Below are 57,671 nucleotides of genomic sequence, written 5' to 3'. Positions count from 1 at the left end.
TAGATTTTGTGACTATTCTTCAAGAAGAACTTATTCGTGCAGGTGTACTTTCCAACGACTATGACTTTGAGACACACAAAGAACTGGTACCGATGCAACCTGGGGATGTACCTGTGACATATGCTGATACTACTCTTCTAGAATAATATTTTGGATTTAAACCGTCAACATCACTACGTGAGGAATTGAGAAAGTTTGCAGGGTGGTATGCTAAGTATTATGGCACATTTAAAGACCATCCATAAATAAATCGATTATATAAAAATAAAAAGATAAAACCATTATGAGCATTTTTGCAGGTAAAACCCTTATGATTACTGGTGGAACAGGTTCCTTCGGCAATGCAGTTTTGAATCGTTTCCTCCGTACTGACATCGGTGAAATCCGTATTTTTTCACGGGATGAAAAGAAACAGGATGATATGCGTCACGAATATCAGGTAAAGTATCCTGATGTGGCACATAAAATCAAGTTTTTTATTGGCGATGTACGTAATTTGCAGTCATGTAAGAACGCAATGCCTGGAGTTGACTATATCTTTCATGCTGCGGCTTTGAAACAGGTTCCAAGTTGTGAGTTCTTCCCTATGGAAGCGGTGAAAACCAATGTAATCGGTACTGATAACGTTTTGACAGCTGCTATCGAGGCTGGCGTCGGTGCTGTGATATGTCTATCTACGGATAAGGCTGCCTATCCTATCAATGCTATGGGTATCACGAAAGCTGTTGAGGAGAAGATTGCTGTAGCTAAGAGCCGCTACTCAGGTAAAACCAAGATTTGCTGTACGCGTTATGGCAATGTGATGTGTTCTCGTGGTTCTGTAATTCCTCTGTGGATAGAGCAAATTCGCAGTGGCAACCCTGTCACTTTGACTGAGCCTACGATGACGCGCTTTATCATGTCGCTGGAAGAAGCTGTAGACCTTGTACTTTTTGCTTTCGAGCATGGGCAGAACGGTGACATCCTCGTACAGAAAGCTCCGGCTTGCACCATCCAGACTCAGGCGGAGGCTGTTTGTGAATTATTTGGCGGCAAGAAGGAAGACATCAAGGTTATCGGTATTCGTCATGGTGAGAAGATGTATGAGACATTGCTTACTAATGAAGAATGTGCCAAGGCAGAAGATATGGGTAATTTCTATCGCGTTCCTGCAGATAATCGTGGATTGAACTATGACAAATTCTTCAAAGAAGGTGAAACGGAACGTAACACACTTACGGAGTTCAATTCTAATAATACTTATATATTGAATGTAGAAGAGACCAAGGCTAAAATAGCTGCTCTTGATTATATCAAGAAGGAACTGAGTGGTGAGAGTAACTTTGTACAATAATAGCTATGAATATTTTAGTTACCGGTGCCAGAGGTTTTGTTGGTAGAAATCTTTGTGCCCAACTTAATAATATCAAAAACGGAAAGGCTCGTTGTTATGGTGATCTGAAGATTGATGAAGTCTTTGAGTACGATCTCGATTCCACTTCCGAACAATTAGATGTCTGGTGTCAGAAAGCCGGCTTTGTGTTCAACCTTGCCGGAGTGAACCGTCCCAAAGACAATGAGGAGTTCATGAAAGGCAATTTCGGTTTTGCAAGCACATTGCTTGAAACACTGAAGAAACATCATAATACTTGTCCTGTCATGCTCTCTTCCAGTGCACAAGCTTCTCTGACAGGTCGTTTTGGCAACAGCGAATACGGTCGCAGCAAAAAGGCTGGTGAAGATTTATTTCTACAGTACGGTAAAGATACGGGAGCCAAAGTGCTGGTTTATCGTTTTCCGAACCTTTACGGCAAGTGGTGTCGTCCCAACTACAACAGTGCTGTCGCTACATTCTGCAACAACATCGCTAACGACCTTCCGATACAAGTCAATGACCCACGTGTAGAACTGGAGCTGCTTTACATTGACGATCTCGTGGACGAGATGATTCATGCCTTGAAAGGCGAGGAACATCGTTGCGAGTTTGAAGGTCTTGACGTACATCCATTGGTGGGTGGCAGATACTGTTATTGTCCGGTTACCCATAAGGTTACATTAGGTGAAATAGTTGATTTGCTGCATCAGTTTGCAGAAATGCCAGAGACGCTGATGATCCCTGAAATCCCGTCAGACTCGTTTGCCAAAAGATTGTATAGCACTTATCTGAGTTATTTGCCCAAAGAAAAAGCAATCTTTGATCTGAAGATGAATGTAGATCAGCGTGGCTCATTTACAGAACTTGTACATACTTTGAACTGTGGTCAGGTAAGTATAAATATCTCCAAACCGGGTATTACTAAGGGTGAACATTGGCACAATACCAAATGGGAACAGTTTATTGTTGTCAGCGGTCATGGGCTCATCCAACTCCGCAAGGAAGGTACAGACGAAGTGCTGAACTACGAGGTGAGTGGTGACAAAATACAATCCGTTATCATGCTTCCCGGATATACCCATAACATCATCAATCTCTCCGATACGGAAGATCTGGTAACGGTTATGTACTGCAATGAGATATTCAACCCGGATAAACCGGATACATACTTTGATAAAGTGAAAAAATGATCATGGAAAAACAACCCAAATTAGATTATTCAGATATAAAGTTCAAGAACGACGGCAAACTAAAATTGATCATTGTTGTTGGTACTCGTCCTGAGATTATCCGCTTAGCGGCAGTAATTAATAAATGCCGCCAGTATTTCGATGTTATTCTTGCCCATACAGGTCAGAACTATGACTATAACTTAAATGGAATCTTTTTCAAAGATTTGAAATTGGTAGAGCCTGAAGTATATATGGATGCTGTGGGCGATGATTTGGGAGCCACTTGTGGCAATATCATCAACTGTGCCTATAAACTTTTTGCGCAGACAAAGCCTGATGGCGTGCTTGTGCTAGGTGATACTAATTCGTGTCTCAGTGTTATAGGAGCTAAGCGTTTGCACATTCCTATCTTTCACATGGAAGCTGGAAACCGTTGCAAAGACGAGTGTCTTCCCGAAGAAACAAACCGCCGTATCGTTGATATAATTAGTGATGTAAATATGGCATACTCTGAACACGCTAGAAGATATTTGGCAGATTGTGGACTTCCAAAGGAACGCACTTACGTTACAGGTTCACCTATGGCAGAAGTTCTTCATAACAATTTCGCAGAAATCGAAGCAAGCGATATACATCAGCGTCTTGGCTTGGAGAAAGGCAAGTATATTCTTCTCTCCGCTCACCGTGAGGAAAACATTGATACAGAAAAAAATTTCATGTCACTTTTTTCCGCTATTAATAAGATGGCAGAGAAGTATGATATACCAATTCTCTATAGCTGCCATCCGCGTTCACGCAATAGACTTGCAGCAAGTGGTTTCAAGCTTGATTCACGGGTTATCCAGCATGAACCTCTTGGCTTCCATGATTACAATTGCCTTCAAATGAACGCTTTTGCCGTAGTTAGTGATTCTGGTACACTTCCTGAGGAGTCAAGTTTTTTTACCAGTGTAGGGCATCCATTCCCAGCAATTTGTATCCGTACCTCTACCGAGCGTCCGGAAGCAATTGATAAAGGCGATTTTATTATTGCAGGTATTGATGAGAAGAGTCTTTTGCAAGCAGTAGATACTGCTGTTGAACTGTGCAGAGATGATCAACATGGTATTCCTGTGCCTGATTATGTGGATGAAAATGTAAGCACCAAGGTCGTGAAGATTGTACAGAGTTATGTAGGTATTGTCAACAAGATGGTGTGGCGCAAATTCTAACTTGTGCTTTTACGGAACTTGAACATTATTTTTTTTATTAATACAATTTTGGAAGTAGGCTCATTGCAATAGAATTAACGGCAATTAATGTTCAAAACTACAATGCGCAATTGTAAAATAGATTACTTGACTGTATCAAAGCCTCCTAATATGAAAGATGAAAAAATAATATAAGACGTATGGGTGAATTAATAAATGATTACTCTTCTACCGACATATCAAAGTAAATATATGGATAAAAAACGACCACTAGTGACAATCATCACCAACACAAAGAATCGTGCAAGACTGATTTCAAGATGTATTGAGAGCATCCAAAATCAGACGTACCAGAACTATGAGCATATAGTTGCAGATGGTGGTACTGATAATACGAAGAAAATTGTAGAGTCCTACAATGATCCTCATATTATATACATTTCTATTCCTGAGGGTGGTCCTGTCGCTCAAACAAAAGAAGCTTTTAAATTATCAAAGGGTGAGTTTATTACGTTCCTTGATGATGATGATGAGTATACTCCTGAAAAATTGGAAAAGCAATTGGATTTGATTCAATCACTATCTGATGATTATGGTTTCATCTATGGCGCAATGACGTATTATGATAATAACACCAAGGAACAATTAAATATCCATGGAGCTGAAATTGAAGGAGGATCCGAAATACTTCCAATAGCCATATCGAAGCCTACAATTTGTGGAACTCCAACATTCATGTTCCGCCGTAAGGCATTCGAGTCTATCGGAGGTACTTGGATATCTGGTATTGGCAACGATATGTCTGATTGGGCACTCGGTTGTAGAGCACTTAAGCAAGGTTGGAAGGTTGCAGCATTAAAAGAATCATACTTGCGCATATATGTCAACCATCAGGCAACTCGCATGAGCGATGCAGACTTCTATAAGGACAATAGTCAAAGATATATAAAGTTCCATAATCACTTCCTTTCTGAATACGCTGACATTATTGCAAAGAATCCTAAGGTAGGTACGTTTCACTATGATAATTTGGTGCATTTTTATGTGGCAGCTGATAGAACTGGTGATGCTTTCAAAACATGGTACAAGCTTATAAAAACGAGACCTAACTTCCGCTCATTAGTTTCTTTCCCTTATTACTTTTTTAGGCAACTGATGAAAAAATGAACATAGCAGACATAAATAAAGATCTTCAGAATAAAGAAAAGGTTGCTATAATATGCGTGGGATATAACCGCATAAAGTCAATGAAGAGACTTCTCGGATCTCTTCTCAAGGCAGTATATCCATCAAAAGATATCCCTCTGGTCATAAGTGTTGATTGCAGTGGTGATACAGAATTGTATGAATATGTCAAAGAATTCGAGTGGCCTTTTGGGCGAAAATATGTAAACATACAAGAAAAGAGACTCGGCCTGAAAGATCATATATATCAGTGTGGAGAACTTACGAATCAATTCAAAGCCATAATTTTGCTCGAAGACGACCTGTTTGTGAGTCCATTCTTTTACTCATACGTCCTCAAAACCTTGGATAAGTATGGAAATGATAGTCGGATAGCTCAAATCTCGCTGTATAAAAATGAACGTAATGGATATGTAGGTTTACCTTTCGTAAATATACAGAACGGATCAGATGTCTTTTTAATGCAGGATGTTTCTACATGGGGCGAATGTTGGACAAAGTCTATGTGGAGTGAGTTCAAAAAATGGAGAGATACCCACTCAGAAGAAGATATACAAAAAGTAGATATGCCAAGTGAAATAAAGGGTTGGATTCGAGCTTGGTCAAAATACTATAATGCTTATGTTGTAGACTCAAATAAATTCGTTATCTATCCTAACATTCCTGTAACAACTAATTTTAGCGATGCAGGCGAACATGGCGGGGATAATAACAGTTTGGTACAAGTGAATTTATTACAACAAGACTACGACTATCGACTATATGATGTAGATAAACTTGCCAGGTATGATATCTATTTCAACAATGTTTGTCTCTATGAGAAATTAGGTATTCCAGAAAACGACCTTTGTCTTGATATCTATGGCTTTCATTCTAATGAAAAGGGTTGCAAATACATTCTTTCAACGAAGGTTCTACCTTATAAAATAGTAAAATCTTTTGCGCTCAACATGCGTCCGATAGAATTGAATGTAATGTATGATATCTCTGGAAACGGATTATACTTGTATGATACCACGGATTCTAACGGTACAACACAAGGTAGTTATCACAAGAATGTTGTCCCTTATTTCCTTGAAGGATTTAATGTAAGACTGCTATTAAAGTATGTGATATCACATTACAGAAATTCAATCAAACAAGTTCTAAAAAGATGAGTAGATTATTAGCACTTTATTACGAGTTCCGATATCGTCTTCGAAAATGGTATTGGAGTAGGAATGCGCATGACAGTAGAATCAATGGTGTAGTATTAATGTATCATCATATTTCGGATGTTAGGATGGACGAACTTGATACATGTCAGCATACGCTCGAGCAGTTCAAGAAGTCATTGGAATGTTATATTAATCAGAGTTATATTTTTGTGAATATTGATACAGCATTAAAAATGATCCGAGAGAAAAGCGAACAGAAATTTGCTGTTGTAACATTCGATGATGTGCCGCTTGATGCATATGAAAAGGCTGTACCAGTGCTTTTGTCTATGCAAATACCGTTCACATTCTTTATAACAACGGGATATATTGGAACTGAAGGTTTTATGACAGAAGCGCAACTTAAGAAACTAGATAATCAGGAACTATGTACAATAGGTGCGCACACCAAGTCACATCCTATGTTAAGAAAGGTGTCAAATAGCTTTGAAGAATTAAAAGAGAGCAAGGAAATTCTCGAACGATTATTAGGGCATCCTGTTGACTATCTAGCATACCCATTTGGACGTCAGAGCTCTATTTCCCATAAAGTTATGAAACAGGCAGAAAAAGCTGGATATAAGTGTGCATTCGGAACAATAGATGCTACAATCAACGACTTAAGTTCAAAGAGTTTGTATTATTTACCAAGAATTGTAAGAAAGTAACTTATGAGCAGATTGTTTGTTTGCGGAGATATTTGCAACTCAATGTCTGAAATGAAAAAGAGTTTTATTTCAGATGAGTTGGTAGAAGTTATTAAATCAGTAGATTATTCGGTGTGCAACTTAGAGGGCATCGAAGTAGACCATAATACAACTCACGTGGACTATCCACATCAGCAATTTGGTACAGTATCATACTTGAAATCTTGTGGTTTCAATATGTGCTTACTGGCAAACAATCATATTACCGATGGCGGTCCGGATAGGTTGAACTACACTATTGATGCAATCGATAACGTGAGATTGGATTATATAGGAGCGGGGTTCACGGAAGAGCAGGTCTATGCAGCCCGAATTAAGCAAATTGGCAACTATAAATTCGGAATTATTAATTTATGCGAGGCCCAAGAAGGTCAGTTTTCTAATAGTACCTGTAAATATGGTTATGCTTGGATTGGCCATTTTTCCATAGCAAAGACAATAAGTGAATTACGTACAAAAGTGGATTTCATATTGTGTTTTTGCCATTATGGTCTTGAACACTATGAGGTACCTCTTGATTGTGTGAGGCAGTACTATTACCAGCTTATTGATCAGGGAGTCGATTGCATAGTGGGAACACATCCTCATATTGCCCAAGGATACGAGTATTATAACGATAAACTGATAGTATATAGCTTAGGTAATTTCTTTTTTCCAAGAAAAACTGGAAGATATGATGATGAGAACCATTCCTATTCCGTGGTTTTGGAGTTTAAAAAAGGTAGAAAAGTGCAGGTTACACCAATCTTCCATAAACTCGAAGAAGGAGCGGTATGTACTGATAATAGCGGAAGGATTGATCTTAAAGCACTGAATTTATTACTTTCAAATAACTACAAGTATAATGAAGAAGAGACCATTCGTAAGGCCTTTGATGGTGTAGTTGGAAATTTATTTTATAACTCCATGTGTAGTATGTCTGACCAAAGACGTTCACCAAAAGAACGTTTGAAAGATATTTTTCGTTATACAATGTTTAGGTCGAAATATATAAATTCGACTGCAAAAATCCGAGCTTCAATTATATCAAGATTATTTGAAAACGAAATATACAGATATATAATAATTAAAATTCATAACGATTATGGAGAAGAATAAATCTTTTGGTAGAAGGATCCTTAACTTATTGCCATGGCAGGTGAGGTACTTTGTTGATTACTCTCGTAATAAACATGTGATACCCAATCTGTTTTCTCCAAGAAACTATTCAGAGTATATCTTTAGAGATAATATCCTTGGTTGTCATAAAAAGCATGCGTATCTTGCAGATAAGTATGAAGTGCGCAAGTATGTAGAAGAACGGGGGCTCGGTCATATTCTGACTAAACTGTATGGTGTTTGGGATAATGCGGACATAATAAATTTTGACGAACTGCCAGCGCAGTTCGCTATTAAGTGCAACCACAGTTGTGCAATGAATATTATTGTATTTGACAAATCCACGCTTGACGTTGAGGCAACTAAGAAGCTGCTAAACAAATGGCTTAAGACTAAGCACCCTATCGATTTCGAAGTGCACTATCAGTGCATCAAGCCACTCATTATCTGTGAAGAGCTGATTAAAGACAATGAGGACGGATCGTTTCCAATGGATTATAAAATCCATTGTGCAAATGGAAAACCTATATTCATTCAGTGTTGCTTTGCTAGAACAGAACAGAGCGTAGGAAAGCGTGTAATATATAGCCCTGAGTGGAAAAATCTTCATTATATCATCAATGATTACCACTATTCTGGTGATGAATGTGATAAACCAAAGCATTTGAAGGAAATGTTAGAATACGCCTCAATTTTATCTAAGGGATTGGATTATGCCCGTGTTGATTTCTATGATACTGACGAACGCCCCCTGTTTGGAGAAATTACGTTGACCCCTATGGGAGGATGGCTAACGTACTTTACTCCTGAAGCTATTGATGTTATGGGTCGTGAAATACGTGTCAATAAAAATAAGAAGTAATGCAAGAAAATACAAATAAGGCTATTTTTCTTAATTCAATAATTCTGTATGCTAAGCTAATAATAACAGCAATTGCAGGATTATTGACAACTCGCTTTGCCTTACAAGCACTTGGAGTTGATGATTTTGGTCTCTTCTCTGTAGTTGGAGGAGTTATATCTTTTATTGCTATTGTAAACACAATAATGATAAGCACCTCCAATCGCTTTATAGCGACAGCAATTGGAAAAGGGGATATGAAAATGATTAATAACACATTCAGTGTAAATGTTGTTATTCACGTGCTGATTGCTGTAATCACACTTGCAGTGGCATATCCATTGGGAGATTGGTATATATTAAATTTTATCAATTATGGCGGTGATATACAATCTGTTATGACAGTATTTCATATTACGATTATTGGATCTGTAATATCTTTCATTGGTGTACCTTTTAATGGTTTATTAATTGCAAAGGAGAGATTCTTGGTATTCTCAACTGCCGAGATAATAGCTAACATCACAAAAGTCATTGTAAGCTATTCATTAATTTATTTTTTTGCCAATAAACTTTCGGTTTATTCATTGACAATTTGCTTGACTACAGCATTTCCAACATTTGTATTCATTGTCTATTGCAGAAAGTTATTTCCTCAAATTGTGGCCTTTCACTTTGTTAAGGAGTGGGCTCCATATAGAGAGGTACTTGCATTCTCTGTATGGGTTGGTTATGGGGCGATTGCAACTGTAAGCAAAAACCAAGGTGCTGCATTGATTGTGAATCGTTTTTTTAATACGACCATGAATACTGCGTTAGGTCTAGCAAATTCAGTGAACTCTATCATCCTGACATTCGCAAACAGCATCAGTAAGTCAATCTCTCCGCAAATTGTTAAAAGTTATGCCGCTGGCGACAAAGAACGAAGTGAAACTTTGGTTGTGATGGCCTCGAAATATTCATTTCTTATACTACTGTTGGTAGCTTCACCTTTTTTGGTGGCTCCAGAATGGATATTTTCTTTATGGTTAGGGGTAGTTCCAGCCAATTTAATTATTTTTTCGACCTTAATAATTGTTGATGCTTTGATAGGAGTATTTAATGCTGGCATTCCTGATTTGATATTTGCGTCAGGCAAAATTAAGTGGTACCAGATAATTGTGAACACAATGTTCTTACTATCAGTAGTTGCTGCATATTTTGTATTACAAGCTGGTGCACCTGCATATTATCTACAGGTCACATATATAATATTTTCGCTCATAATACTCGTATTAAGACAAATCGCTCTAAATAGAATCGTGAAATTTAATAACTGGAATCTTATTCGAAAATCTTATATACCATGTATTTATGTAGTTATACTCTTTACTCTCGTTTTCACAATTAAGGGAATTGTAGTTCCATTTATGCTAATGATTATATCCATTGTCTACCTTTTGATTCTGTATTTTACTATCGCTCTCACTAAGGAGGAGAGACTATTTGTAATTAACCGAATAAAAGGACTAATTAAGAAATAAATATGAGAATGCCATTTAAATATAAGTTGCTGGTATTGCTCTTTTTCTCGACGCTTATTACTTCTTTGTGGTCTGATAACATATACCTGCTGTTTTTGTTCTCATTGGGCACATGGTGTATTCTCCCATTTAATAAATGGTGGGATGGCATTGGTGCTACTTTGATATTTTTCTCATTTGCTTATTGTGCTATGCAGTATATGCATGATCAAACTGGTAGCGGATTTATTTACCTATCTATGATAATAGCTCCAGTAGCTTATTATAGATTTGGAAGTTGGGCTATATGTTGGTTAGAGGATGATAAAAAGAAATTGCAGTTTCTATTCATTTCCATACTATTATATTTGATACCCGTTCTTCTTCTTACAATCCAAGATATTTTGATTGTAGGTTTCGTTAATGAAAGTCGCTATTTGTTGAGTGATATAGGTAAGGAGGAAAGTACTTTATCTGCGACAATATATGGATTAATGAGTTCTGCAGGAATCGCTTTTGTATCTATCATATTTGCAGAATCTTTGAAGTTGAAAGAGAAAGCAGTCTTCTTTTCTTTGGCAGCAATTGCTTTGGTTATTGTTGTCCATTTGATTAATAGAACTGGTATTGTGCTTTTGATTACGAGTATCATCTTGTCGTTTGGTTATTCAACAGGTATGCGGCTATCTAAGGTCGTTTCATCCTTATTACTATTATTGCTTGTTTTAGTAATTATTATTAAGAGCGGGCTTGTTAGTCAAGAAATTATTGATGCATATATAGAAAGAGAATCCGGTACTACGGATAATGCAGCTGAGTTGGGAGGCAGATCGGGTAAATGGCAAGCGGCTATTTCTGATTTAATGTCGAGTCCATTGGGTTGGAAGAGAGTGGGATATGTACACAATTTGTGGTTAGATTTGGCTGCTGTAGCAGGATGGATTGCCACCATTCCGTTTGTCGTTGCTACGATCAACGTTCTAAAAACCACTTTTAGAATGATTAAACGGAATGTAACTCCTTTTCGTTTGGTAGTTGTTACTATGGTTGTAGCAATGTTTCTAAATTGTATGGTAGAGCCTGTAATTGAAGCAAGTTTGTTGTTCTTTGTTCTGATGATGTTTGTTTGGGGGATGCTCAAAGCTGAATCGGAAGAAATGGTACTTAATCATTAATGATTGCATGAACATATTATATATAGGAAAATTCTTCCCACAGAATATGCTCAGAACTATCAACGAAGATAGCAAGGGACTGATGGGAATGTCGAATCATAATTTCGAGATGTCGTTACTGAATGGACTATGCCAGCAGGAGAATATTAACCTGAAGTGCATCACATGTCCTGGTGTATTCTCGTACCCTCAGTATAACAAGAAGATGTTTACAGAACCAGAGTCATATGCATACAAGAATACGTATGTAGAGTCTGTTGGTTTCTGCAATCTTGTGGGCGTGAAAGAGGGTTCTGCAAAGCGTGCAACAGCCAGTAATATACTGGAGGCGATTGAAGAGTTCGAGGGCGATACTATTCACATTATTATCAATACACCAGATATTCGTCTGTTGGATGCAATAAAGGCTGCAAAGCGAAAGACAGCGAAGAAGATAACCCAAACTGTAGTGATTCCTGATATTCCTTCTATTGTCTTTGGTATGGACAGGCAAAATCCAGTTAAGGCGTACTTGCTGGCAAAGAGAAACAAGAAGATTACAGCAGCAACCAACAATAGCGATGGTCTAGTATTACTTACCGAGGCTATGATGGACTTCTACCAAAAGGATTTGAAGCATATTGTAATGGAGGGTATCGTAGATGTTGGTACCATGGGCAAAAGCGATGTTGAGCCAACTATAGATAAAAAGGTTGTTCTATATACAGGTACTCTGCGTAAAATATTTGGAGTCATGAATCTTGTAGAAGCATTTAAAATGGTAAAAGATAGAGATGTTGAATTGTGGATCTGTGGTTCTGGAGATTCAAAAGAAGCAATAAATGAAGCTACAAGAATAGACTCTCGTATTAAATTTTTTGGACTGGTTGATAGTGAGACAGCTTTAGAAATGCAGCATAAAGCCACAATTCTTGTGAATCCACGAACAAGTGAAGGGGAATATACAAAGTACTCTTTCCCCTCAAAAACAATGGAATATTTGCTTGCGGGAAGAAGTGTCATTATTAATCATTTGTCAGGAATCCCTGAAGAGTATTATGATTATGTCTATACCCCAAAAGACGAAAGTGTGGAGGCCTTGGCAGAATGTATTTCAAGTGTAATTCATCTTGATATGAAGGAACGAGAAGAGCGAGCAAAAAAAGGACGGCAATTTATTATTGAAAAGAAAAATTCAAAAGTCCAAATGGAGCGTGTAATTAAAATGATAGAATCCTATGCTAACATCTAATAATATTGAATAAAAATTAACAAAAAACTTTTTTGTTAAAATTGTGTATGAAAATATCTGTTATTGTTCCTACCTATAAGCCACAGACATATTTATGGGAGTGTTTAGACTCTATATATAATCAGACATTTCTTAAGACTGATTATGAACTTGTACTTGTTTTGAATGGTTGTAATGAGCCATATAATACACAAATAAAGGAATGGTTATCGAAGCATGAGGATTTGCAAGTACAGTATTTCCAAATAGATGAAGGAGGTGTTTCTAATGCTCGTAACATAGCCCTTAACAATGCAAAGGGGAAATATGTCACTTTCATTGACGATGATGACCTAATTTCGTTTTCTTTTTTGGAAGAATTATATGATAAAGTCGCTCCTGATACTGTTTCATTATGTTATCCATACGCATTCAAAGACAAAGAATCTAATAGACAGTTGAAATATACGGTTACAGATGCATATAATTATGCTGTGGAAAATCGATGTTCAACTCTTTCATCCAAGGTCCGGAAATATTTTTCCGGACCTTGTATGAAACTCATTCCAATGAGTTTCATACAAGAAAGAAGATATGACAAACGATTTAAAATAGGCGAAGACAGTTTGTTTATGTTTTTGATTTCAGATAAAATTCACAAAGTTTCATTAACATCAAAGAACGCTGTGTATTATAGGCGATACAGAGAAGAAAGTGCTTCTTTTAAAAAGAGGTCGGCAAAAGAACAGATTACTAATAATATAAAACTTATATGGGAATACATAAAGATATATGTGCATGGTGGCTATAGCTCGTATATTTTTACTACTCGTATTGCTTCAAGGATAAGAGAGATAATGTTATATCCTATTACTAAGTTCAAAAGGAATAGCTAAAATTATAAATGAAAAATAGAACATTACTCACCACTGTCTTTTCCGCTTTCAACTATGGTTCCTGTCTTCAAGCCTTTGCGGGAAAACAAATCATACAAAAAGTAGGATATGAGTGTGATCTTGTTAAGTTGAAATCATTGGTGAAAGGTCGTGATGTACGGTTTCGAAAACTGATGACCATATTGTTTCGCTCGTTGTTTTTGAATAAGAATAATGCATTGAAGACATACGGGAAATCGTATGAAAAAACGTTGGTAGACGGAACAGAACGTAAGTTCTTCGCTTTTACAGATGAGTATCTGAAACCAGTGGAGGTGTCATGGAGAAGATTAAAAAGTCTAGCTAAAGAAGCTGTGGCTTGTTTCTCGGGTAGCGATCAGATATGGAATTCCTCTACGTTATATGTTGATCCCTTGTATTATTTGCGATTTGCGCCTAAACAGAAAAGGATTGCATTGTCACCAAGTTTTGGGCGCAACTTCATTGCAGATTATAACAAGAACAAAATGAAGAAATGGATAAATGATTATCCTTATTTGTCAGTCCGTGAAGACAGTGGTGTGAAGTTGATAAAGGAACTTACAGGACTAGAAGCACAACATTTGTTAGACCCGACACTTATCATCAACTCGGAGGAATGGAGAAAAAACTTACATATAGAGGAGAAAATAAAGAATTATATACTTGCTTATTTCTTGGACGAACCGTCATCTCATGCCAAGAACGCTTTGAAGGCTTTAAAAGAACAACTGAATTGTAAAGTAATTGCTCTTCCATATAAGTTTGAGGATATGGATTATTGCGATGAAGCCGTTGCTGCTGGACCGAAAGAGTTTGTAGAGCTTGTGGCAAATGCAAAGGTCGTATGTACTGACTCTTTCCATGGAACTGTTTTCGCTTTGAATTTGCACACACCTTTCTTCACTTTTGAGCGAGAATACGGATTTGCCAATAAACAGTCTGAGCGTGTACTGTCCATTTTGCGTAAGGTAGATATGCTTGAACGATATCAACCTGTAAACGTGGTGGAAAAACTAGACAATCTAGATTTCAAGCATTCTGAGGAAGTATTAAATACCGAACGGGAAAAGGCATATAAATATGTAAATAACGCAATTAACTCGATAAAAAAGAATGAAAAGTAATGTATGCGATGGTGAAGAGCTTCGTTTTTGCACCGGCTGTGGCGTATGTGTTAGTGTTTGTGGAACAAAAGCCATAACCATTAAGTTGGACAACGAAGGATATTATAAGCCTGTAGTTGATGAAGACAAGTGCGTAGAGTGTAATCTTTGCAAGAAGTCTTGTTATAAATATGATGAAAATCCGGTGCAAAGTGACAAGTATGAAATGTGTTATGCTGCCGTGAATAAAAACGAAAAACAATTAAAGGCATCAAGTAGTGGAGCTGTATCGAGAGTGTTGATGGAAGAATGCATTGCCAGAGACTATAAAGTGATGGGCTGCGCATACGATACGAAGGAAAACATTGCAAAATCAATTGTTGTCTCTACAATTGATGAACTTGACCAATTCTATGGCTCCAAATATTTTCAGAGTTTGACTACAGAAGGTTTTGATGAAGTTCTGAAAGATAGAACTGAAAAAAAGTATGCGATATTCGGCACACCTTGCCAGATATATGGTTTTTCACAGACTTCTAAATACAAGCGCAAGCCGGATAATTATCTTCTAGTTGATATTTTTTGTCATGGATGTCCTTCAATGAAACTCTGGAAATCATATTTGAAATACATGAGTAAACGCACGGGATGTTCTGAATACGACAAGGTCGTATTCAGAAGCAAAACTCATGCTTGGCATGAGTATTGCTTCGATTTCATTTCGAAATCGAAGCAATACTCGAGCAAAAAGTCAAAAGACCCATTCTACGACATTTTTTTTGGAATGGATATAATGAATGAGGCTTGCTACGATTGTAATTCGCGTAGTAGTATGGCATACGGAGATATCCGTTTGGGTGATTATTGGGGAGAGAAATATGATACAGACACCAAAGGTGTGTCTGCGGTTGTAGTAAAGACGCCAAAAGGTATGGAGATATTCGAAGCGGTAAAGAATAGACTAAATGTTGAAGAGGTGACTCTCAATCATATCCTTGCGGCTCAGTCTTATGGTAAGACCCATTTTTATAATAGACAAAGGCGACGTTTTTTATTGCAGAATATGTCAGGAGATTCTGATTTGAAAGAGGTGTATACGACTTATATGAAAATGTTCCCATTAAAAAGTCGAATTAAGAAGCAGTTGAAAGCAATTGTAAAATGTTGTCCTAAAAGTGTTTATTTCCCGATAAAGAAATTAATTCACTCTATCTGAATTATATGTTTTCCTATAAAAGGCACATCTTAAATTCATAGGAATTCTCTACTTACGGCAGGACTTAATACAATACTACAGACACTTTTCCTGTTTTCTATTATCTTTAATTTTGTTAGAATATGCAAGTAAGCATTATTATGCCGTATTACAATGCGGCAGCATATATTTGTGAAACAGTAGAAGCCATCATTGCCCAAACTTATGAGGATTGGGAGTTGATAATCGTTGATGATTGTAGTCCTGCTCCTGAAACAACAGCAGTGTTGAAGCAAATAGAGGAGATGGATAGTCGTATCAAAGTCATGCGAGCCGAGAAAAACGGTGGTGCCGGCTTGGCGCGTAACATTGGTATCAAGATGGCGCAAGGTCAATATATAGGCTTCTGCGACAGTGATGACTGGTGGTATCCAACCAAGTTGGAAGAACAGTTGAAGTTTATGCAAGAGAATGGCTATGAACTGACGTGCACTTGGTATGAAGATGCCAACGAGCAATTGAAGCCTTATTATACGGTGAAGCAAGCTCCACGGCAGTCATATAAGTCAATGATAGTAGGTTGCAATGTTGGTACGCCGGGAGTATTGTTTGATACGAGACGTGTTGGCAAGAAATATATGCCTCCACTCCGTCGAGCCGAAGACTGGGGGTTGTGGATGAACATTCTGAAGGATGTAGATTATATCTATACCTATCCGAAAGCTTTGTGGAAATACCGCCATATTCCAGGGTCTGAAACAAGTAACAAGTGGGTGATGTTGAAAGCTGTGGTAAAAATGTATAAGACAGTGCTCGGAATGAATTCACTGGAAGCATGGTTTATTGCTCTGTTCATATTCTTGCCTGATAATATATTGAAGAAACTGAAAAAAATAGTATAATATATCGTGGACTATTATTAGACTTTCTTAGCAAGGACTACTAATTAGCGAACTTGTATTGACTATAAATAGAAATTGATTATGATATATCTTATTATTCTAGTCTTGCTTTTCATTGCAGAACTCATCTATTTCTGCATTGCGAACCAGCGCAACATCATCGACAAACCCAATGAACGCTCATCACACTCTACGATAGTATTACGTGGTGGCGGAATCATCTTCTTAATCGGCGCATGGATCTGGAGTCTCTTCTTCGGATTCCAATACCCTTGGTTCTTAGCCGGCTTGACATTAGTGGCAGGCGTGAGTTTTATAGATGACATCCATTCATTGCCGGATTCGGTGAGATTGGTAGCGCAGTTTACTGCCGCCGCAATGGCATTTTATCAACTGGGCATATTACATTGGTCAATGTGGTGGATTATACTGTTGGCACTAATAGTATACGTCGGTGCTACGAATGTAATAAACTTCATGGATGGAATCAATGGTATCACAGCAGGATACTCTTTGGTTGTATTGGTTTCGTTGGCTCTAGTGAATATGAATGGTATTTTTGTAGAACAGAGTTTGATCATATCAACGATTTTAGCTTCATTGGTGTTTTGTATTTTCAATTTTCGTCCGAAGGGTAAAGCGAAATGCTTTGCAGGGGATGTCGGCTCTATCGGCATTGCTTTTATCATATTGTTTCTGTTAGGTAATGTGATGATCAGGACAACGGATATTACTTGGCTGATATTCTTGTTAGTATATGGTGTGGATGGCTGTCTGACTATCGCACATCGTATTATGTTGCATGAGAACTTGGGCGAGGCACATCGTAAACATGTTTATCAGATTATGGCTAATGAATTAAAGATTGGACATGTAAAGGTGACATCTCTGTATATGGTTATGCAGTTAGTGATTTCTCTTGGATTTATCTATCTCTGTCCCAATACGGTGCTTGCTCATTGGCTGTATTTGGTTACTACATTGGTTGTATTGGCTATTGCTTACATCTTATTTATAAAAAAATACTATCATTTACATGAGGAATATCTCGTATCATTGAAAAAATAATAGTTATGGATTTTGATAAAGAATTTTTAGGGAAATTATTAGAACAGGCTATGGAGAATCCACGTTTACGTCAGAACTTCGACTTGCGCACTTCATCTGCCGATACCAGCCAACGTATGCTCAACGCTTTGCAACCAGGAACAGAGGTGCCTATTCATCGACATGAAAAGACGGCGGAAACTGTAATATGTCTTGTTGGTAAATTAGAAGAAATTATCTATGAAGAAGTGAATGAATATGCTTATGAAACAACTTCCTGTTGTGATGATGTGATAAGACGAAAAAGTTTTATAGAAGTTGCACGTCAAATACTATCTCCTGCAGAAGGTAAATTCGGTATCCAAATACCTGCAGGGGCATGGCATACGATACATGTTGTAGAGCCTTCTGTTATTTTTGAAGCAAAAGACGGGGCGTATAATGAGTCAGGAAATGCAAGAGATAAAAAGTGATTGAATTTTAATAAAGATAGAATAAAAAACAATATAAAGAAATATATGAAGAGAATGAAACAACTAGGCTATTACGTATTGGCAGCTTTTCTGTTTACCGCCTGCCAGTCTTATAAAAAAGTACCTTATCTTCAGGATGCTGAGGTCGTTTTGTACAGTACCCAGAACGAACAGCTTTATGATGCCAAGATCATGCCCAAGGATTTGCTGACGATAGTGGTGTCATGTACCAGTCCTGAATTGGCCGCACCTTTCAACTTGACAGTGGCTACACAGAATAATGCTGTTTTGGGTTATACAACTACTCAGCCTGTTTTGCAACAATACCTAGTGGATAACGAAGGTAATATCAATTTCCCTGTGCTAGGTGAACTTCATGTGGGTGGATTGACAAAGAAGGCTACTGAACAGATGATTGTGGAAAAGCTGAAACCTTATATTACGGAAACGCCTATTGTGACGGTACGTATGGTGAATTATAAGATTTCCGTGATTGGTGAAGTTGCCCGTCCCGGTACATTTACGATTTCCAATGAAAAAGTGAATATCCTGGAGGCTTTGGCTATGGCAGGTGATATGACCGTATATGGTCTGCGTGATGATGTTAAATTGATACGGGAGAATGCCAATGGCAAGCAGGAAATTATTCCGTTGGACTTGAACAAGGCAGAGACTATTCTTTCTCCTTATTACTATTTGCAGCAGAATGATATTATCTATGTGACTCCAAATAAAGCAAAAGCCCGAAATTCGGATGTGGGAAATAGTACAAGCCTATGGTTCTCTGCTACTTCCATCCTTGTTTCCATTGCCAGTTTGTTATTTAATATTCTGAAATAAAAAGAAAGAGTTATGAAAGAAGAAAAGCAATATGAGAAAAGTCATGCTACTAGTGAAGAACAGATAGATTTTCAAGCATTACTTTTTAAATATATTATCCATTGGCCTTGGTTTGTAGGGGCAGTGTTACTATGCCTTATTGGTGCGTGGTTTTATCTGCATTGGGCTACACCCATCTATAATATTTCAGCTACTGTCTTGATAAAAGATGAGAAGAAGGGTGGAGGTGCAGGACTCTCTTCGGAGTTGGAGGATATGGGATTAAGCGGTCTGATGACTTCCTCCAAGAATATTGATAATGAGTTGGAAGTTTTGCGTTCGAAAACGCTCGTTAAAGAGGTGGTTAATCAATTGGGGCTGTATATAACTTATGCAGATGAGGATGAATTTCCTGCTAAAGGTTTATACAAGACGTCTCCGGTGCAGGTGAGTTTGACACCTCAGGAGGCTGAGAAACTAAGCTCTCCGATGGTAGTGGAAATGACACTACAGCCTAAAGGTAGTATGGATGTGAACGTGACTGTAGGTGAGAAGGGATATCAGAAGCATTTTGAGAAACTACCTGCTATCTTTCCGACTGATGAGGGAACATTGGCTTTCTTTCAGGAAGTTGATTCAGTAACTCTGCAGGATGGAACAAAGATTCCTCGGATGGAGAAGAATGTACGTCATATAACTGCTACTATCAACAAACCGATGAGAGTGGCAAAAGGGTATTGTAACAGCCTGTCTATTGCTCCGACTTCTAAAACTACTTCTGTGGCCGTGATTTCGTTAAAAAATTCTAGTTTGCAACGTGGGCAGGATTTTATCAACCAATTACTGGAGATGTATAATCGCAATACGAATAATGATAAAAACGAAATTGCTCAGAAAACAGCAGAGTTTATTGATGAACGTATTAGTATTATCTCAAAAGAACTGGGAAGTACGGAAGCGGATTTAGAGACTTTCAAGCGTGATGCGGGTATCACGGATTTGACGAGCGAAGCTCAGATCGCTTTGGCCGGTAATGCTGAATATGAAAAGAAGAGTGTGGAGAACCGTACTCAAATCAGCCTGGTGAATGACTTGCGTAAGTACTTAAGAGGTAATGAATACGAAGTATTGCCAAGTAATGTTGGTTTACAGGATGCCGCTTTGATTGGTGCGATTGAACGCTATAATGAGATGTTGGTGGAACGTAAACGTCTGTTACGTACATCAACAGAGAATAACCCTGCTATTGTGAATTTGGATACGAGTATTCGTGCTATGAAAGCCAATGTACAGGCTACTCTTGAAGGAACTTTGCAGGGATTGATGATCACTAAATCAAACCTAGACCGTGAAGCGAGTCGTTATTCCCGTCGTATTAGTAATGCTCCGGGACAGGAACGGGCTTATGTAAGTATTGCCCGCCAGCAAGAAATTAAAGCAGGGTTGTATCTGATGTTGTTGCAGAAACGTGAAGAGAATGCGATTGCGTTAGCTGCTACAGCGAATAATGCAAAAATTATTGATGAAGCAATAGCTGATGATATTCCAGTGTCTCCCAAGCGATCTATGATCTATTTGATTGCATTGGTGTTAGGTATTGGAATCCCTGTTGGCATCATCTACCTGATTGACCTGACGAAATTCAAAATTGAAGGTCGTGCCGATGTAGAGAAACTAACGACTGTCCCTGTTGTCGGTGATATTCCATTGACAGACGAAAAAAATGATAAGAATGGCTCTATTGCGGTATTTGAGAATAAGAACAATCTGATGAGTGAGGTTTTCCGTAATGTTCGAACCAATCTTCAGTTTATGCTTAATAATGACCAGAAGGTAATCCTTGTGACCTCAACCGTTAGTGGAGAAGGAAAATCGTTTGTTTCGGCAAACCTGGCTATCAGTCTTTCTCTTTTGGGAAAGAAAGTGGTGATTGTCGGTCTTGATATTCGTAAGCCGGGACTTAATAAGGTATTCCAGCTTTCGAACAGGGAAAAAGGTATTACCCAATATCTTTCCAATCCTGAAACGGATTTGATGGAACTGGTACAGCCTTCGGATATCAATAAGAACCTATATATCCTTTTGGGTGGCACTGTTCCTCCTAATCCGACCGAACTGCTGGCTCGTAACGGACTGGACAAGGCCATAGAAACCTTGAAGAAGCACTTCGACTATGTAATAATGGATACTGCCCCTATCGGTATGGTAACCGATACCTTATTGATAGGCCGTGTAGCTGACTTGTCCGTCTACGTATGCCGTGCCGACTATACTCATAAAGCCGAATATACATTGATCAATGAGTTGTCTATTGAGAAGAAACTTCCTAATCTTTGTACCGTAATCAACGGTGTGGACTTGAAAAAGAGAAAATACGGTTATTACTACGGCTACGGCAAGTACGGTAAGCACTACGGCTATGGCAAACGTTATGGTTACGGCTATGGATATGGTCAGACCAAAAGTGAAAGAAAAGACTAGTAATTTTGAAATAAATATGAAAAAAACGTTGAAAAAGGATGATTTATTTTGTATCTTTATAGCTTATAAACCAAGCATAAAGATACAATGAATCAACCAGATTTTGTAGTGAAATGCTACAATAAACAAGACTTAGCCCAAATGTATTTTCCTGATATAACAGTTCGCGCTTCAGTAAATAAACTTCGTCGTTGGATGCGTAGATGTCAGCCATTAATGGATGAGATACTTTCTACGGATTTTCATCCGAAAACGAAAGCTTTTTCTGTGCGGGAAGTAAGGTTGATTACTTACTATTTGGGTAAGCCGGGAGATTTATAATCTCAAAATCCTTTTATTATTCATCACAATGACTACGGGAGGCAGCACTTTCGCTATCTCCCGCAGTTTTTTTATAACTCTGAATATTCCTTTCTCGGATCAAAGCAAGGACATGCTTTATGAATCGAGGCACTAAGCTGATAATGTCCCGCTATCTGCGCCTCCGGATACTGATGCCTGAGAATCGTCAGCAGATCGATCAGGGCAAAACGCTGTGCGGCAGTTCTTGTATCCGCCGGTTTGCCATCTTCATTCAGTCCGCCTTCATAGCAGATTCCGATACTATGCCTGTTGAATCCACGCACATGAGCACCCATCTCAGAGATGGGACGGCAATGGTGAAGAACTCCGTCACGGGTAATATAAAAATGGTAACCGATATCAAGAAAGCCCCGTTGCAAATGACATTCGCGAAGCTGTTCTACACTGAAGCGAACATTGCAGCGCGTAGCGCTGCAATGAATCACCAACAACTTAATCTCTCTGGGGAGATACTCATCTTTAGAACTTTCCATACGGATGTATTACAGATGAGCCGCACAGGACGTTACTCCGAGAGCAGAAATGATAGACGTTGCAATTGTCACAATGAACTGAAGAATATTCTTCCAAACTTGTTTTTTCATACGATTTAAATTTTAATGATTAATCAATTAAACGGTCGGGTCCGGTGCTTCTTCGTCGTCACCTGAGCCATCTGTATTTCCGCCTTTTCCATCGTCCGGCAGCGGTTCGTCTCCCGAATCAGTTTTGCCGTCACTCTTATACAGTGCGAAGTCCAGCGTTTTACACAACTTGCGGAGATCACTTCCCGGATAGAAAAGCACTTTGCCTTTCTCGATACACGATGCTTTGAATTCCTTCTCCGTTGCGGTAGCCGTTGCCGTCTTGAGACTCATGCGGAAATTCCCCAGATCGCCCATCTGAACGATATTTCCTTCATCCAGTACATTGACGATTTCGAGCAGAAATTCACCGATACAGCCTTCCAGCTCTCCTTTGGAGTACGAGGAACGTTCCGTAATACGCTTGCAGACTTCCTTAACGGTAACTTTGCGTCCGCTGCGTGCCACTGCATAATACTTGGGTGCTTCACTAGGTTTCAACAGGTTCTTGCGAGCCATAACAACATAATTCTGTGCCATAATTTTTAATACTTATTACTTAATACTTAATACCTGTAACCGATTACTTAGCAAAGATACTACATGAGCAAGTGCTCGTGATGTGCAGTGACGCACACAGGCGCACTGATAAAAGGAAAAAACATTGAGAAGTTTTTTTCAAACTTCCCAATGTTTTCAGGGAGTCTTCAAAAGGACAAAAGGACCAAAAGGACAGATAGGACTATTTTATGAGATCTTCTGATACTTCCCATGAGATATCTTATTGATTTTGACGTCAATGAGCGATTTCAACAGTCTGCTGATCTTGCGGCGGCTGAAATCGTATTTTACGCCAATCTGTATTGCTTCTTCGGTAGTGAATGTTTCCGGCAACTCGCCGATGAACTTTCGTGTACTGTTCGGATCTTTCAACGGATGGAACTGGGGAGACGGCATGGAAGACAATAATAGCCTGCTATGCTCATAACAGCAGAGAACGATCTGGAGAGAGCGCTCGAAATCTACATCCTTACAATAGATATCCGGTGCGCCATCATTCGCCTCGAACTGGCGGATGCGTGCCTGGATCATGCTGATGCGCATCACAAGACAGGCATACCGCTTGACTACGGCCTGAAGGTCATCGTTACCTTCCAGAACCACTTCGGCAAGCAGCTTGGAAAACGTATGATTCAGATAATCCCATTGAGAACGGCTGAAGTGAAACAATACAGGATGATTCTCACAGAAATGATAAAGTTCGAAAACACGATGGGCAAGCGGCTTGAAAGACTCTTCGAGCGAGATACTGTCATCTCCCATGGGCTTCCATTTCGGAATGCTGCGGAAAGTGTAGAGCATGATACGGCTCGGAAGTCCTTTTTCCGAAGTCTCTATCAGTGAAGCCATCTGACTCGGGGTGCCGGTGAGGAACATGGCAAGCATGGGAAAACGGATATAAATGGGGGTTAAGCCATTGATCTTGAAAGCGGAATCAATATTCTCATGCTCGAATGCCTTGCGGAGCATATCGTCAAAGTTACCGCAATCCAGATGATTGGCTGTAGCCAGCGTCTGCGCCTCGGTATCGAAAATGATGCTTCCTTGCGGGCCGTTGTCCCGCATCTGGATTTGCATACGGCTGTAGCTGGTAGTGGCAGGGAGAAAAAGCATTTTGTAAGCCGGTTTTTCCGGCTCTTCGGGACACTCTTTATGTTCCTTTTTCTTATAAGTACAGTCCAGTTTCCATTGGGTGTATTTATGGTTATAAATTTTCTGCTGAAGTTCGCTATTGGAAAGTATCCAGTCGTGGACCTCTTCCAGCAGATAACGTCCTGTTTGCGCAATGCTCTTGTTGCTTCCGGCGGGGGCAATGCCGAAACTGTAGAAATGGGGCGAATACTTTTTGTGATTATAGATGCCGAATGTGGCGGGCAGTACGGAACTCAATGCGGTGAGGTTGGAGAGAAAGGAAAGATCCTGTTCACGATCACCTTCCTCTTCGAGGATACATTCGTTCAGCAGATCGGGCAGATATTTGTACACGCTCTTGGGAAAACAGGGCGTTTTTTTTCTGAATTCTTCGCCTTGCCAATATGCTTCATCTGCTTCATAGACGTTTTCGGATGGGCTATATGTCGCTTTTGTCATTTTGTCCTTATGAGGAGAAGAGCAAAGCGGAGAGGCGGAGACATGTGGGGTAGAGGTAACTTTTTGGTAACCAGATTGTAGGATGCTCCTGATTTCCTGAGCGGGAAAGTCGGAGTGCTCAAAATAAACCGTAATCCCGCGTAATATGCTTTCTTGCGAATACCTTCTCCGGCAAGCTTCGCAGGCGAGTTTAAACAGATTGGTGTGTCGTTGCCCGGCAGTCAATGGATTTAAGAAAATGTAGGACGAAAGGAACAAGCTGACTTCCTCTTCCGAGAAGTTCTCTGAGGTTTCGCTTGTTTTTGCCGGTAGCGGAGGAGAGGGGAGGTTTTCTGCTGTCGGCTGGAACGGTTGTGTTTCCACAGCCGCTTCCAGAACGAATGACTGATAAAGACTGGCTACGTATCCGTCCGGTGAATAGGTGAAATAACACAGGCGGCTTTCGTCTTTACAGGCGGGATCGCTGGTAAGGCCGGTCAGCTGGTCGTAGTAACGGCTGACCAGTAGCTGCCCTTCCCGGTGACGGCCTTCGATGCCTTCCACATAGGCGAAGATTTTCACGCCGTCCGTAGGGCTTTCCAGAGCAGCTACGGTATGAGGGTCGGCAGCGCAAAGACGGATGATCTCCAGCCGGTTGGGAACGTGGTCGTAGTCGAGCCCGATAATGTGACTGGGCAGCCGGAAATTTCGGATGGCATGCGCTCCGTCGAAAGTGCCGGCAGGGGTGAAGCAGGGGAGCTGGCTTTTTATTTTTTGTGCCGCTTCATGGTCTCCCTCCTGATGATACCGCCGGATCGCCTGAATGATGGAGGCATAAACCGGATGGATACACATAAAGATGACTTCGAGAAAAGACATGACTTTTGGTTTTTTAGAATACACGTTTTCGTAAACGGAAACTTTAATTTCTTCGAGTACTTTCATTTGATTTTGAAGTTTTAGAATTACTTTTGCACCCGCTATCGGGATAACGGGTGCAAAGGTAAAGAATACGGATTTGGAGGCGGTTTCATAGGTTGAAACAGGTTGAATAACCAAATATAAATCTATTTTTTATAACTATTTAAACAAAGAGCAAACATGACAAAAGAAAACAATCATGGACCTTATGAGTTTTTGGGAAATATGGTAGTGAGTTTAATGAATGTCGATCCGTCAGTATCCATCTCTTTTCTGGAGACGGAAATACATGTTTCCAGAAGGGATGTGTGTGCCATGCGGCAAGGGAAAGACTTACACCTCTATCAATATGTGCGCGTGATGAACTGTATCATGGATGAGATACATCTGGAAATTCTGTTGAATGTATTGTTGAAGGAACTGAAAACGGTATTGACAGCCCATTGTGACTTGGTGATTGGTACAGTTCCTCACCGGCCTTATGGAAACAGTCAGCCGGCAGAGTGGATGGTGGTAATGAAATGGGACGGGGTAAGAGGCTGATTGGATTGTCTTACCCTGAATGTTATCTCAGCTTCCGGAAGTAGGCGCGTATTTTCTTCATGATCTTGATGCCCATCACTACTCCGTCAAAGATAGCCATACCGGTATTGAACGAACGCATGAGCGAATCCGCCTTATTGGTGGCGGGCGCAAGCGGAGCGAATATCTCACGGGTGGTAGCTGTCATGGCTCGTTTCTGGGCATGAATCTCGTTCAAGAGCTTCTTTTTGCGTTGAGTAATCTCTTCTAATGTAATTTTGGCAGGTGTTTGCGCACTCATAACTTAAATTATTTTGAATCGTTTAAAAATAAGTTGGCGAGGAAGTTTACCATGGGAGAGATGATAAGCTGCTTGCGGAAAATAATGACTAAAGCCATAATCAGGACATTGATACCGGCTATAATGGCGAAACTTACCATGAGTCCGCCTACTAAAGGCTCCAGTACATAAGCCAGAGCAAATAACAGATAAAACAGGGCCACCATGCCGAGGATAATAAGTACTACAATCATGATCAACGTAGAAAGAAGTATGGTTAACTTCTCCGTCAATTCTAATTTGGTGTATTCCTTCTGAAGTTCCAGATACTTTTTGAACTCAAAAAACAACTGTTGAAAGTTCTCAATACTCTTATCGTCTGCAAACATGGTCGCTCTGTTTTAGTCCTTTACTTACTTATTCTCCTATTTCTCCTTTAATTTCAGCTGCAATTTCATCAACGAGATTATCCATCTCGTTGCGATTCAGCTTGATTCCTTTTTTACGAAGAATTTCTGCGATCTTGTGACGGGTATCTTCTCCTTTTTCAGGAGCAAACAAAATACCAAGGGCTGCGCCTACGGCTGCACCACCCAAAAAAGCTGCTAATACATTTAATCCTTTCATAATTTATACTGTTTAAAATGATTATGATACAACAAATATAACATTTTTCTTAAAAGGTTGTTCGCAAAAGCAAGAAAAAAGTACTCTCTTTTTATCATTCTTGATTTCTTTTATGGTTTAATCTTATTTAACTAGACTTTTGGACTAACAAATGGGACTTAAGGCGTACTTTTGTCATTCAATATTGTAATTCAGAACATAATGAAAGCAAAGATTGTTTTTATAACCGGAGCAAGCAGCGGAATAGGGCAGGGATGCGCGCGCAAATTTGCGAAGGAAGGATGGAACCTGATTTTGAATGCCCGCACCGTTTCGAAGCTGGAAGAGCTGAAGGAGGAGCTGGAAAAGGCATATGGAGTACAGGTCTGTGTGCTGCCTTTTGACGTTCGCGACCGGAAACAGGCTGCTGCCGCACTGGAAGCATTGCCGGAAGAATGGAAATCGATCGATGTATTGGTGAACAATGCCGGATTGGTGATCGGAGTAGACAAGGAGTTCGAAGGCAGTCTGGATGAATGGGATATCATGATCGATACGAATATAAGAGGTCTGCTGGCCATGACGCGCCTGGTTGTTCCCGGCATGGTGGAGCGCGGACGCGGACACATTATTAATATAGGTTCTATCGCCGGAGATGCCGCTTATCCCGGAGGCAGTGTTTACTGTGCTACCAAAGCTGCTGTGAAGGCACTTTCGGACGGACTCCGGATAGACTTGGTGGATACTCCGCTGCGGGTGACGAATATCAAACCGGGCATGGTAGAAACAAACTTTACAGTAGTACGTTATCGTGGCGACAAGCAGGCGGCTGACAATTTTTACAAAGGGATACGTCCGCTGACCGGAGACGATGTGGCCGAAACAGTGTATTATGCAGCTTCGGCTCCCGCGCATATTCAGATTGCAGAGGTGCTTTTGATGCCAACTTATCAGGCAACAGGCACTATTTCTTATAAGAAGAAGGCAGAATAGACGTTTTTTCGCCGGATTTCTTTGCCGGATGATAAAATTTCTATTATTTTGTTGCCCGAAAACTAAATGTGAACGAACAAGATTATTGAATTATTAATTAAATACAGAGTATTGGATATGAAAAAATTGGTCGTATTAGGAATGGGAGTATGCATGGTGCTTGCGTTTGCATCTTGTAAATCCAGTGAAAGCGCCTATAAAAAAGCTTACGAAAAAGCAAAACAGCAAGAATTGGCAGAACCGCAGGTGGAAGCTCCGGTAGAAGTGACTCCAGTAGTTGCTGCTCCTGTGACAACACCTAAGGCAACAGATACAACCGGCGTTCGTCAGGAAAAGGTTACAGTTGTTTCCGGAACGGACGGACTGAAAGATTACAGCGTAGTAGTGGGCAGCTTTGGCGTGAAGGCAAATGCGGAAGGCTTGAAAGACTGGTTGGACGGTCAGGGTTACAACGCTACAATTGCGTTCAATGCAGAAAAAGCAATGTACCGTGTGATTGTAAGCTCATTCGCTGATAAAGCGGCTGCTATCGATGCACGTAATGCATTCAAGGCTAAATACCCGAGTCGCACAGACTTCCAGGGAGCTTGGTTGCTGTATCGCATTTATTGATTTCTTTTTGGTAATATATATCGGGATGAATGAATTATTTTCCCGAAATAAGAAGGCGGTAACTGGGAAGTTACTGCTTTTTTGTTGCACAATGTAAATTCGTTTTTTAGAAATTTTTATCATTCTACTAAAAGAAGTTATAAATAGCAGGTGGGAAACTTTTATAGCAAAGAAAGTTTTTACTTTTGTCAACTCTTATCTTGGAGGATTTATTGCCTTAGTGTAAAAGAGGTTTTAATAATGAAATTGAATGGAACAGAAATATGTAATGGCTGCTATCGATGCAGCGTTGAAAGCAGGTGAAAAAATCCTTTCTATCTATGAAGATCCGAAGTCGGATTTTGAAATAGAGAGGAAGGCGGATAACTCTCCCTTAACGATAGCAGACAGAAAAGCCCATGAGGCGATTGTTGCCATTTTGAATGAAACTCCTTTTCCGGTTCTTAGTGAAGAAGGAAAGCATATGGACTATGCGGTGCGGCGTGATTGGGATACTTTATGGATTGTAGACCCGCTGGACGGAACGAAGGAGCTCATCAAGCGTAACGGAGAATTTACGGTAAATATAGCTTTGGTGCAGAACGCTGTACCTGTAATGGGTGTTATTTACGTGCCCGTAAAAAAAGAACTTTATTTTGCAGTGGAAGGGACAGGTGCCTATAAGTGTTCCGGCATTGTCGGTCTGGAAGACGGGGGAGTGACCCTGCAACAGATGATTGGGAAATCGGAACGGATGCCATTGGCGGATGCGCGCGACCATTTTATTGCTGTCGCTTCCCGTTCGCACCTGACGCCTGAAACAGAAACATATATTGCAGACTTAAAAAAGAAACACGGCAGTGTGGAACTGATATCGAGCGGAAGTTCTATTAAAATCTGCCTGGTTGCCGAAGGAAAGGCGGATGTCTATCCGCGTTTTGCTCCGACGATGGAGTGGGATACGGCTGCCGGACATGCGATAGCCCGTGCCGCGGGAATGGAAGTGTATCAGGCTGGAAAAGAGGAACCTTTGCGATACAACAAAGAGGATCTGCTGAATCCGTGGTTTATTGTTGAAGCAAAAAGAGAACACTAATTAATGTTTATATGACATTCGAAATTGTATTTGTACTATTATCCTTATTAGGAATGATGGCTGCCCTGATCGCAGATAAGATGCGACCGGGCATGGTGCTCTTTTCGGTAGTGGTTTTATTCCTGTGTGCCGGCATTCTGACTCCGAAAGAAATGCTCGAGGGCTTCAGTAATAAAGGGATGATTACCGTTGCCCTGTTGTTCCTGGTAAGTGAGGGTATCCGTCAGTCGGGTACATTGGGGCAGGTGATCAAAAAACTGCTTCCGCAGGGAAAAACGACGGTGTTTAAGGCACAGTTGCGTATTCTGCCCTCGGTAGCATTCATTTCTGCTTTTCTGAATAATACTCCGGTTGTAGTCATCTTTGCCCCGATCATCAAGCATTGGGCGAAATCGGTAAAGCTCCCGGCCACCAAGTTCCTGATTCCTCTTTCTTATGTGACCATTCTGGGTGGTATCTGTACGCTGATCGGTACTTCTACCAATCTGGTAGTGCATGGTATGATTCTGGAAGCCGGCTATGAAGGCTTCACCATGTTCGAACTGGGAAAGGTCGGCATCTTCATTGCCATTGCCGGTATCATATATCTTTTCATTTTTTCCAAACGGCTCTTGCCCGATGCACGTCCGGATACGGCTGTGCCCGATGAAGAAGTGGAGGAAGGAGAGAAGCTGCATCGTGTAGAAGCTGTATTGGGAGCCCGTTTCCCCGGTATCAACAAGAAACTGAGTGATTTCAATTTCCAGCGTCACTATGGTGCGGAAGTGAAAGAGATCAAAACACGTAACGGTCAGCGCTATGTCAATCATCTGGAGGATGTAGTGCTCCGTGAGGGTGATACGCTTGTGGTGATGGCGGATGATACGTTTATCCCGACTTGGGGAGAATCTTCGGTATTCGTGCTGCTTACCAACGGCAATGATCCGGATACTTCGGGAAAGAAGAAGCGCTGGCTGGCGCTGATCTTGCTGGTACTGATGATTGTCGGTGCTACGGTGGGCGAACTGCCGGCAACCAAAGAGATGTTTCCCGATATCAAGCTGGATATGTTTTTCTTTGTCTGCATTACTACTATTATCATGGCGTGGACCAATATTTTCCCCGCCCGTAAATATACCAAATATATTTCGTGGGATATTCTGATTACGATTGCCTGCGCGTTTGCCATCAGTAAGGCTATGGTGAACTCCGGTGTGGCCGATTGTGTGGCAGGATTTATCATCGGTTTGAGTGACGATTACGGACCGCATGTATTACTTGCTATATTGTTTGTCATCACGAATTTATTTACGGAACTGATCACGAACAATGCGGCAGCGGCTCTGGCATTCCCCTTGGCACTGTCTATCTCGGCACAGTTGGGCGTAAGTCCGACTCCTTTCTTCGTCGTGATCTGTATGGCTGCGTCTGCCAGCTTCTCCACACCGATCGGTTATCAGACGAATTTGATTGTGCAGGGTATCGGCAACTACAAGTTTACGGATTTTGTCCGTATCGGTCTGCCGCTCAATATTATCACTTTCTTAATCTCTGTTATCCTGATCCCGTTGATCTGGAACTTTTAAATAAACATAATTTATAAATGGAAGAAAAGAATCATATATATCCGATCTTTGACCGCATGATGACGCGGAAGGACAAAGAAGAACTTCTGGGACAGCACAGCGTGATGATCTGGTTTACAGGTCTGAGCGGATCGGGAAAAAGCACGATTGCGATTGCATTGGAGCGCGAGCTCCATAAGCGCGGATTGCTTTGCCGTATTCTGGACGGCGACAATATCCGCAGCGGTATCAATAACAATCTGGGCTTCTCCGAAACCGACCGTGTGGAGAACATCCGTCGTATCGCCGAAGTCTCCAAACTGTTTCTGGACAGCGGTATCATTACGATTGCGGCATTTATCAGCCCCAATAATGATATCCGTGAAATGGCGGCGAATATTATCGGAAAGGATGATTTTCTGGAAGTTTTCGTAAGTACTCCGCTGGAAGAATGCGAAAAGCGGGATGTGAAAGGGCTGTATGCCAAGGCACGCAGAGGGGAAATTCAGAATTTCACCGGAATTTCTGCACCGTTTGAAGTGCCCGAACATCCGGCGTTGTCATTGGATACTTCGAAGCTGAGTCTGGAAGAGTCGGTCAATCGTCTGTTGGAGATGGTGTTGCCGAAAATAGAAAAGAAATAAATGAAGAAATTTCAAAAAAGATGGAAGAATATAAACTGAGCCATTTGAAAGAACTCGAAGCCGAGTCAATTCATATCATCCGCGAGGTGGCGGCGGAATTTGAGAATCCGGTGATGCTGTACAGCATCGGAAAAGATTCTTCGGTGATGGTGCGCTTGGCTGAAAAAGCGTTTTATCCGGGAAAAGTTCCCTTCCCGTTGATGCATATCGATTCGAAGTGGAAGTTTAAGGAAATGATCCAGTTCCGCGACGAATATGCCAAAAAATATGGCTGGAACCTGATTGTGGAAAGTAATATGGAAGCGTTTCATGCAGGGGTAGGACCTTTCACGCATGGAAGCAAGGTACATACGGACCTGATGAAGACGCAGGCATTGCTGCATGCGCTGGATAAATATAAATTTGATGCCGCATTCGGCGGCGCTCGTCGTGACGAAGAGAAATCGCGTGCCAAGGAACGTATCTTCTCTTTCCGTGATAAATTCCACCAGTGGGACCCGAAAAATCAGCGTCCTGAATTGTGGGATATCTACAACGCCCGTGTGCACAAGGGAGAAAGTATCCGTGTGTTCCCGATCAGTAACTGGACGGAACTGGATATCTGGCAATATATTCGCCTGGAGAATATCCCGATTGTTCCGCTATATTATGCTAAAGAGCGTCCTGTGATCAATCTGGATGGTAATATCATTATGGCGGATGATGAACGTCTGCCGGAAAAATACCGTGACCAGATCGAGATGAAGATGGTGCGTTTCCGTACATTGGGCTGCTGGCCGTTGACAGGTGCGGTAGAGAGCAGTGCGGCTACCATTGAAGAGATCGTGGAAGAGATGATGACAACTACCAAGAGCGAGCGTACTACCCGTGTGATTGACTTCGATCAGGAAGGAAGTATGGAGCAGAAGAAACGTGAAGGGTACTTTTAAGCAATTAAAAATCAGAGACTAAAAATGGAAATGGATAATAAGCTGGATATAAAGGCTTTTCTGGACAAAGATGAACAGAAGGACTTGCTGAGACTGTTGACCGCCGGTTCGGTAGATGACGGAAAATCGACTTTGATCGGACGTCTGTTGTTCGACAGTAAGAAACTGTACGAAGATCAGCTGGATGCATTGGAACGTGACAGTAAGCGCGTAGGGAATGCAGGCGAACATATAGACTATGCTTTGTTGCTCGATGGCTTGAAAGCGGAGCGTGAACAGGGAATCACGATTGACGTGGCTTACCGTTACTTCTCTACCAATGGCCGTAAATTTATCATTGCGGATACTCCGGGACACGAACAGTATACACGTAATATGATTACCGGTGGCTCTACGGCCAATCTGGCAATTATTCTGGTAGATGCCCGCACCGGTGTCATCACTCAGACACGTCGCCATACATTTCTGGTATCTTTGCTGGGTATTAAACATGTGGTGCTGGCTGTCAATAAGATGGACCTGGTGGACTTTTCTGAAGAACGGTTCAATGAAATCGTAGCGGAATACAAGAAGTTTGTAGAACCATTGGGTATTCCGGATGTGAACTGTATTCCTCTTTCTGCACTGGACGGAGATAACGTAGTAGACAAGTCCGAACGTACGCCGTGGTATAAAGGAATCTCTTTGCTGGACTTCCTCGAAACAGTACAGATCGATAATGACCATAACTTCACGGATTTCCGTTTTCCCGTACAGTATGTGCTGCGCCCGAATCTTGATTTCCGCGGCTTCTGTGGTAAAGTAGCATCGGGTATCGTACGCAAAGGAGATACAGTCATGGCACTGCCTTCCGGAAAGACTTCCAAAGTGAAGAGCATCGTGACGTATGACGGCGAACTGGAGTATGCTTTCCCGCCGCAGTCGGTTACGCTGACACTGGAGGACGAGATCGACGTCTCCCGCGGTGAAATGCTGGTGCACCCGGATAACCTGCCGGTGATCGACCGTAACTTTGAAGCAATGATGGTATGGATGGATGAAGAACCGATGGATATCAATAAATCCTTCTTTATCAAGCAGACGACCAACTTAAGCCGTACCCGTATCGACGCGATCAAATACAAAGTGGATGTCAACACGATGGAGCATCTTTCCATTGACAATGGACAACTGACAAAGGACAATTTGCCATTGCAACTCAATCAGATCGCCCGCGTTGTGCTGACTACTGCCAAGGAGCTTTTCTTTGATCCTTATCAGAAAAATAAATCTTGCGGTTCGTTTATTCTGATCGATCCGATTACGAACAATACTTCTGCCGTAGGTATGATTATCGACCGGGTAGAAATGAAAGATATGGCCGCCACAGACGATATCCCCGTACTGGATCTGTCGAAACTGGACATCGCCCCGGAACATCACGCTGCCATAGAAAAAGCCGTGAAGGAACTGGAACGCCAGGGACTCTCCATAAAAGTGATTAAATAAAATGTAGAACGATGGGATTACTAGAATTTAATAAACTTCCGATTAATACGTTGGTAGGTGCCGACTGGAAAACGTTTAAGGCGATCACTGCCGGTCGTGATATTGATGCTGCTTATAAAGGGAAATATCGGTTGACTAAAGCGGTGTGCCGCCTGCTTTCTCCGCTGGCCGCATTGCAGGATAGACGTTACGAAAAGTTGCTGGCAAATCAACCGCTCGAACATGATCCGGTATTCATTCTGGGACATTGGCGGAGTGGAACGACTTTTGTACATAACGTATTTTCTTGCGATAAGCATTTTGGCTATAATACGACTTACCAGACCGTATTCCCGCATCTGATGATGTGGGGACAGCCTTTCTTCAAGAAGAATATGAGCTGGCTGATGCCGGACAAACGTCCGACTGATAATATGGAACTGGCTGTGGATCTTCCTCAGGAGGAAGAGTTTGCCTTGTCGAACATGATGCCTTATACCTATTATAACTTCTGGTTCCTGCCTAAATATCAACAGGAATATGCGGACAAGTATCTGCTGTTTGATGATATCAGCGACGAGGAACTGAAAGTATTTGAAGAGGTATTCACGAAATTGATCAAGATTTCTTTGTGGAACACCAAGGGTACGCAATTTCTCAGCAAGAACCCTCCTCATACGGGCAGGGTGAAAGAACTGGTGAAAATGTTCCCGAACGCCAAGTTTATCTACCTGATGCGTAACCCGTATACGGTATTTGAATCTACACGCAGTTTCTTTACAAATACCATCCAGCCCCTGAAACTGGAAGATATCAGCAATGAACAATTGGAGGAGAATATCCTTTCTATCTATGCAAAGCTGTATCATAAGTATGAATCGGATAAGAAATACATTCCCGAAGGCAACCTGATCGAAGTGAAGTTTGAAGACTTCGAAGCGGACGCGATGGGAATGACGGAGAATATTTATCAGTCACTTTCTATCCCCGGCTTCGCCGAAGCACAAGGAGATATCGCGAAATATGTCGGCGGCAAGAAGGGATACAAGAAGAATAAATATAAATATGACGACCGGACAATTCGATTGGTAGAAGAAAACTGGGATTTTGCTTTGAAACAATGGGATTATAATTTATAAAAGAAAGGATAAGTATTGATGATTAAGAAAATGGTTCATCGCCTGTTTCTGACAGGCTTCGTTGCATTTTTTTCTTCCTTGTCTTTGATGGCGCAGCCTAAAGTGGAAATGGTCCCCTTCGGGGATATGGACCAGTGGGTGGACCGCCAGATAAAAGAGTCGGGGATTATCGGGGGAAATACGAAGAATGTATATGCGATAGGTCCGACGAGCGTGGTCAAGGGAGATCAGGTGTATAAGAATATGGGTGGCTCGCCGTGGGCGACATCAAACGTGATGGCGAAAGTAGCGGGTATTACCAAAACGAATACGTCGGTTTTCCCGGAAAAACGGGGAGATGGTTACTGCGCGCGTCTGGATACCCGTATGGAAAGTGTGAAGGTATTGGGACTTGTCAATATTACCGTATTGGCCGCCGGTTCTATCTTTACGGGATCTGTGCACGAACCGATCAAGGGCACCAAGAACCCGCAGAAAATGCTGCAGACCGGGATTCCGTTTACAAAGAAACCGGTCGCTCTCCAGTTTGACTATAAAGTGAAGATGTCCGACAGGGAAAAACGTATCCGTGCTACCGGTTTCAGTAAAATTACAGATGTAGCGGGCAAGGATTATCCGGCTGCTATTTTATTTTTGCAGAAACGCTGGGAAGATGCCGACGGAAATGTTTATGCCAAGCGTATCGGAACGTTGGTGACTTATTACTATCACTCTACTGACTGGAAGAATAATGCCACGTATGAAATTATGTATGGAGACATCACCAGCCGTCCCGAATATAAACCTCATATGATGCGTCTGCAGGTGACGGAGAACTATACGGTCAACAGTAAAGGTGAGAGTGTGCCTATCCATGAAGTAGGATGGGGAGATGAAAATGACGAACCGACTCACCTGTATATTCAGTTTACATCCAGCCACGGCGGAGCTTACATCGGCTCACCCGGAAATTCATTATGGGTGGATAATGTAAAACTGGTATATTAATAATGTAACGGAAAAAAGGAAGGATAGCCAATGATAATCAATATCATTGGTTATTTTTTTTGCTTTTGTTTTTCTTTCAAAAATGTTGGCTAAGACGGCTGTAGGCTATCTAACACTTTTATCATCTCATATAAATATCATGGGGAAATGTTTTTTTACGAGTTTTTTTGCGTGTATTACAATAAATATCTATATTTGCACTAAATTTATAGAAAAAGGGTGGAGATTTATATCTCTTTAGTTTTAAGATTTAGAGCCTGTAGAGTTGTTGTTATAGCGTAACACAAACTGCATTATATTATTTACTAAAATAAATTGAGATGAAAAAGGGTTTATTGTTTATTTTAATGGTAGGGGCTTCTGTGTGCCTGTCTGCTCAGGAAAAAGGAAAAACAGAAGGTAAAGCCTACACTGTAGAAACTAATCGTTTTGGGGCCAATTGGTTCATTAGTGGTGGCGTTGGTGGTCAAATGTACTTTGGCGACAACGACGGTAAAGCGGATTTCGGAAAACGTATTGCTCCGGCACTTGATATTGCCGTAGGTAAATGGTTTACTCCGGGTATCGGATTGCGTGTAGCATACAATGGTCTTCAAGCTAAGGGAGCTGCTCCCAGCGCTAGTACCTTGTATACAAAGGGTGGTACTTACTCTAATGGCTACTACAAGCAGAAATGGAACATGGCTAATTTCCACGGTGATGTTCTTTTCAACCTTTCTAACATGTTCTGCGGTTACAACGAAGACCGTCTTTACTCATTCATTCCTTATGTAGGTGCGGGTGTGGCTCTTTCCTGGTCAGAACCTCATCAGCAAAACTTGGGTATCAACGCTGGTTTAATCAACCGTTTCCGTGTATCGGACGCTTGGGATATCAACCTTGAATTGCGTGGCCTTTTGATGAAGGATGCATTCGGCGGAACTTCTAAAGAAGGTATGGCCGGTGTAACTGTGGGTGTAACTTACAAATTCAAGAAACGCGGATTCAACGCTGTTCCTACTGTACCGATGGTACCGGAAAGCCAGTTGGACGACATGAGAAACAGAATGAACTCTCTGAAGAGTGAAAACGAATCTCTGAAACGTGACCTGGTTGAAGCACGCAACAAGAAGCCGGAAGTTATCGTGAAGAAAGAAGGCGGTTTCGTTCCGCGTCTGGTAGTTGTATTCAACATTGGCAAGAGCAACATCAGCAAGAGAGAATACATGAACATCGAAGCTATGGCTAAGGGTATCAAGGCTAATCCGGAAAAGACATTTACTGTTACAGGATATGCTGACAAGGGTACCGGTTCTGCTGAATACAACATGAAGTTGAGCAAGAAGAGAGCTGAAGCTGTACGTGACTTGATGGTAAACGAATTTGGTGTACCTGCTTCTCAACTGAAGGTTGATTACAAGGGTGGTGTAGGCAATATGTTCTACGACGACGCTAAGTTGAGCCGTGTTGCTATCGTGGAAGAATAATCCAGATTTGAAATAATAGAATAAAAGAGACGTTTCCTTTCGCGGGAAGCGTCTTTTTTGTATTTTTGTACCCCATGAGCAGAATAGTAGCTATAGATTATGGAAGGAAGCGTACGGGAATAGCCGTAAGCGATACGTTGCAACTGATTGCAAACGGACTGACCACGGTGCCTACACACGAACTTCTGAACTTTATCGGTGAGTACGTGGCAAAGGAACCGGTAGAGCGGATCATCATAGGATTGCCCAAACAGATGAATAATGAAGCGTCGGAAAATATGAAGAACATCGAACCCTTTGTCCGCTCATTGAAAAAACGCTTTCCGGAGCTTCCTGTAGAATATGTGGACGAGCGTTTTACGTCCGTTCTCGCGCATCGCACCATGCTGGAGGCGGGGCTGAAAAAGAAGGACCGGCAGAATAAAGCACTGGTGGATGAGATAAGCGCGACTATTATTCTGCAAACATATTTGGAGAGTAAACGTTTTTAATAATAAGACAGAGAATAATTTAATTTTTTAGCAGAGTATAAAAATATGATTTTACCAATTTATGTATATGGCCAGCCTGTTCTGAGAAAGGTGGCAGAGGACATAACCCCGGAGTATCCGAACCTGAAAGAGCTGATTGCAAATATGTTTGAAACAATGGTGCATGCAGATGGCGTGGGACTGGCTGCTCCGCAGATCGGACTGCCGATCCGTGTCGTTACAATTACCTTAGATCCGCTTTCGGAGGACTATCCGGAATTTAAGGATTTTAATAAAGCATATATCAATCCTCATATCATCGAAGTAGGTGGCGAAGAAGTCAGTATGGAAGAAGGCTGCCTGAGTCTGCCCGGTATTCATGAGGCTGTGAAAAGAGGGGATAAGATCCGTGTGAAATACATGGACGAGAACTTCGTGGAGCACGATGAGGTGGTGGAAGGCTATCTGGCAAGGGTGATGCAGCACGAGTTCGACCATTTGGACGGAAAGATGTTTATCGATCACCTTTCTCCGCTACGCAAACAAATGATAAGAGGAAAATTAAATACGATGCTGAAAGGAAAAGCACGTAGTTCATATAAGATGAAACAGGTGAAATAAAGATAAAAAACGTTTATATCCCTGTTAAGTAAGCGAAAAGCATTATTTTTGTTTCGTTTACAAGCATAAAATATCAATGATAAAAAGAATACTAACAGTTTTATTGCTGTTCCCCACACTGGTTTGTGCTCAGATTAATACAGAGCGGGTGATGACTATCGCCCGCAATGCATTGTATTTTGAGGACTATGTGCTATCTATTCAGTATTTCAACCAGGTAATTAACGCGAAGCCCTATTTGTATGAGCCCTATTTTTTCAGGGCGCTGGCAAAGGTGAACCTGGAAGATTACCAGGGAGCGGAAGCGGATTGTAATGAAGCAATCAAGCGGAATCCGTTTGTTGTAGGTGCATATCAGGTTCGTGGATTGGCGCGGATTCGTCAGAATAAATTTGACGGAGCGATCGAAGATTATCAGAAAGCATTGCACTATGATCCCGAAAATATCACTTTGTGGCATAATCTGACCTTATCTCATATTCAGAAAAAGGATTACGATGCGGCAAAGGAGGATTTGGAAAACTTGCTGAAGGTTTCTCCGCGATATACACGTGCTTATCTGATGAGGGGAGAGGTCTCTTTGCAGCAGAAGGATACGGTTGCGGCATTGAAGGACTTTAATACGGCTCTCGAACTGGATAAGTATGATCCGGATGCCTGGTCGGCAAGAGCTATCGTCCGCTTGCAGCAGGCGAACTATGCAGAGGCGGAAGCGGATTTGGACCGTGCGATTCATCTGAGCGCGAAGAATGCGGGAAATTATATTAATCGTGCTTTGGCCAGATTTCATCAGAATAATCTGAGAGGGGCCATGAGCGATTATGATCTGGCTTTGGATATTGATCCGAACAACTTTATCGGACATTATAACCGTGGTTTGCTCCGTGCCCGTGTCGGGGATGATAACCGTGCCATCGAAGACTTCGATTTTGTGATCCAGATGGAACCGGATAATATGATGGCTATCTTCAACCGTGCGTTGCTTCGTGCACAGACGGGAGATTACCGTGGGGCTATCAAGGACTATACGACAGTTATCGACCAGTATCCGAACTTCCTCGCAGGATATTATCATCGTGCGGAAGCCCGCAAGAAGATCGGCGACAAGAAGGGGGCGGAACAGGATGACTTTAAACTGCTGAAGGCGCAGCTTGACAAGCAGAATGGAGTAGCGGACAAAGACGTTGCCCAGAATAAGGACAAGGAGAATCAGAACGGCGAGAATGGAGACGAAGGCGAGGAAGGAAAAACTCGTAAGAAGTCTGATAAGAACATGAACAACTATCGTAAGATTGTGATTGCCGATGATTCTGAAGCTGACCAGCGCTATACAAGTGATTACCGCGGACGGGTACAGGATAAGAATGTGAACATTAAACTGGAGCCGATGTTTGCTCTGACTTATTATGAGAAGTCGAGTGAAGTGAAGCGTTCGGTGAATTTCCACAAGTTTATCGAAGATTTGAATCTGTCGAATGTACTGCCGAAGCGTATCCGTATCACCAATATGGAAGCTCCGCTGACAGAAGAACAGGTGAAATTCCATTTTGCCTTGATAGACACGCACACCTCGGCTATTGTAGCCGATGACAAAAGTGCTCCGAAGCGTTTTGCCCGTGCCATTGATTTTTATCTGGTGCAGGACTTCTCCAGTGCGGTTGCCGATCTGACTCAGGCTATATTGCTGGACGGTGATTTCTTCCCGGCCTATTTCATGCGCTCGCTGATTCGTTGTAAGCAACTGGAATATCAGAAGGCTGAACAGGCTGCCGAAGCGGACTTGCCGAGTGGCGGTGCTGCCAAGGAAGTGAGTGCGGTGGATTATGAAGTGGTCAGAAAAGACTTGGACAAGGTGATCACGCTGGCTCCGGACTTTGTTTACGCTTATTATAATCGTGCCAATGTAGCGGCTATGCTGAAGGATTACCGGGCTGCGATTGTCGACTATGATAAGGCGATTCAGCTGGCTCCGGACTTTGCGGACGCTTATTTCAACCGGGGGCTTACGCATATTTTCTTGGGTAACAATAAGGCGGGAATCTCTGATTTGAGCAAAGCCGGCGAACTGGGAGTTGTTTCTGCTTACAACGTGATCAAACGTTTCACAGAACAGGCAGAATAACATTTTTTTGATAAAAAATAGAAAACTCAAAAGATTTCGTTACTTTTGCGTGCTAATTATGAAAATATAACATCATCATATTATGATAAAGATAACATTTCCCGATGGCTCCGTTCGTGAGTATAACGAAGGAGTGAACGGTTTACAGATTGCAGAAAGTATCAGTTCACGTTTGGCACAGGATGTGCTGGCATGTGGTGTGAACGGCGAGACTTATGATTTAGGACGTCCTATTAATGAAGATGCTGATTTCGTACTTTATAAATGGGATGATGAGGAAGGTAAACATGCATTTTGGCACACAAGCGCTCACTTGCTGGCTGAAGCTTTGCAGGAACTTTATCCGGGTATCCAGTTTGGTATCGGACCGGCTATCGAAAACGGTTTCTACTATGATGTAGACCCGGGAGAAGCCGTGATTAAAGAAAGTGACCTGCCTGCTATCGAGGCGAAGATGCTTGAATTGTCGGCAAAGAAAGAAGCGGTAGTCAGAGAAAGCATTTCGAAGACGGACGCTCTGAAAATGTTCGGCGACCGTGGCGAAACGTATAAATGTGAATTGATCTCCGAACTGGAAGACGGACATATTACCACTTACACTCAGGGTGCATTTACTGACCTTTGCCGTGGTCCTCACTTGATGACGACTGCTCCGATTAAGGCTATCAAGCTGACAACAGTTGCCGGTGCTTACTGGCGCGGTCACGAAGACCGTAAGATGCTGACCCGTATCTATGGTATCACATTCCCGAAAAAGAAAATGCTGGATGAATATCTGGTATTACTGGAAGAAGCCAAGAAGCGTGACCACCGTAAGATCGGTAAGGAAATGCAGCTGTTTATGTTCTCCGAAACGGTAGGTAAGGGACTTCCGATGTGGTTGCCGAAAGGTACTGCGTTGCGTCTGCGCCTACAGGAGTTCCTGCGCCGTATCCAGACACGCTATGACTACCAGGAAGTAATTACTCCGCCAATCGGCAACAAGCTGTTGTATGTAACTTCCGGCCACTATGCAAAATATGGTAAGGATGCTTTCCAACCGATTCATACTCCGGAAGAAGGAGAGGAGTACTTCCTGAAACCCATGAACTGTCCGCATCACTGCGAGATATACAAGAATTTCCCGCGTTCGTACAAGGATCTTCCGTTGCGTATCGCAGAATTCGGTACGGTATGCCGCTATGAACAAAGTGGTGAGCTTCACGGTTTAACTCGTGTACGCAGCTTTACTCAGGATGACGCGCATATTTTCTGCCGTCCGGATCAGGTGAAAGATGAGTTCCTCCGTGTGATGGATATCATTTCTATCGTGTTCCGTTCAATGAATTTCCAGAACTTCGAGGCTCAGATATCACTCCGTGATAAAGTGAACCGTGAAAAATATATCGGTAGCGACGACAACTGGGAGAAAGCTGAACAGGCTATTATCGAAGCTTGTGAGGAAAAAGGTCTGCCGGCGAAGATTGAGTACGGTGAAGCCGCTTTTTATGGTCCTAAGCTCGACTTTATGGTAAAAGATGCTATCGGTCGCCGTTGGCAGCTGGGAACGATTCAGGTAGACTATAACTTACCGGAACGTTTTGAACTGGAATATATGGGCTCTGACAACCAGAAACACCGTCCGGTAATGATTCACCGCGCACCGTTCGGATCAATGGAACGCTTTGTTGCCGTACTGATCGAACATACTGCCGGTAAGTTCCCGTTGTGGCTGACTCCGGATCAGGTGGCTATCCTGCCGATCAGTGAGAAGTTCAATGAGTATGCGGAACAGGTGAAGATGTATCTGAAAATGCATGAGATTCGCGCTATTGTGGACGACCGCAACGAAAAGATCGGGCGTAAGATCCGTGACAATGAAATGAAACGCATTCCTTATATGCTGATTGTAGGTGAAAAAGAAGCTGAAAATGGTGAAGTTTCTGTTCGCAGACAAGGGGAAGGCGACAAAGGAACCATGAAATATGAAGAATTTGCTAAAATTTTGAACGAAGAAGTTCAGAATATGATAAATAAATGGTAACTTTGCAGCCGTTTCATGATAAATATTTAGTAGAACAATAAAAAATCAAACTAGGAAGTAAACGTTTTTAATGAAGAATGACACTTTAAAAGGGCAATATAGAATCAATGAACAGATTCGTGCCAAAGAAGTCCGCATCGTGGGCGACGAGATTGAACCGAAAGTATATCCTATCTTTCAGGCCTTGAAAATGGCCGAAGAGAAAGAACTGGATTTAGTTGAAATTTCCCCCAATGCTCAACCTCCTGTTTGTCGTATTATTGATTACTCTAAATTTCTTTATCAATTAAAGAAACGTCAGAAGGAGCAGAAAGCGAAGCAGGTTAAAGTGAACGTGAAGGAAATCCGTTTCGGACCTCAGACTGACGATCATGATTACAACTTTAAGCTGAAACATGCCAGAGGCTTTCTGGAAGACGGGGATAAGGTAAAGGCTTATGTATTCTTTAAGGGGCGTTCCATCCTTTTCAAGGAACAAGGTGAAGTGTTGTTGCTTCGTTTTGCCAACGATCTCGAGGATTATGCAAAGGTGGATCAGATGCCGGTACTGGAAGGAAAGCGTATGACAATCCAGCTCTCTCCGAAGAAGAAAGAAGCGCCTAAGAAGCCTTCAGTTTCCAAACCGGTAACTCCGGGGCAAAAGGCTGAAAAGCCGGAAGCAGGCGAGGAAGAATAAAAAAGAATGAGTGCGTGGCGCGCAGGTATAGTGCGTCACCATTATATATTTAATAATTTTAAAAACAAGTAAGATGCCAAAGATGAAGACTAACTCCGGTTCTAAAAAAAGGTTTACCCTTACCGGAACAGGTAAAATCAAAAGAAAGCACGCTTTTCACAGTCACATTCTGACTAAGAAATCGAAAAAGAGAAAAAGAAATCTGTGCTACTCAACAACTGTTGATACAACAAATGTAAGCCAGGTTAAGGAACTCTTAGCAATGAAGTAATCAAAAGCGTACAAAGTATTATTAAAGTATTAACCGAATGCTTTAGCCTGAAGTTCGTTGCGTGAAGTAACGGCGCTAACATTCAAAAAAAGTAAAACTATGCCAAGATCAGTAAATCATGTTGCTTCAAAAGCAAGAAGAAAGAAAATTTTGAAATTAACCAGAGGTTACTTTGGTGCAAGAAAAAATGTATGGACCGTAGCTAAAAACACTTGGGAAAAGGGTTTGACTTACGCGTTCCGTGACCGTAGAAATAAGAAAAGAAACTTCCGCGCTCTTTGGATACAACGTATCAACGCTGCTGCACGTCTTGAAGGAATGTCTTATTCTAAATTGATGGGCGGTTTGCACAAAGCCGGTATTGAAATAAATCGTAAGGTTTTGGCTGATTTAGCAATGAATCATCCGGAAGCTTTCAAAGCTGTGGTTGCTAAAGCAAAAGCTGCTTAAGTTTCAATCGTTTAGGATTTACAAAGTGTCAGTTATCGAAGCGGTAACTGGCACTTTTCTTTTGTTAGGCGGAGAGAAAGGATGAAAAAAAATGTTAGTAGGCAAACAAATTCTTTCTTTTTCTTGCTATTCTCAGAGAATCTTATTACATTTGTGATACAAAAATATTAGCCGTATCGACTGGATCGGGAAACTCTTCAAATTAATCTGATGCACCGAGAAAGCTTCGTTCTTCAATGGCGGGCCACATCCTTCGGGACAGCTTTTAAGCCGGTGGATTACAAAGAGGGCGAGCGCTCAAATCTTGTTCTATCAGAGTTTCATCACATCGTCGATGCGGCTTTTTTATATACTTTTCTATGATATTCTATTTTTCAGGTACAGGTAACTCTAAATGGATTGCGAATCAGCTTTCCAAAAAACAACAAGAAGATTTGTTTTTTATTCCCGATGCATGGAAGAATGATACATGGGAGTTCTCTCTGCGGGAGGATGAGAAGATCGGTTTTGTCTTTCCGGTATATTCGTGGGCGCCTCCTGTGATTGTACAGGAGTTTATTCGTAAGCTGTCTTTGAAAGGTTATCGGCAGCAATATTTGTTTTTCGTGTGCTCGTGTGGAGATGATACGGGGCTGACTCAGCAGGTGATGGAAAAAGCACTGGCTGCGAAGGGATGGACGTGTAATGCCGGATTTTCGGTGATTATGCCCAATAACTATGTCTTGTTTCCCGGATTTGATGTGGATAGCAAGGAGTTGGAAGAGAAGAAACTGGCGGAAGCGGTTCCGGCGCTGGAAAGGGTCAATCGGTTGATAGCCGAAAAGGAATATGTGTTTGCTTGTAAAGAGGGGAGTTTCCCTTTTCTCAAGACACGGATTATAAATCCGTTATTTGTCCGTTATCAGATGTCTCCCAAGCCTTTCTATGCTACGGACGACTGTATCGGATGCAAACGGTGTGAGAAAAGTTGTCCGGTAGGGAATATCACGATGAAGGACAGAAAGCCTGCCTGGGGGAATAACTGCACCGCCTGCCTGGCATGTTATCATGTGTGTCCTCAGCAAGCGGTGCAGTATGGTAAAAAGACCAAAGGCAAGGGGCATTATTTCAACCCCGACTCTGCTTATTGATCTTTTATTTTGATACAGCAGTTGGACAGGTCTTCGATGATGGCAAGGCTTTCTACCCTGACGCCTTTCTCTTCCAGTATTTTGCGCCCGTTTTGGAAAGCTTTTTCGATAATGAATCCCATTCCTACCAATTTTGCTCCGGATTGCTCTATGAGGTCGAGAATGCCTAGTGCGGCGTTTCCATAAGCGAGGAAGTCGTCAACGAAAAGGACATTGTCACCGGGAGTCAGAAAATCGGCACTGATTACCACTTCATAATCACGGTCTTTAGTGAATGAATGTACGGTAGTGCTTAGTGCGTTCTGAATGGTCTTGGGTGATTTCTTTTTGGCGAATACGACCGGTAAGTCCATCAGATAGCCGGTCATGATGGCAGGAGCGATGCCGCTTGCCTCGATAGTCATGATCTTGTTTACGTTTGTGGCTGCAAAGCGGCGGACAAATTCTACTCCGATTGATTTCATCAGGACAGGGTCCATCTGGTGATTAATAAAACCATCTACTTTCAGGATACCTCCTTCGTAGCACTTTCCGTCCTGCAGGATTCTTTTTTTTAGTAATTGCATTATAATCTAATAATTAAATAATGTGCTAATATGCCATTTGTTACTGATATCACGCAGTATTGGGTTGGCATATTAGCACATCGGCTATTTGAATATTTATTTGTTGTCTCTTAAGTCCTTCACTCTGACGGCTTTTCCCTCGCTTTGCGGGAGAGACCCTTTCTTTACCAGTTTTACTTTTGGAGTAACCAGTATTTCATCTTTTAATTGACGGATAATATCTCTGCGGATCTTTTCCAGTTCGATATAGTTGTCTGTAGAAAGATCGCTTAGTTCCACTTCGACGATCATCTCGTCCTGATTGTTGACTGTCTCCAGGGTAATCAGATAGTTGCTTCCTAATTCCGGGAACTGAACCAGAATCTTTTCGACCTGCATCGGGAAGATGTTGACTCCCTTGATGATAAACATATCGTCACTGCGTCCTTTGATTCGGTCGATACGGAGATGACTACGGCCACACGGACATTTTCCGGGTAGTATGCGGGTGAGGTCGCGGGTGCGGTAGCGGATGAGCGGCATCATTTCACGATCAAGCGTAGTGAGTACCAATTCACCGATTTCTCCTTCGGGAACAGGTTCGCCTGTTTCGGGATCGATGATTTCTACCAGGTAGCAATCTTCCCAGAAGTGCATTCCGTTCTGTTCCTGACATTCGAAGGCAACGCCGGGACCATTCATTTCCGTCATACCAAAACTGTTGTATGCTTTCACATTCAACATCCGTTCTATTTTCCGGCGCTGTTCGTCGGTATGTGGTTCGGCACCGATCACTAAGGTTTTCAGAGTTGTTTCTCTCGGATCGATCCCTTCTTCCTGAAACACTTCGGCAAGGCGGATAGCGTAGCTCGGAATGGCGTGTAAAGCGGTTGTCTTAAAGTCGTTGATGAATTTTATCTGCCGTTTGCTGTTTCCGGCAGCGGCAGGTACGGTGAGGCAGCCAAGACGCTCCGCGCCATATTGGAAGCCCAGTCCACCTGTAAACATCCCATATCCGGAACTGTTCTGGAAGACATCTGTCTGGCGGATTCCTACCATATAAAGGCAACGGGCTACCAGATTGGCCCACGAGTCGAGGTCATGTTGTGAATGTACGATGACTGTCGGGTTTCCTGTGGTTCCACTGGAAGAGTGGATACGTACACCGTCGCTTTTCATGTCGCCTGCCACTAGTCCGAAGGGGTAGTTGGCGCGCATGTCTGATTTAGTGGTGAAAGGGATTTTGCGGATATCGTCCAATGACCGGATGCTGTCTCCGGTGATGCCGTTCTTGCTGAAGACCTCTTTGTAATAAGGTGAGTTAGCGGCTATGTTAATCGTTTTTTTGAGTCGCTGAAGCTGCAGTTCCTGCAACTTCTCGCGACTCATGGTTTCAATTTCTTCTTCCCAGTATTGTGTACTCATGATTGTGATAGTTATTGCATTAGCTTTTCTGCAATTTCCTTGCCGGCAGCCAGTGCTTTAAGATTCATTTCGACAATTGCTTCTCCTTTGCGCAGGAAGATTTCGCGGATGCTGTCTTGCACCTTCTCATAATCGATACCGAGGAATGGAATGGTTGCCCCCAGCAAAACGATATTGGCGACCCGTGCAGAACCTACTTCTTTTGCCACTTTATCCACATTCAGTACGATCTTGTGCGGCAATTTATTGATTTCAGCCATTACTTTGTCTTCTTCCGGATAATTGGGGATGTTGACGAACGGAGTTTCGTTGGTTACCAGCCAGCCTTCCGAACTGAGATAAGGAAGATAGCGCAGACCTTCCATCGGTTCCAGCGAAATGATAAGGTCGCATTTGCCGGATGGTATCAGATCCGAAGCAATCGGCTTGTCGCTGATGCGGAGGTTGGATTGAACGTCTCCACCACGCTGGCTCATTCCGTGTACTTCTGCTTGCTTCATGTAAAGTCCTTCTTTCAAAGCAGCTTTACCGATTACTGTAGCGATGGACAAAATTCCCTGTCCACCTACTCCTGATAGTATAATGTCTTTTTTCATGGCTTACTTACTTCTTTTTTTGCGTGCTAATGTTTGGATACACTCTCTGCGCGGGATGATGACGGATACGCCGTTGTATTCGATTTCCTCGCGTATGATCTGTCTCATTTCCTCGTGGTTCTTTTTCAATGGAACAACGACACGGATATGGGCGGGATCGACTCCCAGACCGATACAGATGGATTCGATGCGTCCTGTGCCGGCAGAGTCCTGGCCGCCGGTCATTGCTGTTGTCTCATTGTCTGAAATGACGATAACGACGTTGGCATTTTCGTTGACACAGTCCAGTAAGCCGGTCATTCCGGAGTGTGTAAAGGTGGAATCACCGATAACGGCAACGGACGGATGAAGACCTCCGTCAGCCGCACCTTTCGCCATTGTGATGGAAGCACCCATGTCTACGCATGAATTGATCGCGTTGAACGGAGCGTTTGCTCCCAGGGTGTAGCAACCGATGTCGCTGAATACCTTATGGGAAGGATATTCTTCCTTAAGTACTTCTGTCAGTGTGATGTACATATCACGGTGCCCGCATCCTTCGCACAGTGCGGGAGGGCGCATTTCTACTACAGAAGGTATGCCGAATTCGGATTTGTTTTCTTTGCCGACTGCGCGTGCTACAGAGTCCGGATTTAATTCTCCGTCTTGTGACAGTGTGCCGTCCAGACGTCCTTTTACTTTGATACCGATGCCCAGATAGCCTTTCAGATGCTTTTCTACGAATGGTTGTCCGTCTTCCAGTACCAGAATTTCGTCGCAGGATTCAACCAGTTGCAGCAATTGCTTTTTAGGCAATGGATACTGGCCAATTTTAAGTACCGGGTATTCGCAACCTTCGGGATAGTTTTCCATCAGATAGTTGTAACCGATACCACAAGCGATGATTCCCAGTTTTTTGTTAGGACCGTCTGTGTATTTGTTGTAAGGAGACTCTTCGGAAGCCTTGATGAATTCATCCTGGCGTGCAAGTAATGCTTTATAGCGTTTACGGGCATTTCCCGGCAATAGGATAAACTGGCGGGGATCTTCGCTGAATGAGATGCCATTCTGCGGTTTCTGTTCTTTGCGCTCTACTCCGGAACGGGAGTGTGCAAGACGGGTAACCATGCGCATTAAAATCGGTTCGCCTGTCTTTTCTGAGAATTCGAATCCGTTGTATACCATGTCGTATGCCTCCTGCTGGTTACTGGGCTCGTACATCGGTATCAGGGAGAAGTCCCCGTAGAAACGGCTGTCCTGCTCATTCTGTGAAGAGTGCATGCTGGGATCATCGGCTGCTATCACAATCAGTCCCCCTTTCACACCTGTGATGGCAGAATTGACGAAGCAGTCTGCAGCCACATTCATGCCCACATGCTTCATACACACTAAGGCACGTTTGCCTACAAATGACATACCCAATGCAGCTTCCATGGCAGTTTTTTCGTTGGCACACCAACGGTTATGTATATTCTGCTCAGTGGTTATAGGCGCCATTTGGATATATTCAGTAATCTCAGTTGAAGGAGTACCGGGATAGGCATATACACCTGAAAGTCCGGCATCCAGTGCAGCTTGTGCAATGGCTTCATCGCCAAGTAAGAGTTGCTTGCTCATATATTTCCTTTATTAGTGTTGATCACAGTTTGTTATTCTATCGCGCAAAGATAGCCTTTTTAGCTCGTTTTATCACAAAATTACTTGAAAATCTTTCTTTCATTAAGTGCTTTCCAATATTTTCTTGCATTTGCCATGTGATCGGCATAATTGGATGCGAAATTGTGGGTACCGGAGAAATCTTCTTTCGCGCACATGTAGATGTAATTGTGTTTCGTGTAGTTTAATACACTGTCCAATCCTTTTTTAGAAGGGATACGGATGGGGCCCGGAGGTAATCCGGTGTTAATGTACGTATTGTAGGGGGAATTGACTTTCAGGTGTTCATTGGTGATGCGTCGCAGGCCGAAATCCTGTAAGGCAAACTTGATGGTCGGGTCTGCCTGTAGTGGCATATCTGTGTGCAGGCGGTTGATGTATAAGCCGGCTACCACTGGCTTTTCTTCATTGTTGTTGGTTTCTTCTTCAACAATGGAGGCGAGGGTGCAGACTTCTTCCGGTGTCATGCCGATGGCGGTTGCCCGGGCAAGGCGTTCGTCGTTCCAGAATCGTTGGTGTTCTGTTTGCATACGTTTGAAGAACTCGTCGACGCTCATATCCCAGTATACCTGATAGGTTTCGGGGATAAAGAGGCAAGCCATAGTGATCGGTGTATATCCCATTTCTGCCTGAAATGTGGAATCGAATAAGTGGCGGGCTATCTCGGCGGAGTCGATCATTAGTTGCTTGCCGACACTCCGTGCGAGCCGGTCTAATGTCCGCACGCTTCCGATAGTGAGGTTTATCGGTTCCTGATAACCTCTGGAAAGTCGGCTGAATACATGATATACGTTGTCATTCGGTCGTATTGCATAACGTCCGGTGTGTATGTTTTGATTCAGTTTTTTATATTTTGCCATCCAGAGGAAGCCGGTGAATTGGTTGACATGACCGGTTTGCCTGATCTTATTGTAGATAGAATCTGTCGTATCATCCCGGTCTATATATACATAGACTGTTTTGGAAGGATGAAACTGCGGAGCGAACAGATAATAATAGACTGTTCCTCCGACAATGGCGCACAGAAGGAAGGCTCCGATCAGAATGGATAATAAGATATTCCTTGTTTTCTTTTTCATTTTGAGACGTTACTTTAAAAATTGCGTCAAAGATAGGAAGATTTTGGATAGGAGCGATTCCTTTCAGTGATGAATAGTTGAAATCCGGCTGAATTTGTCGGATGTCAGTGAGGCCACTGGTAATAATCGGCATTGGCTTCTACTTCATTTTCTATTTCATCGGGCAAGGGAGAGAAGAAGTCCATGTTGGTCAGCTTCTCGATGCTGTCGATTGTCACTGCGTAGGTGGAAAGCGGCTCTACCGCTTGTCTGTTGTTGAATAAGAACCCGATGCCACGGACCGGCTTGACAAAAGGAGAGAGGACTACTTTGAAGAACCGTTCGGGTACTGCTACTTTGTTTTTTCCGATAGTCCGGGATGACTGGTTGATGATAGGTCCGCATATAATGATGATAGCACTATCGGCTATCGCCCAGTCTCTTATTTTTTCTTCCAGATTTTTCCAGCCCCTTCTGTTGAGTTGTGGATGTTGCGGACACATATTGCTGAAATAGAAGGATTCTTTCATGACTTCAGGGCTCCATTTCATGTCGGCAGCAGGTGCCATGTGTCCTTTGTCATATCCCGAACGTGCATAATCCGCATTGGTTGCAATTGTACCTTTTACTAAAGGGTCGGCAATGAAGTTGTCGCTTCTCTTTTCTTTTCCTTTTGTTTCCTGACGGGTCAGCTCATAAGAAACCCAATTCGGAATTTTCAAATCTTTATTGTAGGAAACCGTATATCCCTTGTGATGAATGATCTGTTCCTGACGGGGAACTGATGAAACGGGAATTTCCAAATCTTTGTCGGAAGGGATGGGGCGGGAAACTGATGTTTCTGTCTGATTCTGACTACTGCTGTGCTGGACACTGTATTGCTGATAGTACAGATAGAGCCCGTAACAAATGGGAATGAGTACAATGACGGCAATGATACATCCTAATCTCTGACTGGAATGTGACTTCTTCTTCTTAAATAATCTCCTGCTCTTACCTCGTTTCATGCGATTTGCTTTGGGGGTTAATAAGAAAAGCGCTAACTATTCTGTAGTTAGCGCTTTATTGTCAAGAGCCGCTAGCCAGACTTGAACTGGCGACCTACGCGTTACGAATGCGTTGCTCTACCAACTGAGCTATAGCGGCGGTTTGTCTCTCGTTTACGGCGTGCAAAATTACAGCTTTATTTGAGAAAACAAAAGGATTCTGAATATTTTTTGAGCTTTAATTTAAAATCGTCCTCTGCCATAACTCTTTGCATAAAGTAGCGGTGGTTTAGCTTTCGAACATTCTGCTGCGTGCCAGCATACATGCGCCTACAATGCCTGCTTTATCTTTCAATTTGGACGTAATGATGGCAGAATCTTTATTGACCAGATTGAGTGAATATTTGCGTACCGCTGTCTTGATGGGCTGGGTGATGTAATCTCCTGTTAAAGATACTGTTCCGCCTATAATGACCAGTTCCGGATTAAAGATATTGATTAATCCTGCAATCTGTTTGCCCAGTTTTTGCCCAATTTCCTCGACAATCTCAATGCAAAGCAAATCTTCCTTGTTGACGGCTGTGATGATTTCGTCAAGCGTAATAGGATCTTCTTCTCCGGATATTCGGGTAGAAAGGATAGAACTTTCTCCACTTTGGATGCGTTCCAGAAGAATACGGTGAAGGGCAGAGCCGGATGCTTCTGTTTCCAGGCATCCTTTCTTGCCGCAATGGCAAATGATTTCATTATCGTATGCATTAACATGGCCGAATTCTCCCGAGAATCCTGATTTTCCGGTATAAACTTTGCCGTCGATAATGATTCCGATACCGACTCCCCAGCTGACGTTGACGAAAATAATATCTTTTTCTCCTTTTACACATCCTTGCATATACTCTCCGTAAGTCATGGCACGGGTGTCATTGTCAATGGTCACTTTATGGCCAAGCTTTTCTGATAGAACATCCGCTAACGGGCGTTCTTCAAAATTGAACTGGCTGAAACTATAGCCGGATTCCGGATTGACACGTCCCGATACATTGACATTGATATTTAAAATCTTCTCCTTATTAATAGGAAGCTTTTTTATGAAGTTGAGAATGAGCTTGCATAACTCGTTCATTCCTTCTATCGAGTTCTCAAATTTATAAGGGATATTCATTTTAAGTTCGACCATATCACCCTTAAAGTTGATTAGCCCGATATTGACAGCAAATCTTTTTATGTCTACACCTATAAAATAACCGGATTCCGGATTCAGTCCGTAGAGATTCGGATGGCGTCCTCCGCTGGTTTCCAGTTTCCCATAATCATTAATGTAGCCATCTTCACACATCTCGCCAATAAATTTGGTAATAGTGGGCACACTTAAGTCCAGCTCTTTTGAAAGATCGGGAATGGTGGAACTTCCATTATATATATAATGTGTAATAATCCTCTTTTTAACTAGGGCATTTTTGGAGCCCATTTCTATTTCTTTCAAAAATTGTTGGTTCATACGTCTTACTTATTTTCTAATATCCACAAAGATAATTAATTTTTTTATTAAATAAAGAGTTTTGCGACGAAAAAATTAGAATTGAATCTCTATATATGGTTTGTTGATTTCCCATAGAGAAGGGAATCTATTATAGATAATTATTTGAAATCTTTTTATATGATGATGTATTATAGTGAGTTATCCTCTAAAATGATAAATATATTTCCTCTATTAATGAATAATAGTGCTAAAATCAACTTTATTAATAAAATATTTTATTATCTATTGTTTATTTAATAAATATAGCTATCTTTGTGTCGTGATATTAATTAAGAAGTGTTGTAACCAAATCGTTCTAAAATGAAAAACTTACTCCAAACACTCTGTGGGCTATTTCTGGTGGTATTCTATTCCTCTTGTATGAATTCAGGAGATAATAGAGTAGATGTACTGATTGTAGGTGGTGGCGCCAGTGGTGTGACCTCAGGAATTCAGGCAGCCCGTATGGGAGCAAATACCTTAATTTTAGAAGAAACTACTTGGTTGGGTGGGATGTTGACTTCGGCAGGTGTAAGTGCCGTCGATGGAAATTATAGATTGCCTGCCGGACTTTGGGGAGAATTCAAAAACAGATTGTCAGATTATTATGGAGGGTTAGATTCCTTGAAGACAGGCTGGGTGAGCAATGTATTATTTGAGCCTTCAGTTGGAAATAAGATCTTTCACGAAATGGTATCGGCAGAAAAGAATCTGAAAGTCTGGAAACAGACTCGCCTTGAAGAAGTAAAAAGGGTGGGTGATGAGTGGATAGCTAAAGTGAATGTGGAAGGGCAGGGAATGAAGACTGTCCGGTCAAAGGTGATGATTGATGCTACTGAACTGGGAGATGTGGCAAAAATGTGCGGAGTGGGATATGACATTGGTATGGAGAGCAAAAATGATACACACGAAGATATTGCTCCTGAGAAGCCGAACAATATTGTGCAGGATATCACTTATGTTGCCATACTGAAGGATTATGGAAAGGATGTGACTATTCCGGAACCGGAAGGCTATGATCCTAAAGAATTTGCTTGTGCGTGTGCTAATCCGGTATGTATTACTCCCAAGGAGCCGGACCGTGTCTGGTCTAAAGAAATGATGATTACTTATGGGAAGCTGCCTAATCATAAATATATGATTAACTGGCCGATAGAAGGTAATGATTATTATATCAATCTGATTGAGATGTCTCCGGAGGAACGCGGAAAAGCTTTGGAATATGCCAAACATTATACAATGTGTTTTGTCTATTTCTTGCAGCATGAGCTGGGATACAATACATTGGGCCTGGCAGATGACGAATATCCGACCGAAGACAAGCTGCCTTTTATTCCTTATCACAGAGAGTCCAGAAGAATTCATGGATTGGTTCGTTTTAATCTGAATCACGCTCTGAATCCATATACACAAGATGAAAAACTATATCGTACTTGTATCGCAGTAGGCGATTATCCTGTAGATCATCATCATACCCGCTATCATGGCTATGAGGAATTACCTAATCTTTATTTTCATCCGATACCTTCTTATGGTTTACCGTTGGGTACATTGATTCCGAAGGATGTTGATGGCTTGATTGTTGCCGAAAAATCCATTTCAGTATCGAATATCATAAATGGGACGACTCGTTTACAGCCGGTGGTATTGCAGATAGGACAGGCAGCAGGTGCTTTGGCTGCGCTTGCAGTAAAAAATAATCAGAAGATTGATGAAGTCTCTGTCCGTGATGTCCAGAATGCTATTCTGGATGCAAAAGGATATCTGCTTCCTTATCTGGATGTGCCTGTGACGGATGTGAAGTTTGCGTCTTATCAACGGATTGGCTCTACCGGTATATTAAAAGGAGAAGGGAAGAACGTGGATTGGTCTAATCAGACTTGGCTGAGAGCGGATACAGTTTTACTCGCTTCCGAACTGGATGGATTGTTTGATGTATATCCTGCATCAAAAGATGAATGGAAGAAAACCGGAACGGAGAAATTAAGTATTGCAGAAGCCGTTCAGCTTGTCCGGAAAATAGCGGAAAACGAAAGGCTGGCTGTTACCGTTGATCCGGAAACTCTATGGAAAGCATACGGATTTCAGACGTTGGATATGAATCGGGATATCTTGAGAGGAGAAATGGCTGTTTTGATTGATCAGGTTTTAGATCCTTTCAATAAGAAACAGGTGAGCATAACGGGGAAATATATCTGAACCATATAAATGCCGCTCAATTGTTTTTGTGAGACTCTGTATATTCAATAGGTTAACATATATATGAAGTAAAAACAAAAAAATTAAAACTATGGAAACTAATAATCGTAGAGATTTCTTGAAGAAGGCAGCTCTGGCCGGAGCTTCCGCTTTAGTTGCCCCTTCGTTATTTGCAGCCGAGGGAGAGGGAAGGGGAGGACTTTCTCCGATAAACAAGGCTGGCGATTTGGAAAGCAAATTAATTGTTCCTAAAAATAATGGCTTGAAAATTACAGGAACCTTTTTGGATGAAATATCTCATGATATTCCTCATCAGAATTGGGGTGAGAAAGAATGGGATCTGGATTTTCAGCACATGAAGAGAATTGGTATCGACACGGTGATCATGATTCGTTCCGGTTACCGTAAATTTATGACTTATCCTTCGCCTTATTTATTGAAGAAGGGATGTTATATGCCATCAGTCGATTTAGTGGATATGTATTTGCGTCTGGCTGAGAAATATAATATGAAATTCTATTTTGGATTATATGACTCAGGACGTTATTGGGATACAGGTGATTTAAGTTGGGAGATTGAGGATAACAAGTATGTGATTGACGAAGTGTGGAAGATGTACGGAGAGAAGTATAAAAGTTTTGGAGGCTGGTACATCAGCGGAGAAATTAGCCGGGCAACGAAAGGAGCCATTGACGCCTTTCGTGCTATGGGAAAGCAATGTAAAGATGTATCAAACGGACTTCCTACTTTTATCTCTCCGTGGATTGACGGAAAAAAAGCGATCATGGGAACAGGAAAATTGACCAGAGAAGATGCGGTTTCTGTACAACAACACGAAAAAGAATGGAATGAAATTTTCGATGGTATCCATGAGGTGGTAGACGCATGTGCTTTTCAAGATGGACATATTGACTATGATGAATTGGATGCATTCTTCTCTGTCAATAAAAAATTAGCAGATAGGTATGGTATGCAATGCTGGACAAATGCTGAGTCTTTTGACCGTGATATGCCTATTAATTTTCTACCCATTAAATTTGATAAGCTTCGGATGAAACTCGAAGCTGCCAAACGAGCCGGATATGATAAGGCTATTACCTTCGAGTTTTCTCATTTTATGAGTCCTCAATCTGCTTATTTGCAGGCCGGACATTTATATGATAGATATAGAGAATATTTTGAAATAAAATAAACAATATGAAGTCTGCAATTAACTTTAGCTATCTTATATTCCTTTCTGTTGTGGCTGCATTAGGAGGGTTTTTGTTCGGATATGATACTGCTGTCATCTCCGGAACAATTGCTCAGGTTAGTCAACTTTTTCAACTGGATGCTTTGCAACAAGGATGGTATGTGGGATGCGCTTTGATAGGTTCTATTGTTGGTGTCCTTTTTGCAGGGATTTTGAGTGACAAACTGGGACGAAAATTAACGATGGTTATTTCGGCTGTTTTGTTTTCTACATCTGCTTTGGGTTGTGCTATTTCTGCGGATTTCACTCAACTGGTTATTTATCGCATTATCGGTGGAGTGGGTATTGGAGTCGTTTCTATTGTCTCTCCTTTATATATATCCGAAGTCTCGGTGGCACAGTACAGAGGGCGTCTGGTTTCTCTGTATCAGTTGGCGGTAACTGTTGGATTTCTCGGAGCTTATCTGGTCAATTATCAATTACTTGGATATGCGCAAAGCGGTTCGCAGTTGAGTATAGACTGGTTGAATAAAATATTTGTGACTGAAGTATGGAGAGGAATGTTGGGAATGGAAATGTTGCCGGCTGTGTTGTTCTTCATTATTATATTTTTCATTCCTGAAAGTCCCCGTTGGCTGATCGTAAAAGGAAAAGAAGAAAAAGCTGTCAATATATTAGAGAAAATATATAATTCTGTTTCAGAGGCAACAAGTCAATTAAATGAAACGAAATCCGTTTTGACGTCTGAAACAAAATCTGAATGGGCTTTACTGATGAAACCGGGAATTTTTAAGGCAGTCATCATTGGTGTGTGCATTGCGATTCTTGGTCAATTCATGGGCGTGAATGCCGTACTTTATTACGGTCCTTCTATTTTTGAAAATGCAGGCCTTTCCGGAGGGGATTCTTTATTTTACCAAGTTCTCGTAGGACTAGTTAACACCT

General features: G+C 41.8%; 56 protein-coding genes, 1 tRNA gene and 1 pseudogene (1 of these 58 running past the window's edge). 43 read left to right on the top strand and 15 right to left on the bottom strand.

The genetic code is table 11. The features are described 5' to 3' along the window. The 21 genes and pseudogenes from HMPREF2794_RS10885 to HMPREF2794_RS10785 form a co-directional block, all read left to right on the top strand. Positions 1-245: pseudogene (locus HMPREF2794_RS10885) on the top strand (NAD-dependent epimerase/dehydratase family protein); its annotated part reaches 559 nt to the left of the window's first position; the annotation flags it as partial. 38 nt (positions 246-283) lie between these two features. Next, positions 284-1,333: a polysaccharide biosynthesis protein gene (locus tag HMPREF2794_RS10880; protein WP_070751515.1), complete on the top strand. Its 1,050-nt coding sequence runs from the start codon at positions 284-286 to the stop codon at positions 1,331-1,333. Between the two features lie 5 nt (positions 1,334-1,338). Further along, positions 1,339-2,544, top strand: a complete 1,206-nt coding sequence (locus HMPREF2794_RS10875) for a polysaccharide biosynthesis C-terminal domain-containing protein (RefSeq protein ID WP_070751514.1) — start codon at positions 1,339-1,341, stop codon at positions 2,542-2,544. 2 nt (positions 2,545-2,546) lie between these two features. Continuing rightward, a complete protein-coding gene (wecB, locus tag HMPREF2794_RS10870; protein WP_070751517.1) occupies positions 2,547-3,737 on the top strand; it encodes a non-hydrolyzing UDP-N-acetylglucosamine 2-epimerase in 1,191 nt (396 codons plus the stop codon). Positions 3,738-3,968: 231 nt separating this feature from the next. Next, the gene (locus HMPREF2794_RS10865; RefSeq protein ID WP_168166599.1) at positions 3,969-4,883 is read left to right on the top strand and encodes a glycosyltransferase family 2 protein; all 915 of its coding nucleotides are present in this window, start codon (positions 3,969-3,971) and stop codon (positions 4,881-4,883) included. Then, positions 4,880-6,058: a glycosyltransferase family protein gene (locus HMPREF2794_RS10860; RefSeq protein WP_070751512.1), complete on the top strand. Its 1,179-nt coding sequence runs from the start codon at positions 4,880-4,882 to the stop codon at positions 6,056-6,058. The genes HMPREF2794_RS10865 and HMPREF2794_RS10860 overlap by 4 nt, the downstream gene beginning before the upstream one ends. Next, on the top strand, positions 6,055-6,765 hold the full coding sequence (locus tag HMPREF2794_RS10855) for a polysaccharide deacetylase family protein (RefSeq protein WP_070751511.1): 711 nt from the start codon (positions 6,055-6,057) through the stop codon (positions 6,763-6,765). Before HMPREF2794_RS10860 ends, HMPREF2794_RS10855 begins: the two co-directional genes overlap by 4 nt. 3 nt (positions 6,766-6,768) lie before the next feature. Beyond that, positions 6,769-7,902, top strand: a complete 1,134-nt coding sequence (locus HMPREF2794_RS10850) for a CapA family protein (RefSeq protein WP_070751510.1) — start codon at positions 6,769-6,771, stop codon at positions 7,900-7,902. Beyond that, entirely contained in the window at positions 7,889-8,764 is an 876-nt protein-coding gene (locus tag HMPREF2794_RS10845) for an ATP-grasp fold amidoligase family protein (protein WP_070751509.1), read from the top strand. Before HMPREF2794_RS10850 ends, HMPREF2794_RS10845 begins: the two co-directional genes overlap by 14 nt. Further along, positions 8,764-10,266 carry a lipopolysaccharide biosynthesis protein gene (locus HMPREF2794_RS10840; protein WP_070751508.1) on the top strand — a complete coding sequence of 501 codons (1,503 nt, stop codon included), beginning with the start codon at positions 8,764-8,766 and terminating at the stop codon, positions 10,264-10,266. The genes HMPREF2794_RS10845 and HMPREF2794_RS10840 overlap by 1 nt, the downstream gene beginning before the upstream one ends. 2 nt (positions 10,267-10,268) lie before the next feature. Next, positions 10,269-11,420 carry a hypothetical protein gene (locus HMPREF2794_RS10835; RefSeq protein WP_070751507.1) on the top strand — a complete coding sequence of 384 codons (1,152 nt, stop codon included), beginning with the start codon at positions 10,269-10,271 and terminating at the stop codon, positions 11,418-11,420. 205 nt (positions 11,421-11,625) lie between these two features. Beyond that, on the top strand, positions 11,626-12,651 hold the full coding sequence (locus tag HMPREF2794_RS10830; RefSeq protein ID WP_168166598.1) for a glycosyltransferase family 4 protein: 1,026 nt from the start codon (positions 11,626-11,628) through the stop codon (positions 12,649-12,651). A 47-nt stretch (positions 12,652-12,698) separates the two neighbouring features. Continuing rightward, a complete protein-coding gene (locus HMPREF2794_RS10825; RefSeq protein ID WP_070751505.1) occupies positions 12,699-13,526 on the top strand; it encodes a glycosyltransferase family 2 protein in 828 nt (275 codons plus the stop codon). A gap of 8 nt (positions 13,527-13,534) precedes the next feature. After that, positions 13,535-14,671 carry a polysaccharide pyruvyl transferase family protein gene (locus tag HMPREF2794_RS10820; protein WP_070751504.1) on the top strand — a complete coding sequence of 379 codons (1,137 nt, stop codon included), beginning with the start codon at positions 13,535-13,537 and terminating at the stop codon, positions 14,669-14,671. Continuing rightward, positions 14,661-15,866: a Coenzyme F420 hydrogenase/dehydrogenase, beta subunit C-terminal domain gene (locus HMPREF2794_RS10815; RefSeq protein WP_070751503.1), complete on the top strand. Its 1,206-nt coding sequence runs from the start codon at positions 14,661-14,663 to the stop codon at positions 15,864-15,866. The genes HMPREF2794_RS10820 and HMPREF2794_RS10815 overlap by 11 nt, the downstream gene beginning before the upstream one ends. Positions 15,867-16,006: 140 nt before the next feature. Further along, positions 16,007-16,747: a glycosyltransferase family 2 protein gene (locus tag HMPREF2794_RS10810; protein WP_246839601.1), complete on the top strand. Its 741-nt coding sequence runs from the start codon at positions 16,007-16,009 to the stop codon at positions 16,745-16,747. Positions 16,748-16,828: 81 nt separating this feature from the next. Continuing rightward, on the top strand, positions 16,829-17,815 hold the full coding sequence (locus HMPREF2794_RS10805) for an MraY family glycosyltransferase (protein ID WP_070751501.1): 987 nt from the start codon (positions 16,829-16,831) through the stop codon (positions 17,813-17,815). Positions 17,816-17,820: 5 nt separating this feature from the next. After that, positions 17,821-18,267: a WbuC family cupin fold metalloprotein gene (locus HMPREF2794_RS10800; protein WP_070751500.1), complete on the top strand. Its 447-nt coding sequence runs from the start codon at positions 17,821-17,823 to the stop codon at positions 18,265-18,267. Between the two features lie 45 nt (positions 18,268-18,312). Continuing rightward, entirely contained in the window at positions 18,313-19,107 is a 795-nt protein-coding gene (locus tag HMPREF2794_RS10795; protein WP_083312058.1) for a polysaccharide biosynthesis/export family protein, read from the top strand. Positions 19,108-19,119: 12 nt separating this feature from the next. Continuing rightward, complete coding sequence (locus HMPREF2794_RS10790) at positions 19,120-21,567, top strand: GumC family protein (protein WP_070751499.1); 2,448 nt, start codon at positions 19,120-19,122, stop codon at positions 21,565-21,567. A gap of 87 nt (positions 21,568-21,654) precedes the next feature. Then, positions 21,655-21,888 carry a DUF4248 domain-containing protein gene (locus tag HMPREF2794_RS10785; RefSeq protein WP_008760682.1) on the top strand — a complete coding sequence of 78 codons (234 nt, stop codon included), beginning with the start codon at positions 21,655-21,657 and terminating at the stop codon, positions 21,886-21,888. A 71-nt stretch (positions 21,889-21,959) separates the two neighbouring features. Here HMPREF2794_RS10785 and HMPREF2794_RS10780 read toward each other — a convergent pair whose 3' ends face one another. From HMPREF2794_RS10780 to HMPREF2794_RS10770, 4 genes are all read right to left on the bottom strand, one after another. Next, positions 21,960-22,403 carry an N-acetylmuramoyl-L-alanine amidase gene (locus HMPREF2794_RS10780; RefSeq protein WP_022302410.1) on the bottom strand — a complete coding sequence of 148 codons (444 nt, stop codon included), beginning with the start codon at positions 22,401-22,403 and terminating at the stop codon, positions 21,960-21,962. A gap of 9 nt (positions 22,404-22,412) precedes the next feature. Continuing rightward, entirely contained in the window at positions 22,413-22,514 is a 102-nt protein-coding gene (locus HMPREF2794_RS28930) for a smalltalk protein (RefSeq protein ID WP_022302409.1), read from the bottom strand. Positions 22,515-22,541: 27 nt separating this feature from the next. Next, positions 22,542-23,033 (bottom strand): HU family DNA-binding protein, encoded by a 492-nt coding sequence (locus HMPREF2794_RS10775; RefSeq protein WP_010537685.1) that lies wholly within the window; start codon positions 23,031-23,033, stop codon positions 22,542-22,544. A gap of 207 nt (positions 23,034-23,240) precedes the next feature. Beyond that, positions 23,241-25,568, bottom strand: a complete 2,328-nt coding sequence (locus tag HMPREF2794_RS10770) for a DUF3987 domain-containing protein (RefSeq protein WP_029425510.1) — start codon at positions 25,566-25,568, stop codon at positions 23,241-23,243. Positions 25,569-25,724: 156 nt separating this feature from the next. Between HMPREF2794_RS10770 and HMPREF2794_RS10765 the strand changes: the two genes are divergently transcribed. Next, on the top strand, positions 25,725-26,087 hold the full coding sequence (locus HMPREF2794_RS10765) for a hypothetical protein (protein ID WP_010537687.1): 363 nt from the start codon (positions 25,725-25,727) through the stop codon (positions 26,085-26,087). A gap of 22 nt (positions 26,088-26,109) precedes the next feature. Here the strand turns inward: HMPREF2794_RS10765 and HMPREF2794_RS10760 are convergent, their stop codons facing one another. The 3 genes from HMPREF2794_RS10760 to HMPREF2794_RS10750 are packed head-to-tail and all read right to left on the bottom strand — an operon-like array spanning position 26,110 to position 26,973. Beyond that, positions 26,110-26,367, bottom strand: coding sequence for a hypothetical protein (locus tag HMPREF2794_RS10760; RefSeq protein WP_010537688.1), 258 nt, complete (start codon positions 26,365-26,367; stop codon positions 26,110-26,112). Positions 26,368-26,375: 8 nt separating this feature from the next. Further along, positions 26,376-26,735, bottom strand: coding sequence for a phage holin family protein (locus HMPREF2794_RS10755; protein ID WP_010537689.1), 360 nt, complete (start codon positions 26,733-26,735; stop codon positions 26,376-26,378). A gap of 28 nt (positions 26,736-26,763) precedes the next feature. Next, positions 26,764-26,973 carry a YtxH domain-containing protein gene (locus HMPREF2794_RS10750; RefSeq protein WP_010537690.1) on the bottom strand — a complete coding sequence of 70 codons (210 nt, stop codon included), beginning with the start codon at positions 26,971-26,973 and terminating at the stop codon, positions 26,764-26,766. A gap of 201 nt (positions 26,974-27,174) precedes the next feature. Between HMPREF2794_RS10750 and HMPREF2794_RS10745 the strand changes: the two genes are divergently transcribed. From HMPREF2794_RS10745 to HMPREF2794_RS10660, 18 genes are all read left to right on the top strand, one after another. Then, on the top strand, positions 27,175-27,945 hold the full coding sequence (locus HMPREF2794_RS10745) for an SDR family NAD(P)-dependent oxidoreductase (protein ID WP_010537691.1): 771 nt from the start codon (positions 27,175-27,177) through the stop codon (positions 27,943-27,945). A 117-nt stretch (positions 27,946-28,062) separates the two neighbouring features. Further along, on the top strand, positions 28,063-28,557 hold the full coding sequence (locus HMPREF2794_RS10740; protein WP_010537692.1) for an SPOR domain-containing protein: 495 nt from the start codon (positions 28,063-28,065) through the stop codon (positions 28,555-28,557). A 250-nt stretch (positions 28,558-28,807) separates the two neighbouring features. Continuing rightward, a complete protein-coding gene (gene cysQ / locus HMPREF2794_RS10735; protein ID WP_070751498.1) occupies positions 28,808-29,632 on the top strand; it encodes a 3'(2'),5'-bisphosphate nucleotidase CysQ in 825 nt (274 codons plus the stop codon). 11 nt (positions 29,633-29,643) lie between these two features. Next, positions 29,644-31,197 (top strand): SLC13 family permease, encoded by a 1,554-nt coding sequence (locus tag HMPREF2794_RS10730; RefSeq protein ID WP_070751497.1) that lies wholly within the window; start codon positions 29,644-29,646, stop codon positions 31,195-31,197. Between the two features lie 17 nt (positions 31,198-31,214). After that, positions 31,215-31,820 carry an adenylyl-sulfate kinase gene (cysC, locus tag HMPREF2794_RS10725; protein WP_010537695.1) on the top strand — a complete coding sequence of 202 codons (606 nt, stop codon included), beginning with the start codon at positions 31,215-31,217 and terminating at the stop codon, positions 31,818-31,820. Positions 31,821-31,828: 8 nt separating this feature from the next. Further along, positions 31,829-32,749 (top strand): sulfate adenylyltransferase subunit CysD, encoded by a 921-nt coding sequence (gene cysD / locus HMPREF2794_RS10720; RefSeq protein WP_255323267.1) that lies wholly within the window; start codon positions 31,829-31,831, stop codon positions 32,747-32,749. Positions 32,750-32,752: 3 nt separating this feature from the next. Continuing rightward, positions 32,753-34,237, top strand: a complete 1,485-nt coding sequence (gene cysN, locus HMPREF2794_RS10715) for a sulfate adenylyltransferase subunit CysN (RefSeq protein ID WP_255323266.1) — start codon at positions 32,753-32,755, stop codon at positions 34,235-34,237. 11 nt (positions 34,238-34,248) lie between these two features. After that, a complete protein-coding gene (locus tag HMPREF2794_RS10710) occupies positions 34,249-35,355 on the top strand; it encodes a sulfotransferase family protein (protein WP_010537698.1) in 1,107 nt (368 codons plus the stop codon). An 18-nt stretch (positions 35,356-35,373) separates the two neighbouring features. Beyond that, positions 35,374-36,342, top strand: coding sequence for a PCMD domain-containing protein (locus tag HMPREF2794_RS10705; protein ID WP_070751496.1), 969 nt, complete (start codon positions 35,374-35,376; stop codon positions 36,340-36,342). A gap of 320 nt (positions 36,343-36,662) precedes the next feature. Next, positions 36,663-37,808 (top strand): OmpA family protein, encoded by a 1,146-nt coding sequence (locus HMPREF2794_RS10700; RefSeq protein WP_022302405.1) that lies wholly within the window; start codon positions 36,663-36,665, stop codon positions 37,806-37,808. Between the two features lie 74 nt (positions 37,809-37,882). After that, a complete protein-coding gene (gene ruvX, locus HMPREF2794_RS10695) occupies positions 37,883-38,299 on the top strand; it encodes a Holliday junction resolvase RuvX (RefSeq protein WP_008760699.1) in 417 nt (138 codons plus the stop codon). Between the two features lie 45 nt (positions 38,300-38,344). After that, positions 38,345-38,899 (top strand): peptide deformylase, encoded by a 555-nt coding sequence (gene def, locus HMPREF2794_RS10690; RefSeq protein WP_022302404.1) that lies wholly within the window; start codon positions 38,345-38,347, stop codon positions 38,897-38,899. 76 nt (positions 38,900-38,975) lie between these two features. Continuing rightward, positions 38,976-41,021: a tetratricopeptide repeat protein gene (locus HMPREF2794_RS10685; protein ID WP_070751495.1), complete on the top strand. Its 2,046-nt coding sequence runs from the start codon at positions 38,976-38,978 to the stop codon at positions 41,019-41,021. Positions 41,022-41,103: 82 nt separating this feature from the next. Next, entirely contained in the window at positions 41,104-43,044 is a 1,941-nt protein-coding gene (thrS, locus tag HMPREF2794_RS10680; protein WP_008766072.1) for a threonine--tRNA ligase, read from the top strand. Positions 43,045-43,114: 70 nt separating this feature from the next. After that, positions 43,115-43,720 carry a translation initiation factor IF-3 gene (gene infC / locus HMPREF2794_RS10675; protein WP_010537703.1) on the top strand — a complete coding sequence of 202 codons (606 nt, stop codon included), beginning with the start codon at positions 43,115-43,117 and terminating at the stop codon, positions 43,718-43,720. Positions 43,721-43,793: 73 nt separating this feature from the next. After that, positions 43,794-43,991, top strand: a complete 198-nt coding sequence (gene rpmI, locus HMPREF2794_RS10670; RefSeq protein WP_004297539.1) for a 50S ribosomal protein L35 — start codon at positions 43,794-43,796, stop codon at positions 43,989-43,991. A gap of 99 nt (positions 43,992-44,090) precedes the next feature. Next, on the top strand, positions 44,091-44,441 hold the full coding sequence (rplT, locus tag HMPREF2794_RS10665; RefSeq protein WP_004297540.1) for a 50S ribosomal protein L20: 351 nt from the start codon (positions 44,091-44,093) through the stop codon (positions 44,439-44,441). Between the two features lie 359 nt (positions 44,442-44,800). Next, positions 44,801-45,571, top strand: a complete 771-nt coding sequence (locus HMPREF2794_RS10660) for an EFR1 family ferrodoxin (RefSeq protein WP_070751494.1) — start codon at positions 44,801-44,803, stop codon at positions 45,569-45,571. On the opposite strand, the gene xpt is transcribed toward HMPREF2794_RS10660, so the two are convergent. The 8 genes from xpt to HMPREF2794_RS10620 all read right to left on the bottom strand — a co-directional run bounded on the left by xpt (position 45,565) and on the right by HMPREF2794_RS10620 (position 53,314). Further along, positions 45,565-46,137, bottom strand: coding sequence for a xanthine phosphoribosyltransferase (xpt, locus tag HMPREF2794_RS10655; RefSeq protein WP_022301554.1), 573 nt, complete (start codon positions 46,135-46,137; stop codon positions 45,565-45,567). The genes HMPREF2794_RS10660 and xpt overlap by 7 nt on opposite strands. Positions 46,138-46,233: 96 nt before the next feature. Further along, positions 46,234-47,541: a phenylacetate--CoA ligase gene (locus tag HMPREF2794_RS10650; RefSeq protein ID WP_070751493.1), complete on the bottom strand. Its 1,308-nt coding sequence runs from the start codon at positions 47,539-47,541 to the stop codon at positions 46,234-46,236. Between the two features lie 11 nt (positions 47,542-47,552). Then, positions 47,553-48,137: an indolepyruvate oxidoreductase subunit beta gene (locus tag HMPREF2794_RS10645; protein WP_010537707.1), complete on the bottom strand. Its 585-nt coding sequence runs from the start codon at positions 48,135-48,137 to the stop codon at positions 47,553-47,555. A 3-nt stretch (positions 48,138-48,140) separates the two neighbouring features. Continuing rightward, positions 48,141-49,733: a thiamine pyrophosphate-dependent enzyme gene (locus tag HMPREF2794_RS10640; RefSeq protein WP_010537708.1), complete on the bottom strand. Its 1,593-nt coding sequence runs from the start codon at positions 49,731-49,733 to the stop codon at positions 48,141-48,143. 80 nt (positions 49,734-49,813) lie between these two features. Beyond that, a complete protein-coding gene (mltG, locus tag HMPREF2794_RS10635; protein ID WP_010537709.1) occupies positions 49,814-50,851 on the bottom strand; it encodes an endolytic transglycosylase MltG in 1,038 nt (345 codons plus the stop codon). Between the two features lie 104 nt (positions 50,852-50,955). Further along, positions 50,956-51,837, bottom strand: coding sequence for a DNA/RNA non-specific endonuclease (locus tag HMPREF2794_RS10630; protein ID WP_010537710.1), 882 nt, complete (start codon positions 51,835-51,837; stop codon positions 50,956-50,958). Positions 51,838-51,903: 66 nt separating this feature from the next. Continuing rightward, positions 51,904-51,976, bottom strand: a tRNA-Thr gene (locus tag HMPREF2794_RS10625). A 129-nt stretch (positions 51,977-52,105) separates the two neighbouring features. Further along, entirely contained in the window at positions 52,106-53,314 is a 1,209-nt protein-coding gene (locus HMPREF2794_RS10620; RefSeq protein WP_010537711.1) for an ROK family transcriptional regulator, read from the bottom strand. Positions 53,315-53,656: 342 nt separating this feature from the next. Here HMPREF2794_RS10620 and HMPREF2794_RS10615 point away from each other — a divergent pair, with 342 nt between their 5' ends. The 3 genes from HMPREF2794_RS10615 to HMPREF2794_RS10605 form a co-directional block, all read left to right on the top strand. Next, the gene (locus HMPREF2794_RS10615; protein ID WP_010537712.1) at positions 53,657-55,534 is read left to right on the top strand and encodes an FAD-dependent oxidoreductase; all 1,878 of its coding nucleotides are present in this window, start codon (positions 53,657-53,659) and stop codon (positions 55,532-55,534) included. A gap of 91 nt (positions 55,535-55,625) precedes the next feature. After that, entirely contained in the window at positions 55,626-56,726 is a 1,101-nt protein-coding gene (locus HMPREF2794_RS10610) for a DUF4434 domain-containing protein (RefSeq protein ID WP_010537713.1), read from the top strand. A gap of 5 nt (positions 56,727-56,731) precedes the next feature. Further along, positions 56,732-57,671: MFS transporter (locus tag HMPREF2794_RS10605; protein ID WP_070751492.1), on the top strand; the 940-nt coding region annotated here is incomplete at its 3' end.

Source organism: Bacteroides sp. HMSC067B03 (genome assembly GCF_001811315.1).
Taxonomy (GTDB): domain Bacteria; phylum Bacteroidota; class Bacteroidia; order Bacteroidales; family Bacteroidaceae; genus Bacteroides; species Bacteroides faecis.
This window is presented reverse-complemented; position numbering and strand designations above follow the sequence as displayed.

What these genes read in the sequence shown, in the direction of transcription:
- HMPREF2794_RS10855 (WP_070751511.1), top strand. Translation starts at nt 6,055, where the DNA reads ATGAGTAGATTATTAGCACTTTATTACGAGTTCCGATATCGTCTTCGA.
- HMPREF2794_RS10645 (WP_010537707.1), bottom strand. Translation starts at nt 48,137, where the DNA reads ATGAAAAAAGACATTATACTATCAGGAGTAGGTGGACAGGGAATTTTG.
- HMPREF2794_RS10640 (WP_010537708.1), bottom strand. Translation starts at nt 49,733, where the DNA reads ATGAGCAAGCAACTCTTACTTGGCGATGAAGCCATTGCACAAGCTGCA.
- HMPREF2794_RS10615 (WP_010537712.1), top strand. Translation starts at nt 53,657, where the DNA reads ATGAAAAACTTACTCCAAACACTCTGTGGGCTATTTCTGGTGGTATTC.
- HMPREF2794_RS10780 (WP_022302410.1), bottom strand. Translation starts at nt 22,403, where the DNA reads ATGGAAAGTTCTAAAGATGAGTATCTCCCCAGAGAGATTAAGTTGTTG.
- HMPREF2794_RS10730 (WP_070751497.1), top strand. Translation starts at nt 29,644, where the DNA reads ATGACATTCGAAATTGTATTTGTACTATTATCCTTATTAGGAATGATG.
- HMPREF2794_RS10865 (WP_168166599.1), top strand. Translation starts at nt 3,969, where the DNA reads ATGGATAAAAAACGACCACTAGTGACAATCATCACCAACACAAAGAAT.
- HMPREF2794_RS10835 (WP_070751507.1), top strand. Translation starts at nt 10,269, where the DNA reads ATGAGAATGCCATTTAAATATAAGTTGCTGGTATTGCTCTTTTTCTCG.
- HMPREF2794_RS10805 (WP_070751501.1), top strand. Translation starts at nt 16,829, where the DNA reads ATGATATATCTTATTATTCTAGTCTTGCTTTTCATTGCAGAACTCATC.
- infC (WP_010537703.1), top strand. Translation starts at nt 43,115, where the DNA reads ATGAAGAATGACACTTTAAAAGGGCAATATAGAATCAATGAACAGATT.
- ruvX (WP_008760699.1), top strand. Translation starts at nt 37,883, where the DNA reads ATGAGCAGAATAGTAGCTATAGATTATGGAAGGAAGCGTACGGGAATA.
- HMPREF2794_RS10745 (WP_010537691.1), top strand. Translation starts at nt 27,175, where the DNA reads ATGAAAGCAAAGATTGTTTTTATAACCGGAGCAAGCAGCGGAATAGGG.
- HMPREF2794_RS10785 (WP_008760682.1), top strand. Translation starts at nt 21,655, where the DNA reads ATGAATCAACCAGATTTTGTAGTGAAATGCTACAATAAACAAGACTTA.
- HMPREF2794_RS10775 (WP_010537685.1), bottom strand. Translation starts at nt 23,033, where the DNA reads ATGGCACAGAATTATGTTGTTATGGCTCGCAAGAACCTGTTGAAACCT.
- HMPREF2794_RS10650 (WP_070751493.1), bottom strand. Translation starts at nt 47,541, where the DNA reads ATGAGTACACAATACTGGGAAGAAGAAATTGAAACCATGAGTCGCGAG.
- HMPREF2794_RS10630 (WP_010537710.1), bottom strand. Translation starts at nt 51,837, where the DNA reads ATGAAACGAGGTAAGAGCAGGAGATTATTTAAGAAGAAGAAGTCACAT.
- HMPREF2794_RS10850 (WP_070751510.1), top strand. Translation starts at nt 6,769, where the DNA reads ATGAGCAGATTGTTTGTTTGCGGAGATATTTGCAACTCAATGTCTGAA.
- HMPREF2794_RS28930 (WP_022302409.1), bottom strand. Translation starts at nt 22,514, where the DNA reads ATGAAAAAACAAGTTTGGAAGAATATTCTTCAGTTCATTGTGACAATT.
- mltG (WP_010537709.1), bottom strand. Translation starts at nt 50,851, where the DNA reads ATGAAAAAGAAAACAAGGAATATCTTATTATCCATTCTGATCGGAGCC.
- cysC (WP_010537695.1), top strand. Translation starts at nt 31,215, where the DNA reads ATGGAAGAAAAGAATCATATATATCCGATCTTTGACCGCATGATGACG.
- HMPREF2794_RS10760 (WP_010537688.1), bottom strand. Translation starts at nt 26,367, where the DNA reads ATGAGTGCGCAAACACCTGCCAAAATTACATTAGAAGAGATTACTCAA.
- HMPREF2794_RS10815 (WP_070751503.1), top strand. Translation starts at nt 14,661, where the DNA reads ATGAAAAGTAATGTATGCGATGGTGAAGAGCTTCGTTTTTGCACCGGC.
- HMPREF2794_RS10610 (WP_010537713.1), top strand. Translation starts at nt 55,626, where the DNA reads ATGGAAACTAATAATCGTAGAGATTTCTTGAAGAAGGCAGCTCTGGCC.
- rpmI (WP_004297539.1), top strand. Translation starts at nt 43,794, where the DNA reads ATGCCAAAGATGAAGACTAACTCCGGTTCTAAAAAAAGGTTTACCCTT.
- HMPREF2794_RS10765 (WP_010537687.1), top strand. Translation starts at nt 25,725, where the DNA reads ATGACAAAAGAAAACAATCATGGACCTTATGAGTTTTTGGGAAATATG.
- def (WP_022302404.1), top strand. Translation starts at nt 38,345, where the DNA reads ATGATTTTACCAATTTATGTATATGGCCAGCCTGTTCTGAGAAAGGTG.
- cysQ (WP_070751498.1), top strand. Translation starts at nt 28,808, where the DNA reads ATGGAACAGAAATATGTAATGGCTGCTATCGATGCAGCGTTGAAAGCA.
- HMPREF2794_RS10795 (WP_083312058.1), top strand. Translation starts at nt 18,313, where the DNA reads ATGAAGAGAATGAAACAACTAGGCTATTACGTATTGGCAGCTTTTCTG.
- rplT (WP_004297540.1), top strand. Translation starts at nt 44,091, where the DNA reads ATGCCAAGATCAGTAAATCATGTTGCTTCAAAAGCAAGAAGAAAGAAA.
- HMPREF2794_RS10820 (WP_070751504.1), top strand. Translation starts at nt 13,535, where the DNA reads ATGAAAAATAGAACATTACTCACCACTGTCTTTTCCGCTTTCAACTAT.
- HMPREF2794_RS10750 (WP_010537690.1), bottom strand. Translation starts at nt 26,973, where the DNA reads ATGAAAGGATTAAATGTATTAGCAGCTTTTTTGGGTGGTGCAGCCGTA.
- wecB (WP_070751517.1), top strand. Translation starts at nt 2,547, where the DNA reads ATGGAAAAACAACCCAAATTAGATTATTCAGATATAAAGTTCAAGAAC.
- HMPREF2794_RS10770 (WP_029425510.1), bottom strand. Translation starts at nt 25,568, where the DNA reads ATGAAAGTACTCGAAGAAATTAAAGTTTCCGTTTACGAAAACGTGTAT.
- HMPREF2794_RS10880 (WP_070751515.1), top strand. Translation starts at nt 284, where the DNA reads ATGAGCATTTTTGCAGGTAAAACCCTTATGATTACTGGTGGAACAGGT.
- HMPREF2794_RS10710 (WP_010537698.1), top strand. Translation starts at nt 34,249, where the DNA reads ATGGGATTACTAGAATTTAATAAACTTCCGATTAATACGTTGGTAGGT.
- HMPREF2794_RS10790 (WP_070751499.1), top strand. Translation starts at nt 19,120, where the DNA reads ATGAAAGAAGAAAAGCAATATGAGAAAAGTCATGCTACTAGTGAAGAA.
- HMPREF2794_RS10810 (WP_246839601.1), top strand. Translation starts at nt 16,007, where the DNA reads ATGCCGTATTACAATGCGGCAGCATATATTTGTGAAACAGTAGAAGCC.
- HMPREF2794_RS10830 (WP_168166598.1), top strand. Translation starts at nt 11,626, where the DNA reads ATGTTTACAGAACCAGAGTCATATGCATACAAGAATACGTATGTAGAG.
- HMPREF2794_RS10860 (WP_070751512.1), top strand. Translation starts at nt 4,880, where the DNA reads ATGAACATAGCAGACATAAATAAAGATCTTCAGAATAAAGAAAAGGTT.
- HMPREF2794_RS10755 (WP_010537689.1), bottom strand. Translation starts at nt 26,735, where the DNA reads ATGTTTGCAGACGATAAGAGTATTGAGAACTTTCAACAGTTGTTTTTT.
- HMPREF2794_RS10705 (WP_070751496.1), top strand. Translation starts at nt 35,374, where the DNA reads ATGATTAAGAAAATGGTTCATCGCCTGTTTCTGACAGGCTTCGTTGCA.
- HMPREF2794_RS10840 (WP_070751508.1), top strand. Translation starts at nt 8,764, where the DNA reads ATGCAAGAAAATACAAATAAGGCTATTTTTCTTAATTCAATAATTCTG.
- HMPREF2794_RS10800 (WP_070751500.1), top strand. Translation starts at nt 17,821, where the DNA reads ATGGATTTTGATAAAGAATTTTTAGGGAAATTATTAGAACAGGCTATG.
- HMPREF2794_RS10685 (WP_070751495.1), top strand. Translation starts at nt 38,976, where the DNA reads ATGATAAAAAGAATACTAACAGTTTTATTGCTGTTCCCCACACTGGTT.
- HMPREF2794_RS10825 (WP_070751505.1), top strand. Translation starts at nt 12,699, where the DNA reads ATGAAAATATCTGTTATTGTTCCTACCTATAAGCCACAGACATATTTA.
- HMPREF2794_RS10620 (WP_010537711.1), bottom strand. Translation starts at nt 53,314, where the DNA reads ATGAACCAACAATTTTTGAAAGAAATAGAAATGGGCTCCAAAAATGCC.
- HMPREF2794_RS10660 (WP_070751494.1), top strand. Translation starts at nt 44,801, where the DNA reads ATGATATTCTATTTTTCAGGTACAGGTAACTCTAAATGGATTGCGAAT.
- HMPREF2794_RS10740 (WP_010537692.1), top strand. Translation starts at nt 28,063, where the DNA reads ATGAAAAAATTGGTCGTATTAGGAATGGGAGTATGCATGGTGCTTGCG.
- xpt (WP_022301554.1), bottom strand. Translation starts at nt 46,137, where the DNA reads ATGCAATTACTAAAAAAAAGAATCCTGCAGGACGGAAAGTGCTACGAA.
- HMPREF2794_RS10700 (WP_022302405.1), top strand. Translation starts at nt 36,663, where the DNA reads ATGAAAAAGGGTTTATTGTTTATTTTAATGGTAGGGGCTTCTGTGTGC.
- thrS (WP_008766072.1), top strand. Translation starts at nt 41,104, where the DNA reads ATGATAAAGATAACATTTCCCGATGGCTCCGTTCGTGAGTATAACGAA.
- HMPREF2794_RS10845 (WP_070751509.1), top strand. Translation starts at nt 7,889, where the DNA reads ATGGAGAAGAATAAATCTTTTGGTAGAAGGATCCTTAACTTATTGCCA.
- HMPREF2794_RS10875 (WP_070751514.1), top strand. Translation starts at nt 1,339, where the DNA reads ATGAATATTTTAGTTACCGGTGCCAGAGGTTTTGTTGGTAGAAATCTT.